Source organism: Pseudomonas sp. D4-21 (assembly GCF_051132125.1).
GTDB lineage: Bacteria > Pseudomonadota > Gammaproteobacteria > Pseudomonadales > Pseudomonadaceae > Aquipseudomonas.
Genome location: NZ_CP071664.1, coordinates 285385 through 342414 on the forward strand (window position 1 = coordinate 285385; position 57030 = coordinate 342414).

At 61.3% G+C, this 57030-nt stretch carries 52 protein-coding genes (2 of these 52 cut by a window edge); 15 read left to right on the plus strand and 37 right to left on the minus strand.

Features of this window, described 5'->3' with window-relative positions; all coding sequences use genetic code 11:
- Together J3Q04_RS01280 and J3Q04_RS01285 are read left to right on the plus strand one after the other, a co-directional pair.
- Window positions 1-486: the 3' end of an efflux RND transporter periplasmic adaptor subunit gene (locus tag J3Q04_RS01280; protein WP_434608409.1), read on the plus strand. The gene continues 579 nt to the left of window position 1, outside the view; 486 of the gene's 1065 nt are visible here — the last part of the coding sequence; its start codon lies beyond the left edge, outside the window; its stop codon occupies window positions 484-486.
- Entirely contained in the window at window positions 483-3530 is a 3048-nt protein-coding gene (locus tag J3Q04_RS01285) for an efflux RND transporter permease subunit (RefSeq protein WP_434608407.1), read from the plus strand. The genes J3Q04_RS01280 and J3Q04_RS01285 overlap by 4 nt, the downstream gene beginning before the upstream one ends.
- A 188-nt stretch (window positions 3531-3718) precedes the next feature.
- Here J3Q04_RS01285 and J3Q04_RS01290 read toward each other — a convergent pair whose 3' ends face one another.
- Window positions 3719-5938: a heavy metal translocating P-type ATPase gene (locus tag J3Q04_RS01290; protein ID WP_434608405.1), complete on the minus strand. Its 2220-nt coding sequence runs from the start codon at window positions 5936-5938 to the stop codon at window positions 3719-3721.
- A gap of 85 nt (window positions 5939-6023) precedes the next feature.
- Between J3Q04_RS01290 and cadR the strand changes: the two genes are divergently transcribed.
- Window positions 6024-6470, plus strand: a complete 447-nt coding sequence (gene cadR, locus J3Q04_RS01295; RefSeq protein ID WP_420766470.1) for a Cd(II)/Pb(II)-responsive transcriptional regulator — start codon at window positions 6024-6026, stop codon at window positions 6468-6470.
- Window positions 6471-6592: 122 nt separating this feature from the next.
- Here the strand turns inward: cadR and J3Q04_RS01300 are convergent, their stop codons facing one another.
- From J3Q04_RS01300 to J3Q04_RS01310, 3 genes are all read right to left on the minus strand, one after another.
- A complete protein-coding gene (locus J3Q04_RS01300; protein WP_420766469.1) occupies window positions 6593-7564 on the minus strand; it encodes a thymidylate synthase in 972 nt (323 codons plus the stop codon).
- Between the two features lie 49 nt (window positions 7565-7613).
- Window positions 7614-8423, minus strand: coding sequence for a prolipoprotein diacylglyceryl transferase (lgt, locus tag J3Q04_RS01305; RefSeq protein ID WP_420766468.1), 810 nt, complete (start codon window positions 8421-8423; stop codon window positions 7614-7616).
- 68 nt (window positions 8424-8491) lie between these two features.
- Window positions 8492-9274 carry a sulfite exporter TauE/SafE family protein gene (locus tag J3Q04_RS01310; protein WP_420766509.1) on the minus strand — a complete coding sequence of 261 codons (783 nt, stop codon included), beginning with the start codon at window positions 9272-9274 and terminating at the stop codon, window positions 8492-8494.
- 266 nt (window positions 9275-9540) lie between these two features.
- Between J3Q04_RS01310 and J3Q04_RS01315 the strand changes: the two genes are divergently transcribed.
- Window positions 9541-10287 (plus strand): NRDE family protein, encoded by a 747-nt coding sequence (locus tag J3Q04_RS01315; protein ID WP_434608402.1) that lies wholly within the window; start codon window positions 9541-9543, stop codon window positions 10285-10287.
- Window positions 10288-10409: 122 nt separating this feature from the next.
- On the opposite strand, the gene ptsP is transcribed toward J3Q04_RS01315, so the two are convergent.
- Both ptsP and J3Q04_RS01325 read right to left on the minus strand, forming a co-directional pair.
- Window positions 10410-12689: a phosphoenolpyruvate--protein phosphotransferase gene (gene ptsP / locus J3Q04_RS01320; RefSeq protein WP_420766466.1), complete on the minus strand. Its 2280-nt coding sequence runs from the start codon at window positions 12687-12689 to the stop codon at window positions 10410-10412.
- Window positions 12690-12711: 22 nt separating this feature from the next.
- The gene (locus J3Q04_RS01325; RefSeq protein WP_003186867.1) at window positions 12712-13191 is read right to left on the minus strand and encodes an RNA pyrophosphohydrolase; all 480 of its coding nucleotides are present in this window, start codon (window positions 13189-13191) and stop codon (window positions 12712-12714) included.
- Window positions 13192-13334: 143 nt separating this feature from the next.
- Between J3Q04_RS01325 and J3Q04_RS01330 the strand changes: the two genes are divergently transcribed.
- Window positions 13335-13991 carry an HAD family hydrolase gene (locus J3Q04_RS01330; protein ID WP_420766465.1) on the plus strand — a complete coding sequence of 219 codons (657 nt, stop codon included), beginning with the start codon at window positions 13335-13337 and terminating at the stop codon, window positions 13989-13991.
- Between the two features lie 38 nt (window positions 13992-14029).
- On the opposite strand, the gene J3Q04_RS01335 is transcribed toward J3Q04_RS01330, so the two are convergent.
- The 4 genes from J3Q04_RS01335 to ilvA are packed head-to-tail and all read right to left on the minus strand — an operon-like array spanning window position 14030 to window position 17731.
- Window positions 14030-14497, minus strand: a complete 468-nt coding sequence (locus J3Q04_RS01335) for a DUF2269 family protein (protein WP_420766464.1) — start codon at window positions 14495-14497, stop codon at window positions 14030-14032.
- Window positions 14494-15750, minus strand: coding sequence for an SDR family oxidoreductase (locus J3Q04_RS01340; RefSeq protein ID WP_434608399.1), 1257 nt, complete (start codon window positions 15748-15750; stop codon window positions 14494-14496). Before J3Q04_RS01340 ends, J3Q04_RS01335 begins: the two co-directional genes overlap by 4 nt.
- 15 nt (window positions 15751-15765) lie before the next feature.
- Window positions 15766-16179, minus strand: a complete 414-nt coding sequence (locus J3Q04_RS01345; RefSeq protein ID WP_434608397.1) for a DUF2269 family protein — start codon at window positions 16177-16179, stop codon at window positions 15766-15768.
- Between the two features lie 37 nt (window positions 16180-16216).
- Window positions 16217-17731 carry a threonine ammonia-lyase, biosynthetic gene (ilvA, locus tag J3Q04_RS01350; RefSeq protein ID WP_420766461.1) on the minus strand — a complete coding sequence of 505 codons (1515 nt, stop codon included), beginning with the start codon at window positions 17729-17731 and terminating at the stop codon, window positions 16217-16219.
- A gap of 251 nt (window positions 17732-17982) precedes the next feature.
- Here ilvA and rpiA point away from each other — a divergent pair, with 251 nt between their 5' ends.
- Entirely contained in the window at window positions 17983-18657 is a 675-nt protein-coding gene (gene rpiA, locus J3Q04_RS01355) for a ribose-5-phosphate isomerase RpiA (protein ID WP_181290264.1), read from the plus strand.
- A gap of 53 nt (window positions 18658-18710) precedes the next feature.
- Here rpiA and J3Q04_RS01360 read toward each other — a convergent pair whose 3' ends face one another.
- From J3Q04_RS01360 to J3Q04_RS01375, 4 genes are all read right to left on the minus strand, one after another.
- Window positions 18711-19625 (minus strand): SdiA-regulated domain-containing protein, encoded by a 915-nt coding sequence (locus J3Q04_RS01360; RefSeq protein ID WP_434608395.1) that lies wholly within the window; start codon window positions 19623-19625, stop codon window positions 18711-18713.
- Between the two features lie 120 nt (window positions 19626-19745).
- Window positions 19746-20672, minus strand: a complete 927-nt coding sequence (locus tag J3Q04_RS01365) for an SdiA-regulated domain-containing protein (RefSeq protein WP_434561246.1) — start codon at window positions 20670-20672, stop codon at window positions 19746-19748.
- A gap of 222 nt (window positions 20673-20894) precedes the next feature.
- The gene (locus J3Q04_RS01370; RefSeq protein ID WP_420766458.1) at window positions 20895-21560 is read right to left on the minus strand and encodes a fumarylacetoacetate hydrolase family protein; all 666 of its coding nucleotides are present in this window, start codon (window positions 21558-21560) and stop codon (window positions 20895-20897) included.
- A gap of 42 nt (window positions 21561-21602) precedes the next feature.
- On the minus strand, window positions 21603-22997 hold the full coding sequence (locus J3Q04_RS01375) for an FAD-binding oxidoreductase (protein WP_434608392.1): 1395 nt from the start codon (window positions 22995-22997) through the stop codon (window positions 21603-21605).
- Between the two features lie 204 nt (window positions 22998-23201).
- On the opposite strand from J3Q04_RS01375, the gene serA reads away from it, so the two are divergent.
- On the plus strand, window positions 23202-24431 hold the full coding sequence (gene serA / locus J3Q04_RS01380; protein WP_039592617.1) for a phosphoglycerate dehydrogenase: 1230 nt from the start codon (window positions 23202-23204) through the stop codon (window positions 24429-24431).
- Window positions 24432-24625: 194 nt separating this feature from the next.
- Here the strand turns inward: serA and J3Q04_RS01385 are convergent, their stop codons facing one another.
- Window positions 24626-25051, minus strand: coding sequence for a DUF4399 domain-containing protein (locus tag J3Q04_RS01385; RefSeq protein WP_420766456.1), 426 nt, complete (start codon window positions 25049-25051; stop codon window positions 24626-24628).
- A 131-nt stretch (window positions 25052-25182) separates the two neighbouring features.
- Here J3Q04_RS01385 and J3Q04_RS01390 point away from each other — a divergent pair, with 131 nt between their 5' ends.
- The gene (locus tag J3Q04_RS01390; protein ID WP_434608390.1) at window positions 25183-25749 is read left to right on the plus strand and encodes a transporter substrate-binding domain-containing protein; all 567 of its coding nucleotides are present in this window, start codon (window positions 25183-25185) and stop codon (window positions 25747-25749) included.
- 185 nt (window positions 25750-25934) lie between these two features.
- Here J3Q04_RS01390 and J3Q04_RS01395 read toward each other — a convergent pair whose 3' ends face one another.
- The 12 genes from J3Q04_RS01395 to J3Q04_RS01450 form a co-directional block, all read right to left on the minus strand.
- Window positions 25935-26561 carry a class I SAM-dependent methyltransferase gene (locus tag J3Q04_RS01395; protein WP_434561240.1) on the minus strand — a complete coding sequence of 209 codons (627 nt, stop codon included), beginning with the start codon at window positions 26559-26561 and terminating at the stop codon, window positions 25935-25937.
- A gap of 69 nt (window positions 26562-26630) precedes the next feature.
- Window positions 26631-27275: a methionine ABC transporter permease gene (locus J3Q04_RS01400; protein WP_434561238.1), complete on the minus strand. Its 645-nt coding sequence runs from the start codon at window positions 27273-27275 to the stop codon at window positions 26631-26633.
- Window positions 27265-28389 (minus strand): methionine ABC transporter ATP-binding protein, encoded by a 1125-nt coding sequence (locus J3Q04_RS01405; protein ID WP_434608387.1) that lies wholly within the window; start codon window positions 28387-28389, stop codon window positions 27265-27267. The genes J3Q04_RS01400 and J3Q04_RS01405 overlap by 11 nt, the downstream gene beginning before the upstream one ends.
- A 2-nt stretch (window positions 28390-28391) precedes the next feature.
- A complete protein-coding gene (locus J3Q04_RS01410) occupies window positions 28392-29201 on the minus strand; it encodes a MetQ/NlpA family ABC transporter substrate-binding protein (RefSeq protein WP_434608385.1) in 810 nt (269 codons plus the stop codon).
- Window positions 29202-29340: 139 nt separating this feature from the next.
- Window positions 29341-30699 carry an LLM class flavin-dependent oxidoreductase gene (locus J3Q04_RS01415; protein WP_434608383.1) on the minus strand — a complete coding sequence of 453 codons (1359 nt, stop codon included), beginning with the start codon at window positions 30697-30699 and terminating at the stop codon, window positions 29341-29343.
- A complete protein-coding gene (locus J3Q04_RS01420) occupies window positions 30699-31892 on the minus strand; it encodes an SfnB family sulfur acquisition oxidoreductase (RefSeq protein WP_434608381.1) in 1194 nt (397 codons plus the stop codon). Before J3Q04_RS01420 ends, J3Q04_RS01415 begins: the two co-directional genes overlap by 1 nt.
- A 23-nt stretch (window positions 31893-31915) precedes the next feature.
- A complete protein-coding gene (locus J3Q04_RS01425; RefSeq protein WP_434608379.1) occupies window positions 31916-33157 on the minus strand; it encodes an SfnB family sulfur acquisition oxidoreductase in 1242 nt (413 codons plus the stop codon).
- A 250-nt stretch (window positions 33158-33407) separates the two neighbouring features.
- Complete coding sequence (locus J3Q04_RS01430; RefSeq protein WP_434608377.1) at window positions 33408-34169, minus strand: hypothetical protein; 762 nt, start codon at window positions 34167-34169, stop codon at window positions 33408-33410.
- A 436-nt stretch (window positions 34170-34605) separates the two neighbouring features.
- Entirely contained in the window at window positions 34606-35367 is a 762-nt protein-coding gene (gene tcyN, locus J3Q04_RS01435) for an L-cystine ABC transporter ATP-binding protein TcyN (RefSeq protein ID WP_420766446.1), read from the minus strand.
- Window positions 35368-35371: 4 nt separating this feature from the next.
- The gene (gene tcyL, locus J3Q04_RS01440; RefSeq protein ID WP_420766445.1) at window positions 35372-36037 is read right to left on the minus strand and encodes a cystine ABC transporter permease; all 666 of its coding nucleotides are present in this window, start codon (window positions 36035-36037) and stop codon (window positions 35372-35374) included.
- Window positions 36037-36837, minus strand: coding sequence for a cystine ABC transporter substrate-binding protein (gene tcyJ, locus J3Q04_RS01445; protein ID WP_434608375.1), 801 nt, complete (start codon window positions 36835-36837; stop codon window positions 36037-36039). The genes tcyL and tcyJ overlap by 1 nt, the downstream gene beginning before the upstream one ends.
- 203 nt (window positions 36838-37040) lie before the next feature.
- Window positions 37041-38033: a D-cysteine desulfhydrase gene (locus J3Q04_RS01450; protein WP_434608372.1), complete on the minus strand. Its 993-nt coding sequence runs from the start codon at window positions 38031-38033 to the stop codon at window positions 37041-37043.
- 389 nt (window positions 38034-38422) lie between these two features.
- On the opposite strand from J3Q04_RS01450, the gene betT reads away from it, so the two are divergent.
- Entirely contained in the window at window positions 38423-40384 is a 1962-nt protein-coding gene (betT, locus tag J3Q04_RS01455; protein WP_434611683.1) for a choline transporter BetT, read from the plus strand.
- A 160-nt stretch (window positions 40385-40544) separates the two neighbouring features.
- Here the strand turns inward: betT and J3Q04_RS01460 are convergent, their stop codons facing one another.
- A complete protein-coding gene (locus tag J3Q04_RS01460; protein WP_420766442.1) occupies window positions 40545-41285 on the minus strand; it encodes an SDR family oxidoreductase in 741 nt (246 codons plus the stop codon).
- A gap of 126 nt (window positions 41286-41411) precedes the next feature.
- Between J3Q04_RS01460 and J3Q04_RS01465 the strand changes: the two genes are divergently transcribed.
- Both J3Q04_RS01465 and mgrA read left to right on the plus strand, forming a co-directional pair.
- Window positions 41412-42302: a LysR family transcriptional regulator gene (locus tag J3Q04_RS01465; RefSeq protein ID WP_434608370.1), complete on the plus strand. Its 891-nt coding sequence runs from the start codon at window positions 41412-41414 to the stop codon at window positions 42300-42302.
- A 205-nt stretch (window positions 42303-42507) separates the two neighbouring features.
- The gene (mgrA, locus tag J3Q04_RS01470; protein ID WP_434561220.1) at window positions 42508-43545 is read left to right on the plus strand and encodes an L-glyceraldehyde 3-phosphate reductase; all 1038 of its coding nucleotides are present in this window, start codon (window positions 42508-42510) and stop codon (window positions 43543-43545) included.
- A gap of 186 nt (window positions 43546-43731) precedes the next feature.
- Here the strand turns inward: mgrA and tauD are convergent, their stop codons facing one another.
- The 7 genes from tauD to J3Q04_RS01505 all read right to left on the minus strand — a co-directional run bounded on the left by tauD (window position 43732) and on the right by J3Q04_RS01505 (window position 51994).
- Window positions 43732-44574 carry a taurine dioxygenase gene (tauD, locus tag J3Q04_RS01475; RefSeq protein ID WP_420766439.1) on the minus strand — a complete coding sequence of 281 codons (843 nt, stop codon included), beginning with the start codon at window positions 44572-44574 and terminating at the stop codon, window positions 43732-43734.
- A 48-nt stretch (window positions 44575-44622) separates the two neighbouring features.
- Entirely contained in the window at window positions 44623-45462 is an 840-nt protein-coding gene (gene tauC, locus J3Q04_RS01480) for a taurine ABC transporter permease TauC (RefSeq protein WP_434608369.1), read from the minus strand.
- Window positions 45459-46253 (minus strand): taurine ABC transporter ATP-binding subunit, encoded by a 795-nt coding sequence (gene tauB / locus J3Q04_RS01485; RefSeq protein ID WP_434608368.1) that lies wholly within the window; start codon window positions 46251-46253, stop codon window positions 45459-45461. Before tauB ends, tauC begins: the two co-directional genes overlap by 4 nt.
- Before the next feature lie 19 nt (window positions 46254-46272).
- A complete protein-coding gene (gene tauA, locus J3Q04_RS01490) occupies window positions 46273-47250 on the minus strand; it encodes a taurine ABC transporter substrate-binding protein (protein WP_434608366.1) in 978 nt (325 codons plus the stop codon).
- A 183-nt stretch (window positions 47251-47433) separates the two neighbouring features.
- Window positions 47434-49017 carry a glutamate--cysteine ligase gene (gene gshA / locus J3Q04_RS01495; RefSeq protein ID WP_420766435.1) on the minus strand — a complete coding sequence of 528 codons (1584 nt, stop codon included), beginning with the start codon at window positions 49015-49017 and terminating at the stop codon, window positions 47434-47436.
- Window positions 49018-49286: 269 nt separating this feature from the next.
- On the minus strand, window positions 49287-49670 hold the full coding sequence (locus tag J3Q04_RS01500) for a PaaI family thioesterase (protein ID WP_420766434.1): 384 nt from the start codon (window positions 49668-49670) through the stop codon (window positions 49287-49289).
- Entirely contained in the window at window positions 49670-51994 is a 2325-nt protein-coding gene (locus tag J3Q04_RS01505) for a Tex family protein (RefSeq protein ID WP_434608363.1), read from the minus strand. The genes J3Q04_RS01500 and J3Q04_RS01505 overlap by 1 nt, the downstream gene beginning before the upstream one ends.
- 356 nt (window positions 51995-52350) lie before the next feature.
- Between J3Q04_RS01505 and ompR the strand changes: the two genes are divergently transcribed.
- A complete protein-coding gene (gene ompR, locus J3Q04_RS01510; RefSeq protein ID WP_003196691.1) occupies window positions 52351-53091 on the plus strand; it encodes an osmolarity response regulator transcription factor OmpR in 741 nt (246 codons plus the stop codon).
- Window positions 53092-53202: 111 nt separating this feature from the next.
- Window positions 53203-54516: an ATP-binding protein gene (locus J3Q04_RS01515; protein WP_039592640.1), complete on the plus strand. Its 1314-nt coding sequence runs from the start codon at window positions 53203-53205 to the stop codon at window positions 54514-54516.
- A gap of 130 nt (window positions 54517-54646) precedes the next feature.
- Here the strand turns inward: J3Q04_RS01515 and rimK are convergent, their stop codons facing one another.
- The gene (gene rimK, locus J3Q04_RS01520) at window positions 54647-55552 is read right to left on the minus strand and encodes a 30S ribosomal protein S6--L-glutamate ligase (protein WP_215003541.1); all 906 of its coding nucleotides are present in this window, start codon (window positions 55550-55552) and stop codon (window positions 54647-54649) included.
- Window positions 55549-55971: an ATP-dependent zinc protease family protein gene (locus J3Q04_RS01525; protein WP_230633425.1), complete on the minus strand. Its 423-nt coding sequence runs from the start codon at window positions 55969-55971 to the stop codon at window positions 55549-55551. Before J3Q04_RS01525 ends, rimK begins: the two co-directional genes overlap by 4 nt.
- A gap of 295 nt (window positions 55972-56266) precedes the next feature.
- Between J3Q04_RS01525 and J3Q04_RS01530 the strand changes: the two genes are divergently transcribed.
- Window positions 56267-56671 (plus strand): RNA-binding S4 domain-containing protein, encoded by a 405-nt coding sequence (locus tag J3Q04_RS01530; protein ID WP_420766432.1) that lies wholly within the window; start codon window positions 56267-56269, stop codon window positions 56669-56671.
- A 258-nt stretch (window positions 56672-56929) separates the two neighbouring features.
- Window positions 56930-57030 carry the beginning of an Hsp33 family molecular chaperone HslO gene (gene hslO, locus J3Q04_RS01535; RefSeq protein WP_434608359.1) on the plus strand. 802 nt of this gene lie beyond the right edge of the window, so only the first 101 of its 903 coding nucleotides appear in the window; its start codon is at window positions 56930-56932; the stop codon falls past the right edge of the window.

The following is a 57030-nucleotide window of genomic DNA, read 5'->3' on the forward strand; positions in this document are numbered from 1 at the left end:
GCCCGGCCCGACGTGAAGGAAGCGGTGATCGACCTGCCTGCCGGGCTGGCCGAGCGCCTGCCCGAGGACGTGGTGTTCGAAGTCGCCGCGCAACTGGACCCGGCGACCCGCACCACGGCCATCGTGCGCGAAATCGAGCCCCAGGCCCAGAGCGCCACCCGCACCCGTCGCGCGCGCCTGACGCTGACCGATACTCCACCGGGATTTCGCCTGGGCACGGCGATCAGCGTGACCCTGAGCTCGGCCATCGAGCCACGCATCGAACTGCCTCTCAGCGCCTTGCAAGAGGTTGATGGCAAGTCGCGAATCTGGCTGATCAACCCGCAGGACCAGACGGTTTCGCCACGGGACGTGCAGGTGCTGGAACGGTCGGACGGCTCGGTGTTGGTGGCCAACGGCATCAAGCCCGGCGACCGCGTGGTCAGCGCTGGCGTGAACAGTCTCCAGCCGGGGCAAAAAGTGAAACTCGACGAGGAAGCACGATGAAAGGGCCTTTCAACTTATCGGAATGGGCCCTGCGGCATCAGTCGCTCGTGTGGTACCTGATGTTCGTCGCGTTGCTGATGGGCGTGTTTTCGTACCTGAATCTGGGCCGCGAAGAGGACCCCTCGTTCACCATCAAGACCATGGTCATCCAGACGCGCTGGCCTGGCGCGACCCAGGAAGAAACCCTCAAGCAGGTCACGGACCGCATCGAGAAAAAACTCGAAGAGCTCGACTCCCTCGATTATGTGAAGAGCTACACCCGACCCGGGGAATCGACGGTATTCGTCTATCTGCGCGATACCACTGGCGCCGAAGAGATTCCCGAGATCTGGTACCAGGTCCGCAAGAAGATCAACGACATTCGCGGCGATTTCCCGGAAGGCCTCCAAGGGCCGGGATTCAATGACGAGTTCGGTGACGTCTATGGCTCGGTGTACGCCTTCACCGGCGACGGCTTGTCGATGCGTCAGTTGCGTGACTACGTGGAGCAAGTACGTGCCGAGATCCGCGAGGTGCCTGGCCTGGGCAAGGTGGAAATGGTCGGCGAGCAGGACGAAGTGCTGTACCTGAATTTCTCCACCCGCAAACTCGCGGCGCTGGGAATCGACCAGCGCCAAGTGGTGCAGAGCCTGCAATCGCAGAACGCGGTGACCCCGGCCGGTGTGATCGACGCCGGGCCAGAGCGGATTTCCGTGCGCACCTCGGGCCAGTTCCAGTCGGAAAAGGACCTGGCCAACGTCAACCTGCGACTCAACGACCGCTTTTATCGACTGGCCGACATCGCCGATATCCGCCGTGGCTACGTCGACCCCGCCACACCGATGTTCCGCTTCAACGGCACGCCGGCCATTGGCTTGGCCATCGCCATGAAGAAGGGCGGCAACATCCAGGAATTCGGCAAGGCCCTGCATGCACGCATGAACGAACTGACCGCCGACCTTCCGGTGGGCGTCGGCGTGCACACGGTGTCGGACCAGGCCGAAGTGGTGGAGGAGGCCGTCGGCGGCTTCACCAGCGCGTTGTTCGAGGCGGTGATCATCGTGCTCGTCGTCAGTTTCATCAGCCTCGGCATCCGGGCGGGGCTGGTGGTGGCCTGCTCGATCCCGCTGGTGTTGGCGATGGTTTTTGTCTTCATGGAATACAGCGGCATCACCATGCAGCGGATCTCCCTCGGCGCGCTGATCATCGCCCTGGGCCTGCTGGTGGACGATGCAATGATCACCGTGGAGATGATGGTCACCCGCTTGGAGAAAGGCGACACCAAGGACCAGGCCGCCACCTTTGCCTATACCTCGACCGCCTTCCCCATGCTCACCGGGACCCTGGTCACCGTGGCCGGTTTCGTGCCCATCGGCCTGAACGCCAGTTCGGCGGGCGAATACACCTTCACCCTGTTCGCCGTGATTGCCGTGGCGATGCTGGTGTCATGGATCGTCGCGGTGCTGTTTGCGCCGGTGATCGGCGTGCACATCCTGAGTACCAACATCAAACCCCACAGCGCCGAGCCGGGGCGCATTGGTCGGGCCTTCAACGGTGGCCTGTTGTGGGCGATGCGCAATCGCTGGTGGGCCATTGGCATCACGGTGTTGCTGTTTGCGTTGGCGGTGTTCTGCATGCGCTTCGTGCAGAACCAGTTCTTCCCGTCCTCGGACCGCCCAGAGATCCTGGTGGACCTCAACCTGCCGCAGAACGCCTCGATGGACGAGACGCGCAAGGCGGTCGATCGCCTGGAAGCGACCCTCAAGGATGACCCGGACATCGCGCGCTGGAGTACTTACATCGGCGAAGGCGCGATTCGTTTCTATCTGCCGCTGGACCAACAGCTTCAAAATCCGTACTACGCGCAACTGGTGATCGTCAGCAAGGGCCTGGAGTCGCGCGCGGCCCTGACCGAACGTCTGCAGAAACGCCTGCGGGAGGATTTCGTCGGCATTGGCAGCTACGTGCAGGCCCTGGAAATGGGCCCGCCGGTGGGCCGTCCGATCCAGTATCGCGTCAGCGGCAAGGACATCGACCAGGTGCGCAAGCACGCCATCGAGCTGGCCACCGAGCTGGACAAGAACTCCCACATCGGCGAAATCATCTACGACTGGAACGAGCCAGGCAAAGTGCTGCGCATCGACATCGCCCAAGACAAGGCGCGGCAACTGGGCTTGTCTTCGGACGATGTCGCCCGGCTGATGAACAGCATCGTCAGCGGCTCGCCGGTGACCCAGGTCAACGACGATATCTACCTGATCGACGTGGTAGGGCGCGCCGAAGACGCCGAGCGCGGCTCGCCGGAAACCCTGCAGAACCTGCAGATCGTTACCCCGAGCGGCACGTCAATTCCATTGCTGGCCTTCGCCACGGTGCGTTACGAGCTGGAGCAGCCGCTGGTATGGCGTCGCGACCGCAAGCCCACCATCACCATCAAGGCCGCCGTGCGCGATGAAATCCAGCCCACGGACCTGGTGCGGCAACTGCAACCGGACATCGACAAATTCGCCGCCAAATTGCCAGTGGGCTACAAGATCGCCACCGGCGGTACGGTGGAAGAAAGCAGCAAGGCCCAAGGGCCAATCGCCAGCGTTGTGCCGCTGATGCTGTTCTTGATGGCGACGTTCCTCATGATCCAGCTGCACAGCGTGCAGAAGCTGTTTCTGGTGGCGAGCGTCGCGCCGTTGGGCCTGATTGGCGTGGTGCTGGCGCTGGTGCCGACGGGCACGCCCATGGGCTTCGTGGCGATCCTCGGCATCCTCGCGCTGATCGGCATCATCATCCGTAACTCGGTGATCCTGGTGACCCAGATCGATGAGTATGAGCGTGACGGCTACGAGCCGTGGGACGCCGTGGTGGAAGCCACCGAGCATCGGCGTCGGCCGATCCTGCTGACAGCTGCCGCGGCGAGCCTGGGGATGATCCCGATTGCCCGGGAAGTGTTCTGGGGGCCGATGGCCTACGCGATGATCGGCGGCATCATCGTCGCCACGCTGCTGACGCTGCTGTTCCTGCCGGCGTTGTACGTGGCTTGGTACAAGATCCGCGAGCCGAAGCGTGATTGAGGCGCGTCCATGTCGGACGCGGATATCTCAGCCGACACAAAGCGAAACTGTGGGAGCGAGCTTGCTCGCGATAGCGGCGTATCAGTCAACATCATGCAAACTGACCCGACGCTTTCGCGAGCAAGCTCGCTCCCACAGGGGCTTTGTTGTCCATGGCGTCTGTGATTAGTGAAGACCCCTGTGGATGCTTACTTGCGCAACAACCGCAACCCATTGAACACCACCAGCAGACTCACCCCCATGTCGGCAAACACCGCCATCCACATGGTGGCTAACCCGGCGAAGGTGACGCCGAGAAAGATCGCCTTGATGACCAGCGCCAGGATGATGTTCTGCTTCAGGATACTGGACGTCTGCCGCGACAGCCGGATGAATGCCGGAATCTTGCGCAGGTCATCGTCCATCAAGGCCACGTCGGCGGTCTCGATGGCCGTGTCGGTGCCGGCCGCCGCCATGGCGAAACCGATTTCCGAGCGGGCAAGCGCCGGGGCGTCGTTGATGCCGTCGCCGACCATGCCGACGCGGTGGCCTTGGGCGTAAAGACTTTCGATGGCGTGTAGCTTGTCCTCTGGCAGCAGGTCGCCTCGGGCCTGATCTATGCCCACCTGCCTAGCGATCGCTTCGGCGGTGTGGGCATTGTCGCCGGTCAGCATCACCGTCTTGATACCCAGGTCATGCAGTTGCCGGATGGCTTCGCGGCTGGAATCCTTGACGGTGTCCGCGACGGCAAACAGCGCCAAGGGTTTTGTGCTGTCGAGCAGCAGCACCACGGACTTGCCTTGTTTTTCCAGGGCGAAGAGCTTCTCTTCAAGCTCAGGGGAGCAGTGGCCAAGGTCTTCCACCAGGCGATGATTGCCCAGGTGATAGGTCTGGCCACCAATGTCGCCGCGGACGCCGCGGCCAGGGAGCGCCGCAAAGTTATCCACAGTCTGCTGCGGCTGGTTTTTATCCACAGCCGCCTCGGCAATCGCCTGGGATACCGGATGGTCTGAGCGCGCCGCGAGGCTGGCGGCCAGGGCCGGGACCGCCGTCTCCAGAGCCGGGTCCAGCAGCACGTAATCGGTCTGTACCGGTTTGCCATGGGTAATCGTGCCGGTCTTGTCCAAAGCCAGATAATCGAGTTTGTGGCCACCCTCAAGGTAAACGCCGCCCTTGACCAATATGCCTTTGCGCGCCGCAGCCGCCAGGCCGCTGACGATGGTCACCGGGGTGGAAATCACCAGCGCACAAGGACAGGCCACCACCAGCAGGACCAGTGCGCGGTAGATCCAGTCGAACCAGCTCGCGTCCATGAACAGCGGTGGGATGACCGCCATGGCCAGGGCCAGGGCAAACACCGCCGGGGTGTAGATTTTCGAGAATTGATCAACGAAACGCTGGGTCGGCGCCCGGGAACCCTGGGCTTGCTCCACGGCGTGAATGATCCGCGCCAGGGTGGACTGGTCGGCGACGGCGGTCACGGTGTATTCCAGCTCGCCGGCCTGGTTGATCGTGCCGGCGAACACTTTGTCGCCCACGGTTTTTTCCACCGGCAGGCTTTCACCGGTAATGGGTGCCTGATCGATGGTCGAGCGTCCAGCGACCACGTCACCGTCCAGCCCAACCCGCTCGCCAGGACGAACCCGCACCCTTGCGCCGAGGGCGATGGTTTTTACGTCCTCTACCTGCCACGTGCCGTCGGCCTGTTGCACCGTGGCTTGCTCCGGCGCCATTTGCATCAGGCCGCTGATGGCGTTTCGCGCCCGGTCGAGGGATTTCGCCTCGATCAGCTCGGCCACGGTAAACAGGAACATCACCATCGCCGCTTCCGGCCATTGGCCGATGAGCACGGCGCCGGTCACGGCAATGCTCATCAAGGCGTTGATGTTCAAGTTGAGGTTTTTCAGGGCAATCCAGCCCTTCTTGTAGGTGCCGAGGCCGCCGCTGAGAATCGACACCAGCGCGACCAGGGCAACCACCCAATCAGGCGCGGCACTGGTGAAATGGATCACCTCGGCAGCCAGTGCCGTGACGCCGGACAACGCCAGCGGCCACCAGGGCTTCGCTGGGGCAGGCAGGTTGGCGGTGGGTCTTTCCTGGCCATCGGACAACAGCTCCGCCTGCATTCCAAGGGACTCGATAGCCTTGACGATCGGGGCGTCGCTGGGCAGGTCATGGGTCACGCCCAATACCCGGTTGATCAGGTTGAATTCCAGCTGTTGCACGCCTTCGAGCTTGCCGAGTTTGTTCTGGATCAGCGTTTGCTCGGTGGGGCAATCCATGGCTTGGATGCGAAAGCTGCTCAGCCGCGCACCGTCCGTCGGTGTTTTGCCGAGGTTGACCACCGACGGTGCTGCTTTAGCAGCACAGCAGGAATGCCCGTGGCCGTGGCCGTGGTCGGGGTTATGAAGGTGAAGGGAATCGCTCATCGGGGACGTCCATGAAAAGTGCCTGTTGCGCAGTAAAGACCCTGTAGCCACTATAGGGTCAAGCACCTATTTCGGAGGCTGCATCATGAAAATCGGAGAACTGGCGAAAATCACCGACTGCCAGGTGGAAACCATCCGCTACTACGAACGTGAGGGCCTGTTGCCGGAGCCGGCCCGCAGCGACGGTAATTACCGCGTCTACACCCAGGCCCATGCCGAGCGGCTGACGTTCATCCGCAACTGCCGCACCTTGGACATGACCCTGGAAGAAATCCGCAGCCTCCTGGCCCTGCGCGACAGCCCCCAGGACCAGTGCGAAAGCGTCAATGCACTGATCGACGAGCACATCCATCACGTCAAGGCCCGCATCGATGGCCTGATGGCGTTGCAGGCACAACTGATCGACCTGCGCCATCGCTGTGGCGAAGGGCCGGATCTGGACCAATGTGGGATTTTGCAGCGGCTGGAAGTGAGCGGGGCGGTAGCGCCAGATGTGGAGCATTCCCATGTAGGCAGGAGCCATGGGCATTGAGCGGCAAGGAAAACCAATGTGGGAGCGAGCCTGCTCGCGATAGCGGTGGATCAGTCACATAAGTATTGAATGTGAGGACGCTATCGCGAGCAAGCTCGCTCCCACAGGAGAGGCGAGGTGGCTTAGACCGCCATCGGCGCGGTCATCGGCGCATGGTGCTGGTAGCCTTCCAGGGAAAAATCGCTCGGCTCCACCTGTTCCAGCCACTCCGGCTGGTACACGCCGGTCTTGGCAAACTCCGGCACGCGCTCGGAAATCACCAGCTTGGGCATCGGGAACGGCTCCCGGGTGAGCTGTTCGTTGAGCATGTCCAAGTGGTTTTCATAGACGTGGGCATCGCCGATGAAATAGGTGAACCAGCGCGGCGTGTAGCCGGTCAGGCGACCGATCAGGCTCAGCAGCGCGGCGCCCTCGGTGAGGTTGAATGGCGTGCCCAGGCCCAGGTCGTTGGAGCGGATGTAGAGGGTCAGGGAGATTTCCTTCGTCTCGACATTCGGGTGGAACTGGTAGAGCAAATGGCACGGCGGCAATGCCATTTCATCGAGCTGGGCGCAGTTCCAGCCGTGGAACAGGATGCGCCGGCTGCCTGGGTCCTTGATGATGGTGTCGACGCACTGGCGAACCTGGTCGATGGCTTTGTACAGCACCACGTAGGCCTGGCCGTTTTCTTCGCCCTCGGCGATCTGGCGGTAACCCTGGACGAGCGTCTGCTCGATGGCCGCCGGGTTGCTCAGGGGGATCTGTTTGTACGCCGGCCATTTGCGCCATTGCACGCCGTAGATCTCGCCCAGGTCGTCTTCGCCCTGGCGGAATGGGTTGGCCAGCCATTGGGCATTTTCGTTGGCGTTCTGGTCCCAGACCTTGCAGCCCAGGGCGCGGAACTCGGCGGCGTTATTCACGCCACGGAGGAAACCGCACATCTCGCCGATGGCCGACTTGAAGGCCATCTTGCGGGTGGTGATGGCGGGAAAGCCTTCCTTCAGGTCATAGCGCAGCATGGCGCCGGGGAAGCTGATGGTGTTCACGCCGGTGCGGTTGGCTTGCTTGGTGCCGTTCTTGATGACGTGGGCCACCAGATCGAGATATTGCTTCATGGATTACCTGTGTCCTTGAACCCGAGGCCGTGCCCCGGGGTTCGAATTTTTAAACCTTGGCCACTGCAGCCGGCGCGCGACGATAGGCCAGCCAGATCAGCGCCAGACCGCCAATGATCATCGGCAGGCACAGCACCTGGCCCATGGTCAGCCAGTTCCACGCCAGATAGCCGAGCTGGGCGTCCGGGACGCGGACGAACTCGACGATGAAGCGAAAGATGCCATAGAACAGCGCGAACATGCCCGACACCGCCATGGTCGGTCGCGGCTTGCGCGAAAACAGCCAGAGAATCAGGAAGAGTGCCACGCCTTCGAGGGCGAATTGATAGAGCTGCGACGGGTGGCGCGGCAACTGCGACGGGTCACTGAACGGTGGGAAGATCATCGCCCACGGTACGTCGGTCGGCTTGCCCCACAGCTCGGCATTGATGAAGTTGCCGATGCGCCCGGCCCCCAGACCGATCGGCACCATCGGCGCGACGAAGTCCATCAGCTCGAAAAACGATTTGTTGTTGCGCTTGCCAAACCACAGCGCCGCCAGCATCACGCCGATGAACCCACCGTGGAATGACATGCCGCCCTTCCAGACTTCGAATATCAACGTCGGGTTGGCAAGATAGGCGCTCAGGTCGTAGAACAGGACGTAGCCCAGGCGTCCGCCGACGATCACCCCCATGGACAACCAGAACACCAGGTCGGAGAGCTTTTCCTTGTTCCAGGTCGGGTCGAAGCGGTTGAGCCGCCGCGACGCCAGCAGCCAGGCGCCACCGATACCGATCAGGTACATCAGGCCGTACCAGTGGATTTTCAGTGGACCGATGGCCAGGGCCACCGGATCGATCTGCGGGTAAGGCAGCATGGGCATTCCTCATGAACGTCAAAAATTCCCGGGCGACGCTGCCACCTCGGGATTAAGCCAGGATTGTGTCAGAGCAGGAAACTCAAGCCCACGCTGAACAGCAAGGCGGCGAACAGCCGCTTGAGCAAGCGCGGCGACAAACGGTGGGCCAACCTCGCGCCGACGCGAGCGAAGACCATGCTCGTCAGGGCGATGCCCAGCAGCGCCGGCAAATACACAAAACCGAGACTATGGGGTGGCAACAGTGGATCCTGCCACCCCAGAATCATGAAACTTAACGCACTGACCAGGGCGATGGGCAATCCACAGGCCGAAGAAGTCGCCACCGCTTGTTGCATCGGTACGCTGCGCCAGGTCAGGAACGGTACGGTCAGCGAACCGCCACCGATGCCAAAAATCGCCGAGGCCCAGCCGACCACCGTGCCGGCCAGGGACAAGCCAACCTTGCCCGGTACCGTGCGGCTGGCCTTTGGCTTGAAATCCAAGGCCAGTTGCGCGGCGACGAGCATGGCGAACACACCAATGATTTTTTGCAGGTGCGGACCGGAAATCGCTTCGGCGGTGATCGCGCCGAAACCGGCACCGATCAGGATCCCGACGGTCATCCAGGTAAAGATCTGCCAGCGTACGGCCCCTTTTCGATGATGCTCGCGCACGGCATTCACCGAAGTGAAGATGATCGACGCCAGGGAAGTGCCCACGGCCAGGTGCGTCAATACCTGGGGATCGAACCCCTGCAGGGTAAAACTGAACACCAACACCGGGACGATGATCATGCCGCCCCCCACGCCGAACAGCCCGGCCAGCACCCCGGCACAGGCGCCGAGCAGCAGATAGAGCACAAATTCCACCAGCGTTGCCTCGACCATCGCAAATAAGAGCGGCATGGTAACGGATCGAGGGCATCCGGCTCCACTGAAGGCGATGGATGCGTCAGTGATGTATGGGTAGAGTGGTGGGGATGCGACGAATAGCCTTTGTGGCGAGGGAGCTTGCTCCCGCTGGTGGGCGACGCCCACCCAACGAGGTTTTTAGGGCTACTTCGTAGCCCAGCGGGAGCAAGCTCCCTCGCCACAAAAGCGGTGTTGTTCAGCTTCATTCTTAACAGGACAACCTGATGTGCCTGATCGTATTTGCCTGGCGCCCTGGCCACGCCCAGCCGCTGATCGTCGCGGCCAACCGCGACGAGTTCTACGCGCGACCGACCTTGCCCCTGGCCCAGTGGCCCGACGCGCCCCATGTCCATGCCGGTCGTGACCTGGAGGCTGGCGGCACGTGGCTTGGCGTAGGTGCCGGCGCTCGCTTCGCGGCCCTGACCAACATCCGCGACCCCGGTCAGCTACCAGCATTCAAGTCTCGCGGCGAGCTGGTGGCGCGGTTCCTGATCGGGGATCTGTCGATCGCTGATTATCTAAGCGACGTGGTGCCGCGTGCCGGCGAGTACGGCGGCTTCAACCTGCTGCTTGGCGACGGCACGCAGCTGTGGCACTACAACGCACGCGATGCCCGACCTCAGCAGTTGGCTGAAGGGGTCTATGGCTTGTCGAACGCTGGGCTGAACACGCCTTGGCCCAAGTTGCTCAAGGCCCGGGCTGCGTTGAGTGAGGTATTGCATGACCCGCACCCCCAGGCCTTGCTGGCGCTGTTGAGCGATCCGCAACCGACCCCAGTGGCCGAGTTGCCGGACACTGGTGTGGGGCTGGCGACGGAAATGCTGCTGTCGAGTGTCTTTATCGCCAGCCCGGCCTACGGGACGCGGGCGAGCACGGCGCTGATCGTCCATGCCGATGGAACGCGGCAGATGGTCGAGCGCAGTTTCGGGCCCCATGGGGGGCATTTGGGGGAGGTGGAGCTAATCGTTTGAATGCAGCAAGGAACCCGTGGCGAGGGAGCTTGCTCCCGCTGGTGGGCGTAGCCCGCCCAATAAAAGCGGGGGCTACTTCGTAGCCCAGCGGGAGCAAGCTCCCTCGCCTACGGTATTCGTGCCTAGAGGGTCTTGCTCGAAGCCGGATTGATCATCCGCGCCAACCCAAGGTTCTTCAGCGCCAACTGCAAGGAGCTGTGGATCACCTGCGGATTGTCGATGGTCATCAGCTCCGCCAGCAGTTCCTGGGCCTTGCTGAGGTTGATCTGGCGCAGCATCCACTTCACTTTCGGCAGGTTGGTGGCGTTCATCGACAGGCTGTCGAAGCCCATCGCCATCAGCAGCACCGCCGCCGCCGGGTCGCCGGCCATTTCGCCGCAGATGCTCACCGGCTTGCCTTCTGCATGGGCATCACGGACCACTGTCTGCAGGGCCTGCAGCACCGCCGGGTGCAGGTAGTCGTACAGGTCGGCCACCCGAGGGTTGTTGCGGTCCACGGCCAGCAAATACTGGGTCAGGTCGTTGGAGCCTACCGACAGGAAGTCCACCTGCCGCGCCAGTTCCTTGGTCTGGTACACCGCCGCCGGAATTTCGATCATTACCCCGACGGGTGGCATCGGCACGTCGGTGCCTTCATCGCGCACTTCGCCCCAGGCCCGGTGAATCAGGTGCAGCGCTTCTTCCAGCTCATGGGTGCCGGAAATCATCGGCAACAGGATGCGCAGGTTGTTCAGGCCTTCGCTGGCCTTGAGCATCGCGCGCGCCTGGACCAGGAAGATTTCCGGGTGGTCGAGCGTCACGCGAATGCCGCGCCAGCCGAGGAAGGGGTTGTCTTCCTTGATCGGGAAATAGGACAGGGATTTGTCGCCGCCAATGTCCAGGCTGCGCATGGTCACCGGCTGCGGATGGAACGCCGACAGTTGCTCGCGGTAGATCGCCAGCTGTTCCTTTTCGCTGGGGAAGCGCTGGTTGATCATGAACGGCACTTCGGTGCGATACAGGCCCACGCCCTCGGCGCCACGTTTCTGCGCCCGGGCGACATCGGCCAGCAGGCCGGTATTGACCCACAGCGGCATGCGGTGGCCGTCGAGCGTCACGCACGGCAGGTCCTTCAGCGCATCGAGTCCCAGGGACAGTTGCTTTTCTTCTTCCACCACGTCGGCGAACTGCTTGCGCAGCACGTCGCTGGGGTTGGTGTAGACCTCGCCGTGGTAGCCGTCGACGATCATCTGGATGCCGTCGACTTTGGAGTACGGCAGGTCCACCACGCCCATGACCGTCGGGATGCCCATCGCCCGGGCCAGGATCGCCACGTGGGAGTTGCCCGAACCGAGCACCGAGACCAGGCCCGCCAGCTTGCCCTCCGGCACTTCGCCGAGCATCGCCGGGGTCAACTCCTCGCTCACCAGGATGGTGTTGTCGGGATAGACCAGGGTCTGCTGGCGCTCTTGCTGCAAATAAGCCAGCAACCGCCGACCGAGGTCCTTGACGTCGGAGGCGCGCTCGCGCAGGTAGGCGTCGTCCATCAACTCGAAACGATTGACGTGGTCGGTCACCACCTGGCGCAACGCGCCCTGGGCCCATTGGCCGGTCTTGATGACCGTGGTGACTTCGCTGCCCAGGGACGCATCGTCAAGCATCATCAGGTAAACGTCGAACAGCGCGCGCTCTTCGGGGCGCAACTGCGTCGCCAGCTTGGCCGAAAGGGCACGCATGTCGGCCCGCACGCCTTCGATGGCGGTCTTGAACAAACCGAGCTCGGCGTCGATGTCGGCGATGGCCTTGTCAGGCACCACATCGAGGTCGGCGGGCGGCAACATGACCACTGCGGTGCCCACCGCCGCGCCCGGGGAACCTGGCACGCCGACGAACTTGGCTTCCTGGATGCCCTTGCCCTGGCGGCCAAGGCCGCTGATCGAACCGGTGGCCTCGGCATGGGCGATAACCCCGGCCAGTTGCGCGCTCATGGTGACGAGGAAGGCTTCTTCACCCTCATCGAACTGGCGGCGCTCTTTCTGCTGGATGACCAACACGCCGACGACGCGGCGGTGGTGAATGATCGGTGCGCCGAGGAAAGACGCATAGCGCTCTTCACCCGTTTCCGCGAAGTAGCGGTAGCGCGGGTGGTCCGCGGCGTTTTCAAGGTTCAGGGGTTCTTCCCGCGTGCCGACCAGGCCGACCAAGCCTTCATTGGGCGCCATGCTGACCTTGCCGATGGAGCGCTTGTTCAAGCCCTCGGTGGCCATGAGCACAAAACGGTTGGTCTCGGGGTCAAGCAGGTAGACCGAGCAGACTTGGCTGCCCATGGCCTCTTTGACGCGCAATACAATAATGCCCAACGCCGCCTTGAGATCCTTGGCGGCGTTAACTTCCTGGACGATCTTGCGCAGCGTATTGAGCATGGCTCGGGGTCGAACTCCGTCGTCAGTCGCGCGTCAGCAGGCGCGGGGCAAGCTCTTTGAGAGCGCGTCGATACACCTCGCGCTTGAATGTCACCACCTGGCCCAACGGATACCAATAACTGACCCAGCGCCAGCCATCGAACTCCGGTTTACCGGTCAAATCCATCCGCACCCGCTGCTCATTGGAGATCAGGCGCAGGAGAAACCATTTCTGCTTCTGGCCGATGCACAGTGGTTGGCTGTGCGTCCTGACCAGGCGTTGCGGCAAACGATAGCGCAACCAGCCTCGGGTGCAGGCGAGTATTTCGACATCTTCGCGCTCCAGCCCGACTTCTTCATTCAACTCACGGTACAAAGCTTCTTCCGGCGTCTCCTGGGGGTTGATCCCACCCTGGGGAAACTGCCAGGCGTCTTGATTGATACGGCGTGCCCATAGCACCTGCCCAGCATCATTCGTAAGAATGATCCCCACATTGGGACGGAAACCATCGGGATCGATCACGGCAACAACCTCGCAAACGCATGTCGCCGCATTGTTCCACAAAGGTTGTGAAAGCAGCAACGAGACTGCCGAGCTTATGTGCACTCTTGTGAAAAGTACGTATTCTGGGCGCCTTTCTTCAGATATTTCAGCGAGTAACTGCAATGCGGCTGGCTTTATTCGACTTGGACAACACGCTGCTGGGCGGTGACAGCGATCACGCCTGGGGCGATTACCTGTGCGAACGCGGCTTCCTCGATGCCGTGAGCTACAAGGCACGCAACGATGAGTTCTACCAGGACTACCTGGCGGGTAAGCTCGACAACGCCGCGTACCTGAATTTTTGCCTGGAAATCCTGGGTCGTACCGAGATGGAAGTGCTGGCACAGTGGCACCTCGATTACATGCGCGACTGCATCGAACCTATCGTATTGCCCCAAGCGATCGCGCTGTTGAAGAAACACCGTGACGCCGGCGACAAACTGGTGATCATCACCGCCACCAATCGCTTCGTCACCGCGCCGATCGCCGAGCGACTCGGAGTAGAAACCCTGATCGCCACCGAATGCGAGATGATCGATGGCCGTTACAGTGGCCGCAGCACCGACATTCCCTGCTTTCGCGAGGGCAAGGTGACCCGGTTGAACCGTTGGCTGGAAGAGACTGGGTATTGCCTCGACGATAGCTACTTTTATAGCGATTCGATGAACGACCTGCCGCTGCTGGAAGCGGTGACGCATCCGGTGGCGGTCGACCCGGACCCGAACCTTCGGGCCGAGGCCCAGAAGCGTGGTTGGCCGGTCATCAGTCTGCGCGACTGATCTCACTGCCGCCCGCCGGGCAAACACCTGCGGGCCGCTTACGCGGGCTTGGCTACCATCAGGTAGAAAATCGCCATGAATGCCAGGAACGCCGGCCAGCCCAGCGCAAACCACCAGCGCATGTAGGTGGCGGCCTTGATTGGCATGGGTGTGCCGTCCCGCAAGGCTTGCTCGGCCATCTTGTGTACGCGGATCTGCAACCAGACCACCGGCAGCCAGCAGGCGCCCGCCAGGCAATAAAGGCCGATGCTCCACACCAACCAGCTCTGTTGCAATTGCCAGCCGGCGATGTGCATCAGGGCCAGTCCGCTCAGTGGCTGAAATACGGCGGTGGTGGCGGTGAATGCCCAATCGGCGAAAACCAGATGCTTGAAGGTGACGGCGATGACTTCAACCTTGCCGCTGCGCCAGGCGCGGAGCGCGTAGTAGGCAGACCCGGCGCCCAGGCCGAACAGGATGGTGGAAGACAGGATGTGCAGGGTTTTCAACAGCAAGTAGATGCTCATCGGCGGGGCTCAGTCCAAAGCAACCATAACGTCGCGACCACCAATACCAGATTCTTGGCGACAGCCGCAAAAGGGTCGAACCAATAGTGCGGCAGGATAAAGCTGATGCACAGCGTATAGCCGAGCATCAGACCCAACTGCAGCCGCAATGCCTGTTGGCGCCAGCGTTTGAACAGCATGCCCACGCCCAGCGCGCCATCAAGCAGCGCGCCGCTGACGACCGCAAGCTTGGCCCAGGCGCCGTACACGCCGGCTTCGGCCATGATGCGCAGGCCCCAGTCGAAGCCTGGGCCGAGGCATACCACGGCGGTTCCCAACCAGATGAGTGCGAGCACCGCCAGCATCAACGGGCGGATCGCCCGAAGGCTGCTCTGGGCGACGGCGGGCCACCCCTGCAAGCGGGTCTGTACGGGGGCGGCGTGATATCCGCAGATTGATGCGAGCACCTCGGGGTCGGCCAGGTTGTCCCGTTGTGCCAGGGCCACGCTTTGCCGGTTCAACGCTCGCCAGCCAAACCGGTCCCCCATCCGGCTGCCCACTTCGGTCAACAGCGCAGGCGCCTTGATGTAGCGTGCCGGCGCCCAGCCCTGCGCGGCTCGCAAATGATCGATGAGCCGGGCCAGCGTCATCGGCTCGGGTCCCACCAGCGGCACCACCACCGACTCGGTTGGCCATTGCCGCAGCAGGGCGAGCACCGCGCCCGTCAGGTCATCGATATGCACGGGTTGGATGCGCGCCGTCAGATCCAGCAAGGGAATCAGTGGCCACGGTGAAAGGCCCTCCAACCAGCCACTGCTCGCGCCGCCTGGCCCCACCACCAACGAAGGCCGCAGCACAACCGATGGGATGTGGAGGCTGGACAGATATTCGTCAGCCCGTCCCTTGCTTGCCAGGAACGGCACGTCGGATTGAGCACTCGCGCCCAGTGCGGAAATCTGCAAGATGCGAACGCCACGGCGTGCGGCCTGCTCGAACAACGCGCACGCGCCACGATCCTGGACCAGACTCAGCGCCTGGGCATCCACGCTGAGCAAGCCGGCCGCGTTGATCAGCAAATCAACGTCCGTAGGGAGGACGAAATGTGCCGGGTCGGCCGACAATACGCCGAGATCCAGCTGCCGCCATTCAACCCCAGGCGAACTCGGCGGCCCGGGTTCACGACGGGTCGCGATGATCGAGTGGCCGGCGCCGTGCAGCGCCCTCAGCAGGTGGCGTCCAATAAAGCCGCTGCCTCCCACCAGTAGGATTTTCATGACGTTCCTTGTCGGTTAGATCGGTTTGGCACCCATCAATGCGGCGATGGACAGGAAGCCGACGCCACCGATGATCGCCAATGCCAGGGTAAACCTGCCGCCGCCACCGTTGCCCATGCGCAGGCGGTTGAGCCGTGCCAGCAGCCAGAAAACGCAAAGCGCCGCCACGGTGTAGATCACGCTGGAACCCAGCAGCCAGGTTTGCCCCAGCGGCCAGCCCACCAGATGAACCAGCCACCAGCCGGTAAACGGCATGCTCAGCATGCACACCAGCAACGTGCCCCATGCCAGCAGCCAAGGGCGCCGCAGCGTGCAGCTTGGTGCCTCGCTGCGTTTGCGCCAGGCCACAACGGCTAGGCTTGCAGCGCAAGCCACAAGCAAGACCGTGGCCGCGACGTGCAGGATTTTCAAGGTCAGCAGAGTTTCCATGGGGTTTCCTTAGGCTGGTGTCCTTCAGCGTAGCCCTTCAGCCGAGAAACAGCTGATAGGCCGGGTTATCGCTTTCATCCCAGTACGGATAGCCGATTTCCTCCAGGGCGGCCGGCACCAGGTGGCGCTCATCGTGAGGCACTTGCAGCCCGGCGACCACGCGGCCATCCGCCGCGCCATGGTTGCGGTAGTGGAACATCGAGATGTTCCAGCGCCCGCCCAGTTTATTGAGGAAGTTGAACAGCGCCCCCGGGCGTTCCGGGAATTCGAAACGCAGGACCACTTCGTCGATGACGTGAGCGGCATGGCCGCCGACCATGTGGCGAATGTGCAACTTGGCCAGTTCATTGTCGGTCAGGTCCAGCACCGGGAAGCCTTGCTCGGTCAGGCTGGCAATCAGCTTGCTGCGCGGGTCGTTTTCCGGATGCGTCTGCACGCCTACGAAGATGTGCGCTTCGCTGCCGGTGTTGTAGCGGTAGTTGAATTCGGTGATCTGGCGTTTGCCGATGGCCTCGCAGAACGCCTTGAAGCTGCCCGGCTTCTCGGGGATGGTCACGGCGATAATCGCCTCGCGGCCCTCGCCCAGTTCGGCGCGCTCGGCCACGTGGCGCAGTCGGTCGAAGTTGACGTTGGCGCCGGAATCGATGGCCACCAGCGTCTGGCCGCTGATGCTGCGTGTCTCGACATACTTCTTGATGCCGGCAACACCCAAGGCGCCGGCAGGTTCGGTGATCGAGCGGGTATCGTCGTAGATATCCTTGATCGCTGCGCAGATCTCGTCGGTACTGACGGTGATGACTTCATCCACGTAGTGCTTGCAGATATCGAAGGTGTGCTGGCCGATCTGTGCCACCGCCACGCCATCGGCGAACAGGCCCACGGTTGGCAGGACCACGCGTTCGCCAGCAGCCATGGCCGCTTGCAGGCAGTTCGAATCGTCCGGTTCGACGCCGATGATCTTGATCTCGGGGCGCAGGTATTTCACGTAGGCCGCGATGCCTGCGATCAGCCCGCCACCGCCCACCGGGACGAATATCGCGTCCAGGCGCCCCGGGTGCTGGCGCAGGATTTCCATCGCCACGGTGCCCTGCCCGGCAATGGTGTGAGGATCGTCATAGGGATGAATGTAGACATAGCCTTTTTCGTCGACCAGTTTCAACGAATAGGCCAGGGCCTCGGGGAACGAATCGCCATGCAACACCACTTTGCCGCCCCGGGAGCGCACGCCCTCGACTTTGATTTCCGGCGTGGTCTTGGGCATGACGATGGTGGCCTTGACCCCCAACACCTTGGCGGCCAGCGCCAGGCCCTGGGCATGGTTGCCCGCCGAGGCCGTGACCACGCCACGGGCGCGCTCTTCGTCGGTGAGCTGGGTCAGCTTGTTGTAGGCCCCGCGAATCTTGAACGAGAACACCGGCTGCAAGTCTTCACGCTTGAGCCAGACCTCGTTGCCCAGCCGTTCGGAGAGCTGGCGGGCGGTCTGCAGCGGGGTTTCTACGGCAACGTCGTAAACGCGCGAGGTGAGGATCTTTTTGACGTACTGTTCAAGCATCGGAAAGCATCACTGAGCGGGTTGGGCAGGGCCAAGGAGTCTAACCCGGCTTTTGGCCGGGCGACCACACGAATTAAGGCACTTTGAGCGCAGGAACCCCGTGGCGAGGGAGCTTGCTCCCGTTGGGTCGCGCAGCGGCCCCAGAAAAAGCGATGAGCGCTTCGCACTCAAGCGCGAGCTTGCTCCCTCGCCACGGTTTCTACGCCTATAATGCCGGCCTTTCGTTCTCTCTCGGCACCTTCGGAGCCCGCATGACCCAGGATCAACTCAAACAGGCCGTGGCCCAGGCCGCTGTCGACCTCATCCTCCCGAAACTGGATGACAAGAGCATCGTCGGGGTCGGCACCGGCTCTACCGCCAATTGCTTCATCGACGCCTTGGCGCAGCACAAAGGCGCGTTCGACGGCGCGGTCGCCAGCTCCGAAGCCACCGCCGCGCGCCTCAAGGGCCACGGGATCCCCGTGTACGAGCTCAACACCGTGAGCGACCTGGAGTTCTACATCGACGGCGCCGACGAAAGCGACGCGCACTTGAACCTGATCAAGGGCGGCGGTGCGGCCCTGACTCGCGAGAAGATCGTTGCGGCCGTCGCCAAGACGTTCATCTGCATCGCCGATGCCAGCAAACTGGTCCCGGTGCTCGGCGCGTTCCCGCTGCCGGTGGAAGTCATCCCGATGGCCCGCAGCCACGTTGCCCGGCAATTGGTGAAGCTGGGCGGCGATCCGGTGTATCGCGAAGGCGTGCTGACCGATAACGGCAACATCATCCTTGACGTGCATAACCTGCAGATCACCAATCCGGTAGAACTGGAAAGCCAGATCAACGCCATCGTTGGCGTAGTCACCAACGGCTTGTTCGCCGCTCGCCCGGCGGATGTGCTGTTGTTGGGGACTGCTGATGGCGTGAAGACCCTGCGGGCGGAATAATCCGGGCTGATTCAACACCAAACCCTGTGGGTGCGAGCTGGGTCAGGAGTGGTTCAAGGCTGCGGCTTCTTGAACACATAGAACAGATTCGGCTCGCTCACCACATACAGATTGCCATCGTCATCCATGGCCAAGCCTTCCGGTTGGGGAATGGTTTTCTCCAGTCCGTGGCGGCCCTTGCTCAACGACAGCGTGCTTAACGGCCGACCGTCGATATCCAACTCGATAATCAACCGCGACTCATCGGACAGCGCCAGCAGATGGCCGCTGCGTTCGTCGTATTGCAGGCTGGAGAGATCGCGCACGAACAGTCCTGCATCGCGCTTGGGGTTGTTGATTACGTGGACAGCGTAGGATTTTTCCGGATTGTGGTGGGGAAATCCGTGTACTTCATAAATCAGCATCGGGTCGCGTTCCTTGGCGACGAACAGCCGCTTGCCGATGGAGTCATAGGCCAGCCCTTCGAAACCCTTGTTGCCGCTCATGTGCACGCCGAGTGTCATTTGCTCGGCATCGGCCGCGTCCAGGAAGCGGGTGTCTTCTTCCAGGTGGATCTTGATCAGGCGCTGCTGACGTTCGTCGGTAATGACGTAGATGTTCTCGCTGATGAATTCCACCGCTTCCGGGTCGCCAAAGCCGACCAGGGCGATGCGTCGCAGAATCTTGCCGTCCAGTGACAGCTCGATCAGCTCGGCATTCTTGTTGGTGACGGTGAAGAGGCTTTTGCGGATCGGATCGAACGTCAGCGCGGAAACGTCGTCGTCCAGGCCTTCGATGACTTGAGCTTGTACCGTGACCTGGTATTGGTCCAGGGCAATGGCCTGCTCGCCAAGGGTGTGCCAGAGCGTATTGAAATTGAACCAGGCGCGCTCGAACAGACGCAGGTATTGCCCGGCTGCGATTAATCCAATCAGGGTAATCGACAGCAACAGTAGGATCAGGGGTCTTGGACGGGCAAGTCGGCGCATCGGGAGTGGGCTCGGATAAGAACAGGTGGTTGGAAATACCACGACTGTCTGAACTGAAGCTTAATGGCCGTCTGCCACGCCCTACAACGAAGGAAGAATTTCCCTACAGAGTTTTCGCAATCAGCGTTGTTTTTCGAAACGATAGAACAGGTTCGGCTCGCTGACCATATATAGGTTGCCCGCTTCATCGACGGTGACGCCTTCGGCGCGGGGAACCGTATCTTTCAGCCCGTTAAAGCCTCCCAGCAGCGTCATGAAGCTGACCTGTTCGCCTTCTGCATCCAGTTCCAGCAATAGATGGGAGTCGGCTGACAGCAACAGCATATGTCCCGTACGGGGATCGATCGCCAGGGCGGACAGGTTGCGCAGGTCCAGTTCATCGCTGACATGGATCTGCTTGTCGCCCTTGAGCAATTGGCTGCCGTCACTTTTCCATGTGAACAAGGCTGGCGGGCGCTCTTCGCCCAGCACCAGTTGTTGATTGCGCGGATCCCAGACGATCGCCTCGAACCCTTTGTTCTGGTTCTGTGACGCGCCAAGGTCGTATTGGGGAAAGTCCTTGCTGTTCAGCGTTTGGGTATTCGCATCGACCTGGACGATCGACAGGGTGTGGTTTCGCTCATCGGTAATGGCCAGCAGGCCATTTTCCATATAGGTCACGCCTTCGGGATTGTTCCAGCCCACCAATGGCATCTTGCGCAGCACGTCGCCTTGCAGGGTCAGCTCCGCCAGGAACGGATTCTTGCCCATGACCGCGAACAGCGTCTTGGTCTGCGGGTTGTAGGTGACGTCGGAAGCCTCGTCCTTTTCCATGCCAGGCAGGGGCTTGGCGTCGATCACGGCGCGATAGTCGGGCAACCAGATGCTTTCCTGGCGTTGGGCCGGGCTTTCGAAGCGTTCCGCCACCCAGAGCCGGCCCCGGTCATCCCAATGCATCGCGAACGCCAGGCCATAGGCAGCGATTGCGGCCAGCAGCAGCCAGGCATACCAGGGCAAGCCGAAGCGAGCACGGCGGACGGAGGTGGGCAGGGTTTGGGTCTTGGCCATCGGGGATGCGTTCCAGGAATTCGCGCGAGGGATCGGCAGGCTCAGATGCCGCAATCCCCGGAATTATCCGGATGGCATGTGAAAAAAACGGTAAATGGCGTAGGTGACTTTCCACATTGTGGGAGCGAGCCAGCTCGCGAAAGCGGTGGGTCAGTCAACGTTGATGTGTCGAACAGATTGCTTTCGCGAGCAGGCTCGCTCCCACAGAGGTAAGACTTTTATTTAGCGAACGCTGCTTTCGAAGCGGCTCGCCCCAGGCAGTTCCAGCACCAGTTCATCGCCAATGTTCAGCGGCCCGACGCCCGCCGGGGTGCCCGTGAGAATGACGTCTCCGGCCTGAAGCGAGAAGCAGCCGGCCATGTACTGGATCATCGGCACGATGGGGTTGAGCATCAGGCTGCTGTTGCCGTCCTGGCGGACTTCGCCGTTGATGGTCAGGCGAACGGGAATATCGGTCAGGTCGGCAAACGTGGCGTTCGAGACAAAGGGAGCGATCACTGCCGCGCCGTCGAAGGACTTGGCGACTTCCCATGGCAACCCCTTGGCCTTTAGTTCGGCCTGCTTGTCCCGCAGGGTCAGGTCCAGGGCCGGGGCGAAGCCGGAAATGGCGTCCAGTACTTCTTCAACGCTGGGCTTGGTGGACAGTGGCTTGCCGATCAGCACGGCGATTTCCGCTTCGTAGTGCACCGAGCCGCGGTCGGCGGGAATGCTGAAGCCGCCTTCCAACGGCACCACGCAGCTGCCTGGCTTGATGAACAGCAGCGGTTCGGTGGGCACCGGGTTATCCAGTTCCTTGGCGTGTTCGGCATAGTTGCGGCCGATGCACACTACTTTGCCCACCGGGAAATGAATACGCGTACCGTCGACATACTGGTGCTGATAGCTCATTACCGACTCCTGCCTTGAGATTTCATCAAGTGTTGTTATAGATCAAACCGCGAAAATCTTGCCCGGATTCATGATGCCGTTCGGGTCGAACACCGTTTTCACGGCTTTCATGTATTCGATTTCAACCGCAGAGCGACTGTACGTGAGGTAGTCGCGCTTGGTCATGCCCACACCGTGTTCAGCGGAGATTGAACCGTTGTACTTCTCGACGGTTTCAAAGACCCATTTGTTCACCGTCGCGCATTTAGCGAAGAACTCATCCTTGCTCAGGTTTTCCGGCTTGAGGATGTTCAGGTGCAGGTTGCCGTCGCCGATGTGGCCGAACCAGACTATTTCAAAGTCTGGGTAGTGTTCGCCGACAATCGCGTCGATTTCGCGCAAGAAGCCCGGGACTTTGGAGACGGTTACCGAAATATCGTTTTTGTACGGCGTCCAGTGGGAAATGGTCTCGGAGATGTACTCGCGCAGCTTCCACAGGTTTTGCAGTTGGGTTTCGCTCTGGCTCATTACGCCGTCCAGTACCCAGCCTTGTTCGACGCAGTGCTCGAAAGTCTCCAGGGCGTGGTTGGCGACTTCTTCGGTGGTGGCTTCGAATTCCAACAGGGCGTAGAAAGGGCAGTCGGTTTCGAACGGGGCCGGGACGTCGCCACGGTCGAGGACCTTGGCCAGGGCCTTGTCGGAGAAAAATTCAAAGGCGGTCAGGTCCAGCTTGCCTTGGAATGCGTGCAGTACCGGCATGATCGAGTCGAAGTCCGGCGTGCCGAGCACCATGGCGGTGAGGTTTTTCGGCGCGCGGTCCAGGCGCATGGTGGCTTCGACCACGAAACCAAGGGTGCCCTCGGCGCCGATGAACAGCTGCCGCAAGTCATAGCCGGTGGCGTTCTTGATCAGGTCCTTGTTCAGTTCCAGCACGTCGCCCTTGCCCGTCACGACCTTCATGCCCGCCACCCAGTTGCGGGTCATGCCGTAGCGGATGACCTTGATCCCGCCGGCATTGGTGCCGATATTGCCGCCAATCTGGCTCGAACCTGCCGAAGCGAAGTCCACCGGATAGTAGAGCCCATGTTCTTCAGCCTTGTTCTGCAACTGTTCGGTGACCACGCCCGGCTGGCATACGGCGGTGCGGTCGGTCAGGTTCACATCGAGGATCTGGTTCATGTAGTCGAATGACACGACCACCTCGCCATTCGCCGCGACGGCGGCGGCGGAGAGGCCGGTACGCCCGCCCGATGGCACCAGCGCGACCTTGTGCGCGTTGGCCCAGCGCACAATGGCCTGGACTTGTTCGGTGGTCTTTGGAAACACAATGGCGGTCGGTGCGGGCGCGTAATGCTTGGTCCAATCCTTGCCGTAAGCATTCAGGGAGTCGGCATCGGTCAAAACTTTGCCAGGCTCAACCAGGGTCTTCAGCTCATCTATCACGGCAGGATTGGTCATCGACAGAACTCTCGAACAATTCATGGTCATCCTGAGAACGCTTCACGTCGCAGGAATGGGTGTTTGCGGGGGGCATATGCTAGCATACCGACCCCGCAGCGTAGTGCCCAACGGCTGTTCTGCGGCGACGGCTGTCACGCCGGTCGGGCCAGCATGCGCTGTCCGATTCCCTGCCATTTTTCTCCGGGACACAGGTTTACGCAGATGAGCAAGACTTCTCTCGATAAGAGCAAGATCAAGTTCCTTCTTCTCGAAGGCGTCCACCAATCGGCTGTCGACGTCCTCAAGTCGGCGGGCTACACCAGCATCGAGTACATCACCAGTTCTCTGCCGGAAGCCCAGCTCAAGGAAAAGATCGCCGATGCTCACTTCATCGGTATTCGCTCCCGTACGCAACTGACTGAAGAGATCTTCGACCACGCCAAGAAACTGGTGGCGGTCGGCTGCTTCTGCATCGGCACCAACCAGGTGGACCTCAACGCGGCTCGCGAACGCGGTATCGCGGTGTTCAATGCGCCGTATTCCAACACCCGTTCCGTTGCCGAACTGGTGCTGGCCGAGGCGATCCTGCTGTTGCGCGGCATCCCCGAGAAGAACGCTTCCTGCCACCGTGGCGGCTGGATCAAGAGCGCGGCCAATTCCTTCGAGATCCGCGGCAAGAAGCTGGGTATCGTCGGCTACGGCTCGATCGGTACTCAATTGTCGGTACTGGCTGAAGGCCTTGGCATGCAGGTGTTTTTCTACGACACCGTGACCAAGCTGCCGTTGGGCAACGCGACCCAGGTCAACGACTTGCACGAATTGCTGGGCATGTCCGACATCGTCACCCTGCACGTGCCGGAAACCCCGGCCACCCAGTGGATGATCGGTGAAAAGGAAATCCGCGCCATCAAGAAAGGCGGGATCCTGATCAACGCCGCTCGCGGCACCGTGGTCAAGCTCGACGCACTGGCCGAAGCGATCAAGGACAAGCACCTGATCGGCGCGGCGATCGATGTGTTCCCGGTGGAGCCTCGCTCCAACGATGACATCTTCGAAAGCCCGCTGCGTGGCCTGGACAACGTGATCCTGACCCCGCACATCGGCGGTTCCACCGCTGAAGCCCAGGCCAACATCGGTCTGGAAGTGGCTGAAAAACTGGTCAAGTACAGCGACAACGGTACCTCGGTATCGTCGGTGAACTTCCCGGAAGTGGCTTTGCCGGCCCACCCTGGCAAGCACCGCCTGCTGCACATCCACGAAAACATTCCGGGTGTGATGAGCGAGATCAACAAAGTCTTCGCGGAAAACGGCATCAACATTTCCGGTCAGTTCCTGCAGACCAACGAGAAAGTCGGCTACGTCGTGATCGACGTCGATGCCGAATACTCGGACCTGGCCCAAGAGAAGTTGCAGCACATCAACGGCACCATTCGTTGCCGCGTGCTGTTCTAAGCGGGCCTGGCTTGCAATGAAAACGGGAGCTCCGAAGGGGCTCCCGTTTTTTCTGTCCGACACAATGGAACCCTGTGGGAGCGAGCCTGCTAGCAAAAGCTGTCTGTCAGGCGCATTTACGTTGACTGATATGCCGCCTTCGCGAGCAGGCTCGCTCTCACAGTGGATACTGCATTTATCTTCTAAGTGCTGTGTTACTCGACGTTCACCGTGATCTTTTCGGACACGATCGACGGGTCGAACGGCATATGGCCGCTGTCGCCCAGGATCAATTGCAAGGTGTGTTTGCCCGGCGCCAGTTTGATCGTGGCTTCGGTTTGCGCCTTGCCAAAATGCATGTGGTGGGGGTCGGTCGGAATCGGCGTGCCCTCGGCAGGCAGATCATCGACATCGATCAGCAGGTGGTGATGGCCGGTGTTCTTGGTCACGTCGCCCGCCGGGGCAAGTGCAATATTCTTGACGCCGAACTTGACCTTGAACTCTTGGCTGACGGTGGCACCGTCTTCAGGAGAAACGATGAATACTTCTGCACCTTTGGGCGCCGGGGTTGCCGCTGTCGCCAGCATCGAAGTTCCGAGCAACAAACCGGCCAACGCCGCACGTGACATAAAACTTTTCATTTTTTACTCCAGTTTTCCCATAAATCCGTCGGGTCATGACAACTTCATGACTAATCGTTGTCGAAGCCTGCAACAACCATAGCAAAGCGAGCCTGAAACGAGCGTCGCTTGTATAAATACTAGGAGTGACCATGCGTTTCCTGCCTGGCCTGATCTGCCTGCTACCTCTGTTGAGCCCTCTGGCCCATGCGGAACTGATCGACGACGTCAACGACCGTGGCGAGTTGCGAATCGCCCTCGAGGCCAACACCGCGCCGTTCAATTTCAAGGAGGACGGCAAGCTCACCGGTTTCGAAGTAGAGCTGGGCGAAATGCTCGCGGGCGAGCTCGATGTACGCCCTGATTTTGTCGTCACCGATGCGGCGGATCTGTTGTCCGGCGTGGAAAGCGGCAAGTACGACGTCGCCATCAACCACATAGCAATGACCCCGGAGTTGGCGGAACGTTTCGATACCAGCGCTACTTATAGCCAACCGGATGCGCAATTGCTGGCAAGCAAGGATGAGGCGCAACGTCCTCTGGTCCTGGCGCAGTCTTTCCAGCCCGAGGAAAAGAAGGGGCCGGCGCCGAACCTGGTGATTCCGTTCCAGAAGGGCAATCCTGCGTTCAAGGCGAGCCTGGACAACGCCTTGGGGCGGATCAAGGACGATGGACGGCTGGAGCGGTTGTCGCAGAAGTGGTTGCTCAAGCAAGAGTGAATTTGTGGTCAAACGCAATCGTTGTGGCGAGGGAGCTTGCTCCCGCTCGGCGGCGCAGCCGTCGTAGCGCGGTTGACGCGGTCTGTCGGGAAACCAGATTGACCGGGTTGGGGCCGCTTCGCGGCCCAGCGGGAGCAAGCTCCCTCGCCACAAGAGCTAGGCACAACCTCGTTACAGAGCCGCTTTCAAATCTTGCGCCATACACTCGCCAACCAAGGCTGCTGTTCTCGCGGCAGCCCCGCCGGCCGGTAGTAATGCTCCAGCTCCACAAAACCCGCCTGCGTGAGCGACACGCGCCAGGCCGCGAGGTCGTGATACGCGCCAAAGCGTTGGCCGTTCCAGCCTTCCTGGTTTTCGCCCCGGGGGTTTGAGCTGAACAGCACGCCGCCGGGCTTGAGCGTGGCGTGTAATTGCTTGAGCACGCGCGGCAGCTCCTGCACAGGGATGTGGAACAGGACGGCGTTGGCGAAGATCCCGTCGAAACGCTCCGCCGGCAGATCGAGTTGCAGGAAATCCTGTTGCCACACCTCGCATCCGCTGTCCTGGCGGGCCATGCGCGCGAATTCGCTCGAACCGTCGAGGCCCACCGCGACATGGCCCATGGCCGTGAAGGTGCGAAGATCACGCCCAGGGCCGCAGCCGAAATCGAGGATATGGAACGGCGCCTGGCCTTGGATGTGTCGCAGCAGGGCGTCGATGTTCTGGCTGACGTCATGATCGCGGGTGCCTTCGCGAAAACTCTCCGCCACGGCGTTGTAATGGCCAAGGGTCGTGGCGGTGATGGACTGCAGATCGTCGGCGGTGTGTTTCATGGTCGCTGGCTTTGGATGGGGAGTGTTTGACGACTATACCGCAAGCTCGCTCCCACAATGTTTCGCCTCTCAGCGCTTGTTCAGCCCCCGCGCCAACCGATCCCCGCCCAATTGAATCATCGCCACCAATGCCACCAGCAACACGATCACCGTGAGCATGATCTGGCTGTCGAAACGCTGGTAACCGTAGCGGTAGGCAATGTCGCCCAGGCCTCCGGCACCGATCGCCCCGGCCATGGCCGATGAGTTGATCATGGTCACCAGCGTGATGGTAAAGCCGCCGACGATGCCGGGCAGCGCTTCGGGTAGCAGCACATGCCAGACGATGTGCCAGCGCCGGCAACCCATGGCCTGGGCCGCTTCGATCAGGCCATGGTCAACTTCCCGCAAGCTGACTTCGGCGATACGCGCAAAAAACGGCGTGGCGGCAATCGTCAGCGGCACCACCGCGGCCCATACGCCATAGGTGGTGCCGACAATCAATCGGGTGAACGGAATCAGCGCCACCATGAGAATCAGGAAGGGGATCGAGCGGAACAAATTCACAAACCCGCCCAGGGCCTTGTTCAAGGCGGGCGCCTCATAGATGCCGCCCTTGCCGCTTGTGACCAGTATCACCGCCAGCGGAATGCCCGCCAGCAACGCGATCAGCGACGACACGCCAACCATGAGGAACGTGTCGATGAAGCCCTGCAGCAATCGGTCAAACCACATAACCCAACACCTCCACCCGTTGTGCCCAGTTGCCCGCACGTTGACGCAGTTCATCAGCGCCCCATGACGACCCGCTCACCGCCAGCAGCAACTGCCCCAGCCCGTGGCCTTGAATTCTTTCCAGGCCGCCGTGCAGCAGCCGTACCCGTCCACCCAGGGCACTGAACAGGGCCGCGAGGTCTGGTTCGTCGCCGCTGTGCCCCGTGAATTGCAGGCGCAGTACAGTGGCTGCGTCCGCGGAGGTCGGGTGGGGTTGCAAGCGGCTTTGCAGTTCCTCGGGCAGTGCGTGCTGCAACGGCGCCAGGAGCGTGCGGCTGACGGCATGCTGCGGGTTGCCGAAGACTTCCCAGACCGGCCCTTGTTCGACGATCCGTCCTTGTTCGAGCACCACCACCCGGTCGCAGACTTCGCGGATGACCGCCATTTCATGGGTAATCAGCACGATGGTCAGGCCCAGCCGCTGGTTGATCTCACGCAGCAAACCGAGGATCGATTGAGTCGTTTCCGGATCGAGCGCCGAGGTGGCCTCGTCGCACAACAGGATCTGCGGGTCATGGACCAGCGCCCGGGCAATCCCGACACGCTGCTTCTGACCGCCCGAGAGCTGCGCCGGATAGGCGCCGTGCTTACCTTGCAGGCCGACCAGTTCCAACAATTCGCGAACCATGTGCAGACGTTGTTCCTTGGGCACGCCGGCAACCTTGAGCGGCAGCTCGACGTTCTGCCACACCGTCTTGGCCGACATCAGGTTGAAGTGCTGGAAGATCATGCCGATGCGCCGGCGCAGCTCCACGAGACGATCTTCATCGAACTCGCCGATGTCCACCTGATCGATCAGCACCCGTCCGCTGGTGGGTTGTTCGAGGCGGTTGATGGTGCGGATCAGCGAGGACTTGCCCGCGCCACTGCGGCCGATGATGCCAAAGACCTCGCCGCGCTGGATCGCCAGGTCGATGCCTTGCAGCGCGGGCACCGGGCCCTGGGTGCCAGGGTAGGTTTTGCCGAGGCCGATGAAGCGCACATGGGCACGGTTCAGTTCTGGATGCAGCTCGGTCTGGTCGGCGACGTGGGGCGCTGGGGCTTCATGACGGAGTCGAGCGTTGACGGCACTCATGATCAGCCTTCCCAGCCGGCTTGGTAGAGCTTGCCATGGGCCTTGTCCAGGGCCGCGCGCACGGCAGGTGAGTGTTGGTAAATGTCGACGAACTTGATCAGCCTTGGATCGTTCTCGCTCTTGGGCTGGATCACGAACTGGATGACATATTCCTTGTGGTCGAGGCCGTCGAAGAGCAAGGCAGACGTCGCGTCGAAGGTGTTCGCGAGGCGAATGTAGGCTGGATAACCTTGTACCAGATCCGCGTCTTCATAGGCACGCACCAACTGCACGGCTTCGACTTGCAGTATCTTGAGCTTCTTTGGGTTGGCGATGATGTCCTCTTCGGTGGCCTTGTAGCCGACGCCCGGCTTGAGCTGGATCAGTCCGGCCTTGGCCAGCAATTGCAAACCGCGTCCGCTGTTGATCGGATCGTTGGCAATGGCGACGCTGGCGCCTTCGGGCAGCTCGTCGAAGCTTTTGTATTTCTTCGAATAGAGGCCTACGTAGTTGATGATTCCCGGTGCGAACGGCACCAGGTCGAAACCGGCGGCGGCCTTGGCGTTCTCCAGGAACGGTATGTGCTGGAAATAATTCACGTCGATGTCGCCCGAAGCGAGGCTGACGTTAGGCGCAATCCAGTCGCTGAATTCCACCAGTTCGACTTTCAGGCCTTGTTTGCCGGCCTCTTCGACGGCGGCCTCCAAGGGAATGGCGAACGCAGCGGTGGTGCCGATTTTCAACGGGGCGTCGGCGGCGAACAATGCCGAGCTGAACAGGCCGAGAGCCAGGGCCAGGGTTCTGACTGGCAGAGTGAGGAAGTGCTTGGTCATGTCGGATATTCCAGTCATCGATTAATTGAGTGATGCGCCTTTGTGGCGAGGGAGCTTGCTCCCGCTGGGCTACGAAGTAGCCACAAACTCTTTGGGCGGGCTTCGCCCATCAGCGGGAGCAAGCCCCCTCGCCACAGGATCAGTTCCGGTAGGTTGAGCCGGTATGTTGTTCGGGCAAATGAGCCCCCCCGTGAAACAGCTTTTCCCGCAACGTGCCATCGTCGTATTCGGTCTTGTACGACCCGCGTCGCTGCAGCTCGGGAATCACCAGGTCGATGAAGTCCAGGTAACTTTGCGGCGTGACGATGCGGGTCAGGTTGAAGCCGTCGAGGCCGGTTTCGGCGATCCAGGATTCCAGCTCATCGGCGACCTGTTCGGGCGAGCCGACCACCGTGATGTAGCGACCGCCCAAGGCGTGTTGCTCCAGCAATCTGCGTCGGGTCCAGTCGTTGTTTTGCAGGGTCTTGGTGGCGGACTGGATGGCGTTGCTCTTCACGTACTGGATCGGTTCGTCCAGTTCGTACTCGGCAAAATCAATGCCCGTCGAGGCGGAGAAATGCGCCACTCCGGCCTCGGCGCTGGCGTAGCCCAGGTACTCGGCATGCTTGGTCCAGGCCGCCGCTTCGGTTTCGCCGACGATCACGTTCAGGCCCATGAACACTTTGATGTCTTCGGCATGGCGCCCAGCCGCGAGGGCGCTGGCGCGGACCTTGTCCACCTGGACCTTGGTCGCCGGTTTGTTCTGGCCACTGATGAACACGCACTCCGCATGGCGCCCAGCGAACAGCAGGCCCCGCTCGGAGCTGCCCGCCTGGAACAGTACCGGCGTGCGCTGTGGCGAGGGCTCGCAGAGGTGATAACCCTCGATCTGATAGAACTCCCCCTGATGCTGGACCTTGTGCACCTTCTCTGGCCGGGCATAAATCCGCTGCTCGCGATCGTTGATGACCGCGTCGTCTTCCCAACTGCCTTCCCATAGCTTGTAGAGCACTTGCAGGTACTCGTCGGCCTGGTCGTAGCGCCGGTCGTGCTCGACCTGCGCGGTAAGGCCCATGGCCTTGGCGGCGCTGTCCAGGTAGCCGGTGACGATGTTCCAGCCAACCCGTCCGCGGCTCAGGTGGTCCAGCGTGCTCATGCGCCGGGCGAACAGGTACGGCGGTTCGTAGGTCAAGTTGGCGGTGAGGCCAAAGCCGAGGTTTTTCGTCACTGCGGCCATTGCCGATACCAGCAGCAACGGGTCGTTGACCGGCAGTTGAATCGATTCTTTCAGCGTGACGTCCACGGACTGCTGGTAAACGTCATAGACCCCGACGATATCGGCAATGAACAACCCGTCGAACAAACCTCGCTCCAGCAACTGGGCCAGCCCGGTCCAGTATTCAATGGTGTTGAACTGGGTAGAGGTGTCCTCTGGATGGGTCCACAGACCGTGGTTGATGTGCCCGATGCAGTTCATGTTGAACGCGTTGAGGAGGATTTTTTTCTTGCCGGCCGCCATCAGATTGTCCCCCGCAGCGGCGGTTTTTCATCGTTGAGGTAGAAGTTGCCGACCGCGTGATACTTCCAGCGCACCGGGTCGTGCAGGGTGTGCACTCGGGCGTTGCGCCAGTGGCGGTCGAGGCCATGTTCGGCCAGGGTCGCCTGGCTGCCGGCCAGTTCGAACAGCGTGCTGCCGGCGGCGAGGGAAATTTCAGTGCTGAGGGCCCGGGCTTCGGCCACGGCGATCGAGGCCGCCGCCACCGTTTCTGCGTTCGTGTCGGCCTGGGCGCGGTCAAGAAGTTCACCGGCGCGTTCCAGCAAGGCTTCGGCGGCATGCAGGCGAATGCTCAGGTGGCCGAAGCTTTTAAGAGTATGCGGGTCCTGGGTGGCGACGTCGCTGGTGGCGTCGATCCACGGACGGGTTTTGCTGCGGACAAAATGCAGGGCGTCTTCATAGGCGGCGCGGGCGATGCCGGCGTCGATGGCGGCGTGGAGGATCTGCGCCAACGGGCCTACCGGCGTTGGGCGTTCGAAGGCGCTCTGGAAGGGCACGATGTCTTCGGCATCGACAAGGACATCCTCGAACACCACCGAGCCGCTGCCGGTGGTGCGCTGGCCGAAACCGCTCCAGTCGTCGATCACCGTCAGGCCCTTGCTGCTGCGCGGGACGAACGCCAACTGTTGCACGCCGTTTTCATCCACCACGGAGGTGGGGATGCGCTGGGCATAGATCGCCCCGGTGGCGTAGAACTTGCGGCCATTGATGCGATAGGCCTCGCCGTCGCGACGCAGTTGGGTGATGCGGTCATGGGCCGTCCTCGTCCCGAGCTCCGCCAGGGCGTTGCCAAACCGCTGGCCGGCCAGCACCTCGGCGTACAGCCGTTGCTTCTGGGCCTCGCTGCCGTTAACCCGCAGCACTTCCAATGCATAGAAATGATTTTGCGGAATCTGGCCGAGCGAACCATCGGCCTGTGAGATCAGCGCGATGACCTTGGCCAGCGTGACGTTGGATACGCCCGCACCGCCGTAGGCCTTGGGCACGCTGATGCCCCAAAGGCCCGCGCGAGTGAACGCTTCCAGCTCCGCAAGAGGCAGACGCCGTTCGCGGTCGCGCAGGGCACTGTCGCGTTTGAAGTCATCAGCCAGGTCGCTGGCGACAATCAAGGCTTGTTCATCGCTGGTGATCACCGCGACGTGTTGGGAAAACGTCATGTGCTGCTCCAGAGTCGGGGTCGTCAAATCCAGGAGTGCCGGGCAGGCAAGGTGCCGTTCAGGCGGTAATCGCCGACCGCGTGGTATTTCCAGCGCACGGGGTCGTGCAGGGTGTGGACCCGTGCGTTGCGCCAGTGGCGATCAAGGTTGAATTCAGCGAGGGTGGCGCGGCTGCCGGCCAGCTCGAACAGTTTCTCGCTGGCGTGCAGGGCGATTTCGGTGGTCAGGACCTTGGCTTCGGCGACGGCTATCGAGGCGCGGGCGGCGGACTGTTCGGTGATCGGCGCGGCATTGACCTGGTCAAGCACCTGCCCGGCCTTGCGCAGCAAAGCCTCGGCGGCGTGCAGTTCGATCTTCAGCTTGCCGACATCGGCGATGACATACAGATCGTCACTGGCCCGCTCGACGTTGGCGTCGATCCAGGGGCGCGAGCGTTTGCGCACGAAGTCGATGGCATCGTCGATGGCGCCGCGGGCGATGCCCAGGTCAATAGCGGCCTGGATCAGTTGCGAAAATGCTCCTTGCACGTTGGGCGTGTCGTTGATGCGCCAGTTGTCCAGTACCAGCTCGGCGTCGACCCGCACATCGTTCAGCAGCACCGTGCCACTGGCCGTGGTGCGCTGGCCGAAGCCCGACCAGTCATCAACGATCCGCAGGCCCGGTGTGCCGCGCCGCACGAACGCCAATACCTGGCGACCCTCCTCGTTCAAGGCCTTGACGGCGACCCAATGGGCGAACAGCGCACCGGTGGAATAGAACTTCTGCCCGTTGATGACATAGCCATCACCGTCGGCGGTGATCCGTGCCTTGAGTTCCAAGGTGTTGCGGGTGCCGCGCTCCGGTCCGGCATTGCCGATGCGCCAGCCTTCCAGCACGCTTTGGAGAAGCAATCTCTTCTGCCGCTCGGTGCCCGTGGCAAGAATCAGCTGGAGCACGCCGAACTGGTTCTGGGGAATCTGACCAAGGGCCGGATCGGCAGCGCAAATGATTGCAAACACGTCGGCGATCGTGACGCAGGAGACTTGCGGGCCACCGTAATCGCGGGGCACGGCAATGCTGCCGAGCCCGCTGCGGGTGAATTGCTCGATTTCCGACCAGGGCAGCTTGCGTTGCTGGTCGCGACGCGCAGCTTGCTGGCGCGCCAATTGCGCCAGTTCATGGGCAGCCTTGATTGCTTCGGCATCGGTGCGCAGCACCTGCGCCGGCAGCAATGATGGGGCGATGTCCAGGTCGCTCTGGACCTTTGCCTGTGCCAGATCGGACATCACAGCCACTCCGTGGCTGCATGCAGTGCCTTGGCGCCCTGCATTGGGGTGATTGTGTTCCGTACCATACCCACCTCACATCTCAAGAAAACGCCGCGATGAAGCGGCGACCAAAATCAAGAATGTCCGGTGGTCCGGTTTATATACCCTAAACGCGTAGATATTATTTTTGAACTAACTTTTAGGAATAACCATAGGCTGGATGTGATACCGCCGTGGCCTGCCCAGATACGACTACGGAAAAGAAACGTCACGGCGCCCGGCGTCGCGGTTCAGCGGCCACGAGCAGGTCTGTCGGCGGATTCTTCAGATACGGGTTGGCGCAACCGATCTTCAACGTACGCGGCGGAGCCCAGCGGGAATTGTTGCCCACCCGGTCGATGATGCAATAGGTCACTTCCAGACGCAGGTCCTCGCCCGCTTCCATGATGACTTCCGGCGGAACCCAGACGTGGACCGGTTGGCCTACTTCACAAGGCTTGATCCTTGGCAGGTCCATGCGCACGTCGCCCCAACGCACGGTAATCGCATCGTCGGCGGCCATGTTCAGGTAGGGCTCGATCGTCACCGGCACGCCACGTCTGATCTGGTTCGGGTTCACGCCTTGGCGGCGGATGGTTTCCGGGATCCGCACCGGCGCCAGGCTCTGGTTTTCATCACCGGTCAAGGCCGACGGTTGGCCACCGGGGCAGTCCAGCTTGACCTGAACCTGTCGCGCCGCGGACAGCGCCGGCCCGCGTCCGATTTGCATGACGCGGTAGTGGACGCGGGAGGTCCCGTTGACGATGAAACTCTCCGGTACCCGCAGGCAAATGCTTGCGCGCAGGTCCGATTCTGTAAGCAGGCGGGAGCCGACGTAGCAGTTGTCCCAGAATAATTCGACCAGATCCCCCGGATCCATGCCGGGGTAGGGCGCTACAACGACCTCCAGGTGCGCGGCGCTGGTGATATTGATGCCGCTGCTGGCCAAGGTGGGCGCGGGCAACTCAGGGGTATGCGACGTACATGTCATGGGTGTTCTCCTTGATGTCTAAACGCACTACGTTCCGGAAATATCGAAGACGTGAATAATTGCCGCGTTACTTGGTTTTAGGATGCTCGTTGATTTTTATTGAAGATAAGTAAAGCGCTTCGCCTGTTTGCGTCTAGATAAAGGTTGGAGAGTTTCAGTGTCAATAGAAGCGCTTGCGCAAAAGTTGATAATGTCAGGCTTCAGAAATGTCCTACGCATTGCTGTTAAGAATACGTTGTTCTGGTCGTACTTTTCCTCGGGCGTTGGGGTTCGAGGCTTTGCAGGGTGCGGATAGGCTGATCTCAGTCGAGGCGCGACTGAATAACTTTCTAACTTGGCTGGATAAGTAAAGGCGGGAAGTTCACGTTTTGCTTTGGATGAGGGATGTTGCAAGTTGTCTTACTTCCATCCTTGGAAGTAACGACATTGTGCTGCTTTAGTGCGTGCCGTGTCCGGCTGAGAGGAACTTGCTGAGGAACTGTCGGGTACGCTCTTCTTTCGGTGCTTCAAACAATGCCTTGGCTTCGCCTTGTTCAACGATCACGCCTTTGTCGAAGAACACCACGCGGTTTGCCACATCCCGGGCGAAGCCCATCTCGTGGGTCACGATGACCATGGTGCGTTTTTCTTCGGCCAAGCCACGAATGGTTGCCAATACTTCACCCACCAGTTCCGGGTCGAGGGCCGAGGTGGGCTCGTCGAAGAGGATCACCGCCGGTTCCATCGCCAGCGCCCGGGCGATTGCCACGCGCTGTTGCTGGCCACCGGACAGGCGCCTTGGATAGGCGTTTTCCTTGCCGGCCAAGCCGACTTTCGCCAACAGTTTGCGACCCAGCGCTTCGGCGTCGGCACGGGGCGTCTTTTTCACCACGATCGGGCCTTCGGTGACGTTCTCCAGCGCGGTGCGGTGGGGGAACAGATTGAAGTTCTGGAACACGAAACCGACCTGCTGGCGCAAACGACGCACCAGGCCCTGCTGCTGGTTCAAAGGGCGACTGCCATCGATCTCGATGTCGCCGACCTTGATCCGACCGCTGCTGGGCTCTTCGAGGAAATTCAGGCAGCGCAGGAAGGTCGTCTTGCCCGAACCGCTGGGGCCGATGATCGCAACCACTTCGCCTTCTTCGATCTTCAAGTCGATGCCGTTGAGCACCACCTGGCCCTTGAACTGCTTTGTCAGTTTTTCCACGACAATCATGGGGTCAGGACTCCTGGTCGTGCCGATTGACCCGAGCTTCCAATACGTTCTGCAAGTGCGAAAGCACGGTGGCGAGAACCCAGTAGATCAGCGCGGCGGCAAGATACATGGTGAAGATTTCGAAGGTACGGGCGGTGATCAATTGCGCCTGACGGAACAGCTCCGGCACCTGGATAGTCGCCGCCAGCGCGGTGTCCTTGACCAGGGAGATGAAGCTGTTGCCCAGCGGTGGCAGGGCCGTACGCGCGGCTTGCGGCAAAATGGCCCGACGCAGAGTCTGGGCACGGGTCATCCCGATGCTCGCCGCCGCTTCCCACTGGCCGCGCTCGATGGAGCTGATGGCGGCCCGCAGGATCTCACAGGCATAGGCCGCCATGTTCAGCGAGAAACCGATCAGCGCCGCTGGGAGCGGGTCCAGCTCGACCCCCAGCTGCGGCAACCCGTAATAGATCAGGAATAACTGCACGAGCAACGGCGTGCCGCGAAAGAACGACACGTAGGCGCGGGCTATCCAGTTGACCACCTTGAGACGAGACAGGCGCATCAGCGCCAGGCCGAACCCCAGCAACAAGCCGAAGAACATCCCGCCCAGGCTGAGGATGACGGTGTAATACGCGCCCTTGAGCAGGAAGGGCGCGGAGTCCAACGCGAGTTGAAGAGCTGCTTCCATTATTGGGTGACGTCAGCGTTGAAATATTTTTCCGACAGTTTTTTCAGCGTGCCGTCGGCGCGCAGTTTTTCTATGGCTTTGTTCACGGCGGCCAACAACTCAGGCTCGCCTTTGCGCAGGGCGATACCGGCCTCCTGGCGAGAGAAGGCTTCGCCGGCGGCGGTCGTGTCCTCGGCTTTCTTGGCGTATTCCAGCGCGGCGAGGCGGTCGATCAGGATGGCGTCGATGCGGCCAACGCGCAGGTCCTGGAACTTGCTCGGGTCATCTTCGTAAGTGCGTACATCGGCGGTAGGCACGTTGGCCTTGACCCACTGTTCGTAGTTGGTGCCCAAGCCAACGCCGACTTTTTTACCGCCCAGGTCAGCGGCTTTCTTGATGTTCAGCTCGTCGGCTTTCTTCTTCAGGACCAGCGCTTGAATGCCGGAAACAGTGTACGGCTCCGAGAAGTCGTATTTCTTCTTGCGTTCTTCAGAAATGGTCACCTGATTGACCACAGCGTCCAGGCGCTTGGATTCCAGTGCCGCGAGGATGCCTGCCCATGGGGTGGTCTGCAGCTTGACCTTCACACCCAGCTCCTTGGCCAGGGCTTCGGAAAATTCCACTTCGAAACCGGTCAGCTTGCCGTCGGCGTCAACGAAGCTGAACGGTGGGTACGTGCCTTCCAGGCCGATCTTGATTTCACCAGCGTCCTTGATGTTTTGCAGTTGCTCACCGGCAACCGCTTGCCCCAGCAGGCCGGCGCCCAGTACCAGGCCCAGCGAACCCACCAGCAGGTTGCGACGTAATGCGGAAAAATTCATGACAAGCCCCTGTGTTTTCTTAGAAGACATCGTTTGGATGGAAAGGCGTCGCCGCGCTCCGAAAAGATTGCCACATCCTGCCTTAAAGCAGCCAAGACGTCTCGCGGCAAATGCGCCTGCGGCGAGACTATAGGGTGGCTTTTATAGGTTGGAAAATAATATTAAATCCTCCCTATATAACCACATGGATTGTTTTCTGGACCTCAAAACGCCGCGTTGTAGGCAAACAATGCCGGCGCACCACCGGTGTGAAGGAAGATGATCGGGCCCTCGTCGAAGCGGTCGCGACCAATGCCGTCGAGCAGGCCCGCCATGGCCTTGCCGGTGTAGACCGGGTCGAGCAAAAGCCCTTCCTGGCTCGCCAGTAGCTTGACCGCCGCCAGCGTGCCGGCGCTGGGTTCGCCGTAGCGGGGAGCAAAGTATTCATCCCACAGGTTCACTTTGAAGGCTTGCGGGACGGCGACATCCAACAGCTGCGCCGTGCGTTCGGCCAGGCCCTGGACCTTGGGGAATTGATCTTCTTCGCTACGGGAAACCGTCACGCCAATGACCGGAAGCGCGGGCAGGCTTTCGCTCAAGGCCAGCGCCAGGCCGCTGTGGGTTCCGGCACTGCCCGAGGCCAGCACGACGGCGGCGAAATCGATACCGGTGTCCTTGATCTGTTCGGCCAGCTCCAGCCCAGCACGGACATATCCCAGTGCGCCGAGGGCGTTCGAACCACCGATCGGCACCAGGTAGGGTTTTTTCCCGTTGCTGCGCAGGCGGCCAGCGAGGGCCTGCAATTGATCGTCGGCGTTATCCAGGTTATCCACCAATTCGACTTTCGCGTCGAACAGGTCAAGCAGCAGTCGATTGCCGTTACCCAGGTAATTGCTGTCGTCGGTGCCGATGGGGTTTTCCAGCAGCGCCACGCAACCCAGGCCCAGCCTGGCGGCCAAGGCAGCCGTCTGGCGGACATGGTTGGACTGGATCGCGCCAGCGGTGATGAGGGTGTCGGCACCTTGGGCCAACGCGTCGGCGCCCAGGTATTCAAGCTTGCGCAGCTTGTTGCCGCCCAGTGCCAAGGGCGTCAGGTCGTCGCGCTTGATGTAGACCTCGCGGCCGAGCCATTGGGAGAGGCGTTCAAGTTTTTCCAGCGGTGTCGGATGACCGAGCAGGTCGAGACGATGAAAGCGGGACAGCTGTTCTTTGATCATGAGTCCGTACTGGTTGTAGGCGATGTCGGACTATAGACATGTGGATATTCGGGCGGCAACCAGCAATCTTCGACCCGGCGTGAATGGAAATGAAGAAGGGTTTGTAAGCTTCCACAGGGTTCGAGGCAACACTGAACGAATGCGCGCCAAGCAACGTCATACCCAGCCATAGGCTAGTGTATGAAACGTGCCATTTAGCCCGGCGATTAGTCTCTAGTTCCCTATTCATGTTTAACTTGAACGTTCATTCAAGTTAAACCATTGGTTTGCTGCCCGCTCACAACAGGAGGCTTGCCTTTGCCGAGTCCGTTTGTACACATCGCTGCTTCGCTTCGCGAGGTGCTCTGTCGATGAGCACTTCGTCCCTCCCACCCAGCGGCCTGGTCCGCATGAATCCGCCAGTGTTTTATTTCTCGGCGACCTTCATCCTGCTGTTCGGCCTGGTTGTCATCACGCTGCCCAAGCAGGCCGGCGCGTGGCTTCTGGCGGCCCAGAACTGGGCGGCCAACACGGTCGGTTGGTATTACTTGCTGGCGATGACCCTGTATCTGATTTTCGTGGTAGTCACTGCATTGTCCGGCTACGGCAAGATCAAGCTCGGAGCCGACCACGACGAACCCGAGTTCAGTTACCTGTCCTGGGCCGGCATGTTGTTCGCCGCCGGGATCAGCATCACGTTGTTCTTCTTTTGCGTTTCGGAGCCGCTGACCCATCTGGTCCAGCCCCCCCAAGGGGAGGCCGGCACCGCCGATGCGGCGCGCCAGGCCATGCAGATCCTATTCCTGCACTGGGGCTTGCACGGCTGGGGCGTCTTTGCATTCGTCGGCATGGCCCTGGCGTACTTCGCCTACCGGCACAACTTGCCGTTGGCCTTGCGGTCGGCGTTGTACCCGCTGATCGGCAAGCGCATCAATGGCCCGATCGGTTATGCAGTGGACGGCTTCGGCATCATCGCGACCGTGTTCGGCCTGGGCGCGGACATGGGGTTTGGAGTGCTGCACCTCAATTCCGGGCTGGATTACCTGTTCGGCATCGCCCACACGCAGTGGATTCAGGTTGGCCTGATCGTACTGATGATGGGGGCGGCAATCATCGTCGCCGTGGCGGGTGTCGATAAAGGTGTGCGGGTCATGTCTGACATCAACATGCTGCTGGCCTGCGCGCTGTTGCTGTTCGTGCTGTTTGCCGGGCCGACGCAGCACCTGCTCAACACGCTGATTCAGAATTTGGGGGACTACCTCGGCGCGCTGCCGATGAAAAGTTTCGACCTGTACGCCTACAACAAGCCCAGTGACTGGTTGGGCGGCTGGACCGTTTTCTACTGGGCGTGGTGGATCGCCTGGTCGCCGTTCGTGGGGCTGTTTATCGCACGGATTTCCCGTGGCCGTACGATCCGCGAATTCGTGTTTGGCGTGCTTTTGATTCCACTGGGTTTCACCCTGGCGTGGATGTCGATCTTCGGCAACAGTGCCCTCGACCAGGTACTGAACCATGGCATGAGTGCCTTGGGCATGTCCGCTCTGGAGAACCCGTCGATGAGCCTTTACCTGCTGCTGGAAACCTATCCGTGGAGCAAGACGGTGATCGCGGTCACGGTGTTTATCAGCTTCGTGTTTTTTGTCACGTCCGCCGATTCAGGCACCGTGGTGCTTTCGACATTGTCTGCCAAGGGTGGCAGCCCCGATGAAGACGGGCCGAAATGGCTGCGTGTGTTCTGGGGGGCGATGACCGCCCTGGTGACCAGTGCCTTGCTGTTTTCCGGCAGCATCGATGCGCTCAAGTCAGCGGTGGTGCTGACGTCGTTGCCGTTCTCCATGATTCTTTTGCTGATGATGTGGGGGCTGCACAAGGCGTTCTATCTCGAATCCCAGAAGCAGATTGCGCAATTGCATTCCCTCGCGCCGGTGGCGGGATCTCGCCGGGGCACGGGCGGCTGGCGCCAGCGTCTGAGCCAGGCGGTGCATTTCCCTTCCCGGGACGAGGTGTACCGTTTCCTGGACACCACGGTGCGCCCTGCCATCGAAGAAGTGAAAGCGGTGTTCGCTGAAAAAGGCCTGGCGGTGATGACCCAGCCAGACCCGGCCAACGACAGCGTCAGCCTGGAGATCGGCCACGGCGAGCAGCATCCGTTCATCTACCAGGTGCAGATGCGCGGCTACTTCACGCCGTCCTTCGCCCGGGGCGGCATGGGCTCCAAGCAAATCAACAACCGGCGTTACTACCGAGCCGAGGTGCACCTGAGCGAAGGCAGCCAGGATTACGACCTGGTGGGCTACTCCAAGGAGCAGGTCATCAACGACATCCTCGATCAGTACGAACGCCATATGCAGTTCTTGCATCTGGTGCGCTGAGCTAAGCCCAAGGACGGCGTCAACGAGCTTAGGGTCTGGCACCACCGGCCCCAACGCGAGCAGGCTCGCTCCCACAGGTCAAGGATTCCCTTGTGGGAGCGAGGTTGCTCCGGGCGGCGATCCGACGAAAGCGGTTTGACTTGGGGTTCAGATCGCAGCCTCAGACCAGCCCACCATTGGCCCGCAGGATCTGCCCGTTCACCCAGCCGGCAGCCGGGCTGGCCAGGAAAGACACGATGCTGGCAATGTCTTCCGGCTGGCCGAGGCGCTCCAAGGGCGGCATCTTCGCGTAGTGCTGCACCTGCTCTTCGCTTTTGCCGTGCATGAACAGCTCGGTGGCGACCGGCCCCGGGGCCACGGCATTGACCGTGATCTGTCGACCGCGCAGTTCCTTGGCAAACACCTGGGTCAGCGACTCCACCGCGGCCTTGCTGGCGATGTACACCGAATAGCCAGGCAGGTTCAGGCCCACGGTGCTGCTGGAAAAATTCACGATGCGGCCGCCGTCGTTCAGCCGGGTCGCGGCTTCGCGCAAGGTGTTGAACGTGCCCCGGGTATTGATTGCAAACGTGCGGTCGAACAGCTCATCGCTGTGCTGTGCCAAGGGCATGACCTGGAGGATGCCGGCGTTGTTGATCAACACATCGATCTTGCCCAGCTGTGCTTCGACTTCATCGAACATCCGGCTGACATCGGCGGCAACCGACACGTCGGCCTTCACCGCTATGGCCTGGTGACCGGCCTGGCGCAACTGCACAACCAGCCTGGAGGCTTCGGTGGCACTGCTGGCGAAGTTGACGGCGACGGCGAAACCGTCAGTGGCCAGTTGCTTGGCAATCTCTGCACCGATGCCGCGCGAGGCGCCGGTGACAATGGCAACTTTGGAGTTTGGAACAGTCATGGCAAGAATCCCCTGAGATGTCGTGGTAGGTTGAAGCCAGATTCACATGTTTACTCTTGGCGATAAATGCAGGAAAGTTGCCTTGACTGTTCAATATCTCTCAACAATCAGGGCGCAGGATTTCGGATGGATCAGGTCAAGGCCATGCGGGTATTTGTCCGCATATACGAGCGCAGCAGTTTCACCCTGGCCGCTGAAGATTTGAGCATGCCCCGGGCGACGCTGACCCACACGCTCAATCAGTTCGAGGCCTGGTTGGGGGTGCGTTTGCTGGAGCGCAGCACCCGCAAGGTACGCCCGACCCTTGATGGCGAAGCCTATTACCCGCGATGCGTGCAGTTGCTGGCCGAGCTGGAGGAAGCCGAACTGGCGTTTCGCGGCGTGGCGCCCAAAGGCAAGCTGAGGGTGGACCTGCACGGAACCCAGGCGCGATATTTCGTGATCCCGGCGCTGCCGCAATTCATGGCTCGCTACCCCGAAATAGAATTGTTCATCAGCGAGGCGGATCGTTTCGTCGACCTGATTGCCGAAGGCGTTGATTGCGTCGTGCGTTCCGGCACGTTGGCGGATTCGTCATTGATTGGCCGGCGCGTCGCCAATCTTCGGCAGATCACTTGCGCCAGTCCTGCTTACCTTCGCCGGCACGGTGAGCCGAAAAGCCTCGCGGATCTGAAACATCACAAAGCGGTGAATTACGTCTCGCGCAGTACCGGCAAGCTGTATCCGTTCGAGTTCATGGTCGAGGGCGAACTCAAGGAAGTGCCGATCGGGGGCACGTTGTCAGTGTCCGGCGCGGAAATCTACGCCGCGTCGGCCATCGCCGGGATGGGCCTGATCCAGTGCCCGCATTACCGGATGGAGGAGCCGATCCGGCAGGGTCTGATCCAGGAAGTCCTCGCCGCGACTCCACCACCTTCCATGCCAGTGTCGGTGCTCTATCCGCACAACCGACACATGTCGTCACGGGTGCGAGTGTTCGTGGATTGGGTGGCCCAGGTGTTTGCGCAGGCGCGTTAAGGCTAGGCTATCGAGCCCTGTGGGCGCGAGCTTGCTCGCGATGAGGCCATACCTGTCGATGATTTGTTGGCAGATCCACCGCTATCGTCGGATCGCCGCTCGGAGCAAGCTCGCTCCACACCTGCCATGCGAACTTTCGGCCTGACCGATGCGTCTGTGAAATGTTAGCTTCTGCCACTCGCCGTTCGCACAGAGAGCCTTTTCGATGACCTACACCGCTGCGCAAAACCGCTACGAGTCCATTCCCTATCGCCGCGTCGGGCGCAGCGGGCTGGTGCTTCCGGCCCTGTCACTCGGCTTGTGGCACAACTTCGGCGACAGTACGCCGATCGATACTCAGCGAGCCTTGCTGCGCACGGCATTCGACCTGGGCATCAACCATTTCGACCTCGCCAACAACTACGGCCCGCCCTACGGCAGCGCCGAAATCAATTTCGGTCGGCTGTTGCGTGAAGATTTCAAGCAGTACCGCGATGAACTGATCATCTCCAGCAAGGCCGGCTGGGACATGTGGCCCGGCCCTTATGGACAGGGCGGCGGTTCGCGCAAATACGTGCTCGCCAGCCTCGACCAGAGCCTGCAACGCTTGGGCGTGGATTACGTGGACATTTTCTACTCCCACCGTTTCGATCCCGACACGCCACTGGAGGAAACAGCCAGCGCCCTCGCCACAGCCGTTCAACAGGGCAAGGCTTTGTACATAGGCATCTCTTCGTATTCGGGCGTGAAGACCCGGGAAATGGCCGCGCTGCTCAAGGAATGGAAAGTCCCGCTGCTGATCCACCAGCCGGCCTACAACCTGCTCAATCGCTGGGTGGAAAAAGACCTGCTGGACGCTACCGAGGAGCTCGGCACTGGCGTCATCGCTTTCACGCCGCTGGCCCAGGGACTGCTGACCGACAAGTATCTCAAGGGCATTCCGGCCGATGCGCGGGTGAATCGTCCGGGCGGTGGCTCGTTGCAAGCGTCGCATCTGTCGGATGAAAATATCGCCCACGTCCGCGCCCTCAACGAAATCGCCCAGCGTCGCGGCCAAAGCCTGGCTCAAATGGCCCTGGCCTGGACGCTGCGCGATCCACGTGTCACCTCGGCCCTGATCGGCGCGAGCCGGCCGGAGCAGATCGTCGAGAACGTCGGGGCGTTGCAGAACCTCAACTTCAGCGCCGAAGAACTGGCCGAGATCGACCGGTTTGCCCAGGAGGGTGGGATTAACCTGTGGGAGAAGCCTTCGACGGCGGAGTAACACCGAACACCCCTGTGGCGAGGGAGCTTGCTCCCGCTGGGCCGCGAAGCGGCCCCAAACCCATTCAACGCTGCGTATCAGGAAAAGCAGTGGGACAGGTTTTGCGACTGCTGCGCAGTCGAGCGGGAGCAAGCTCCCTCGCCACGGGGATATGCGTTACCCCGGAAAACCATTCGGGCAAGGCACTCACCTGAAAAACGGCACATCCCCCAACACCGTCGCCCGGTGCATCACGCGCCGGGCGGGACGGTAGTCGTCCACGGCGAAATGCTGGGTCACGCGGTTATCCCAGAACGCCACGTCGTTGGCCTGCCAGCGCCAACGAACGGTGAACTCCGGTCGGGTGGCGTGGGCGAACAGCAGTTTCAGGATCGCCTCGCTTTCGGTTTCCGATAGCTCGTTGATTCGGGTGGTAAAGCCTTCGTTGACGAACAGCGAGCGGCGGCCGCTCACTGGATGAGTACGTATTACTGGATGGGACAACGGCGGGTTCTTGCGCCGTGCTTCCTCCCAGCGCACCAGGTCTTCAGGCGAGTTGCCGAAGCGCTCCAGCGGAAATGAACGGGTGAAATCGTGGGTCGCTGTCAGACCTTCCAGCAAACTTTTCAACGGCGCCGACAACGCTTCGTAGGCTGCAATGCCGCTGGCCCATAACGTGTCGCCGCCAAACGCCGGCAGCAGCTTGGCGCTGAGCACCGCGCCCAGGGCGGGTGTCGGCAAGAAGGTCACGTCGGTGTGCCACACCGCGTTATCGCGAACGTCGGTGACGGCGGTGTCGAGCACCAGCACTTCAGGCTGCTCCGGTATGTTGGGGTAGATCGGATGGATGTGCAGGTCACCGAAATACGCCGCGAAACGTGCCTGTTGCGGTGGTTCGATCGGCTGGTCGCGGAAAAACAGTACCTGATGTTCCAGCAATGCCTGCTCGACGAAATCCCGGTCTTGCGGACTCAGCGGTTGGCTGATGTCGATCCCGTTGATCTGCGCGCCGAGGGCAATGCTTAAAGGGGTAATGGTCGGGCGGCTCATTTTGATTCTCTCGGATGGGCGCCGAATGGTCGGCGTGGTCATTGCGTATCAGTGAGCCTGGCCGTGCCATGGCACCAGTTTGCGTTGCAGGGCGCGCAGGCCCATCTCCATGGCGAAGGCGATCACTGCGATCACCAGGATTCCCAGAACCACGACATCGGTGACCAGGAATTGCGCCGCCGACTGCACCATGAATCCCAGGCCGCTGGTGGCTGCGATCAGTTCAGCGGCGACCAGCGTCGACCAACCCACGCCCAGGCCGATGCGAATGCCGGTAAGAATGTCGGGCAAGGCGCTGGGTACGATCACATGACGAATCAATTGCCTCCGCGAGGCGCCCAGGGACTGCGCGGCGCGCAATCTGGCCGGGTCGACGGTGCGCACGCCGGTGGCCGTAGCGATGGCGATCGGGGCGAAGATCGCCAGGTAGATCAGTAGGACTTTCGACAGCTCGCCGATGCCGCACCAGATCACGATCAGCGGCAAGTAAGCCAGGGGAGGGATCGGCCGATAGAACTCGATCAGCGGATCGAGCACGCCACGGGCAATACGATTGGCGCCGATGGCGATGCCCACCGGCACCGCTGTCAGCACCGCGAACAACAGGCCCAGGCCAATCCGGCCGAGGCTTGCGCCCAGGTGTTGCCAGAGTGTCGAGTCCATGTAGCCGCTGGTTGCCAGCAGCCAACCCTTCTGCAGCACGGCGAAGGGCGGCGGCAGGAACAGCGGTTCGATCAGCCCGGTGGCGGTGATCGCCCACCAGAGAAACAGCAACACCACCAATGTCAGGCCGCTGATCCAGCGTGTGCTCAGCCTGCGTCGAGCGGGTGCGGCCGCGTGCGAATTCACGGCATCGCCGGCCACGGCTGGAATTTCATAGCTGCTCATGCGCGCTCCTGTTGTCGAGTGGCGCTGCGTTGGGAAAACACTCTAGCAAGCACGTGCTCGCGGGTCTCGATGAAGCGTGGATCGGACTTGATCGACCGGGCCGATTCGCCAGCGCCGTAGCGGTGGCCGAAATCCAGGCTCAGCCGCTCGACGATCCGCCCGGGATCGGGCGCCAGCAAAATCAGGTCGGTCGCCAGGAACACGGCTTCTTCGATGTCGTGGGTAATCAGGAACACCGGTTTGGCGGTGCGCTGCCAGACCTGCAGCAGCAGTTCCTGCATCTGCTCGCGGGTGAAGGCGTCCAGGGCTCCGAACGGTTCGTCCATCAACAGTACCCGTGGATCGGCCGCCAGCGCGCGGGCCAGGCCGACGCGTTGCTTCTGACCGCCAGACAGCTGCCAGACGCGACGCTTTTCGAACCCGGCCAGGTCCACCAAGGCAAGCATTTCCCGGGCGCGAGCCTCGCGTTTTTCTCTCGCGACCCCGGCCAGTTCCAGGCCAAACCCGACGTTTGCCAGCACGTCCTGCCAAGGCAGCAACGCATCGTCCTGGAACACCACGCCACGTTCGGCGCCCGGGCCTGACACTGGCACGCCGTCCAAGGTGATTTGCCCGGCGCTGGGCTCGACGAACCCGGCAATCAGGTTCAGCAACGACGTCTTGCCACTGCCGGATGGCCCGAGGGCGACCAGCAACTGCTGTGGGCCCAGGGTCAACGAAATATCCGCCAGTACCGGTTTCGTGGCGCCGGGGTACTGTGCGCTGATGCGCTCCAGCTGTAGCAAGGCCATCTCGGTGTCTCCTTTTTGATCAGCGAGTGATGTATTTGGCGCTGACGTACGGTGCGTAATCCGGCAGTACGGCTTCGACCTTGCCTTGCTCCTTGAGGAACGCGGCGGTGTTGGTTATCGCCTGGGTGGTTGGGGCGCCGAGGCTCAGCACCTGGTCTGCGGCCAGGGGGAATACGTTGCCTTGCAACAACAGCGGGATATCGCTGGCCTTGGCCCCGGATAGCTTCACCAGCTTGTCGATGTTGGACGCATCGGCCAGCCAGGCTTGTGGGTCCTTGCGGTATTGGGCGTAGGCATCCAGGGTGACTTTTGCGAAAGCCGTGACGATTTCAGGGTGCTGCTGGGCGAAGTCCTTGCGCACGATCCATGCGTCGAAGGTCGGTGCGCCAAATTGCGCCAGTTCCGCAGAGGTAATCAGCACCTTGCCGTTTTCCTTGGCCACGCCCAGGGCTGGGTCCCAGACGTAGGTGGCGTCGATGTCGCCGCGTTTCCACGCCGCGATGATGGCCGGTGGGGCGAGGTTGAGCACGGTGACTTTCGATGGGTCGATATTCCAGTATTTCAGCGCGGCGAGCAGGCTGTAATGGCCGGTGGAAACAAACGGCACGGCGATCTTCTTGCCGATCAGGTCCTGCGGGGTCTTGATGCCGGAGCCGTCACGGGCCACCAAGGCTTCGGCGGCGCCGATCTGCGTCGCGATGAGGAATGTTTCTACTGGCACCTTACGAGTGATCGCGGCGGTCAGCGGGCTGGAGCCGAGGTAGCCGATCTGCACATCGCCCGAGGCGATGGCGGCGATGATATCGGCACCGTTGTCGAACTTGCGCCAGGCGATCTTGGCCTGGGTGGCTTTTTCATACGCGCCATCGGCTTGGGCGACTTTCGCCGGGTCCACGGTGGTCTGGTAGGCGACGGTCAGGTCGGTTGCCTGTGCGAAAAAACTCGCCGCGGCCAGGGAGGCGGCTGCGAGAAGGCGAAGGGGGAAACTCAAAGACATGGTAAAGCTCCTCAACAAGCCGCCGGAGAGTCGGCGTTGGAGGAGACTAAATGATCTAAGAACTCTAAAATAAATAACTTTTTCGCATTAGCTTATCTGCGAAAAAGTCTATCGAGAAGCCACGAAACCCCTGTGGCAAGGAAGCAAGCTCCCTCGCCACAGAATGTTCTTGCCAGCGGCGAATCAGTTACTGATCGCTAGAATGCTCGCCTGGTACGACCCCACGAACACGTCGAAATCACCCACTTCGTTCTGCTCCAACTCGGTTTGCTGGACCAGGGATCGCCGAGCATTTTCCTCGAAGGCAATTATTTCATCGGCCGACAGTGGCTCTGCGCGGAAAAACTCGGCGTGGGCCTTGCTCTGGCGCAGGGAGAACTGGGCGAAGCTTTCCTTGTGTTCGGCCATGGCCGCCAGTACCCGGGCGGATGGCGTGAGGGATGGGTCGCGGACTTTTGCCAGTTGGGCGTCCAGCGCCTGGCGGTGGTCATCACCACCTTGGCTTTGGTCGAGCAGTGCCGCCAGCGGGGCGATCTTGTCCAGCAATTCCAGGGCCCAGGCTTGCATGTCCACCGATTCACCCTGGCGCTGCAATTGCAGGCCTGGCTTGCGGCCTTCCTTGACCACCGTCAGGAAGTTGCTGGTGGCGTTGCTGCACTCGTTGTTTTCCAATTGCGGGCTGTCGTCGAGGCCGCAATACAAGAGGAACGCATCGAGGAACCGCGATTCGGTCAGGTCGATGCCCATCGGCAAGAACGGGTTGATGTCCAGGCAACGTACTTCGACGTACTGGATGCCACGGGCCATCAGCGCCTGGATCGGTCGCTCCCCGGTGTAGGTCACGCGCTTGGGGCGGATGTTGGAGTAGTACTCGTTTTCGATCTGCAGGATGTTGGTGTTGAGCTGCACCCATTCGCCGTTCTGGTGAGTGCCGATCTCGACATACGGCGCATACGGCGTTGCCACAGCCTTGCGCAGGCTATCGGTGTAGCTTGCCAGGTCGTTGTAGCAAGGCGTCAGGCCGGCCTGGGCGTTGCTCTGGTAACCCAGGTCGCTCATGCGCAGGCTGGTGGCATAGGGCAGGTACAAGGTGTCCGGGTCCAATTGTTCCAGCTGATGCGGTCGGCCACGCAGGAAACCGGCGTCGAGGGCCGGCGAGGCGCCGAACAGGTACATCAATAGCCAGCTGTAGCGCCGGAAATTGCGGATCAGGGCGATATAGGCCGACGACTGGAAATCCCGGTCGCTCAGATCGCTGGCTTCGTCCTGGCGCAGCAGGGGCCAGAGCTTTTCCGGCAGGGAAAAGTTGTAGTGGATCCCGGCGATGCATTGCATGGTCTTGCCGTAACGCAAGGCCAGACCCTTGCGATAGACATACTTGAGCCGACCGATGTTCGAGGTGCCGTAATAGGCGATCGGAATCTCCTCCTCAGCCGGCAGCGGACACGGCATCGAAGGGCTCCACAGGTATTCGTCGCCGAGCTTGCTGTAGACAAACCGGTGGATCCTGTCGAGGCTGCGCAGGGTATCAGCCGGGTTGGCCAGGGCCGGGGTGATGAATTCCAGCAGCGACTCGGAATAGTCGGTGGTGATCTGTTCGTTGGTCAGCGCCGAGCCCAGGGCTTGCGGGTGCGGCGTCTGCGCCAGGCGCCCGTTGTCGGTGACACGCAGGCATTCACGTTCGATACCGTGCAGGCACTGCTCGAGCAGGGAGAGGTTGGCGCGCTCGCCGAGCAGGGCCAGGCGGCGGTTTAAAAGGTCGCTCAAGTTGAATTCCTTCACGCGTCAGTCGCCCCAATATGGGGGTGGGCAAGACGGTCTACAAGGGTGAAGTTAAAACTGGCGTTTTCGCCTGGTTTACATACGGTCAAAGAAGATCGCCGCCGTCCCTCGTGGGAGCGAGCTTGCTCGCGATAGCGGTATATCAGTCAACTAAATGTGACAGGTCCATCGCCATCGCGAGCAAGCTCGCTCCCACAGGAAAGCCCGACACCGCATTCGTGGTGTCGAAATTAACTCAAATCGATGACCAGGAGCTATAGGACAGCGAACGTGCCTTGCGCTTTTGCGACCAGCTTGTCGCCTTGCATCACATCGGCCTCGACCACCAATGTGCGCCGGCCCGGGTGGATGACCCGGGCGGTGCACAACACCTCGCCGTCGGACACGGCGCGGATGTAGTTGATCTTGCACTCGATGGTCGCAGACTGCTGGTCGAAGCCATGGACACTGGAGCAGGCCAGGCCCATGGCGATGTCCACCAGGCTGAACAGCGCACCGCCGTGCAGCTTGCCGCCGCGATTACGCAACTCGGGGGCCAGGTCCAGGGTGACCTGCGCCACCCCGTCCCCAAGGCTGTGCAAGCGGCAGCCGAGCAGCTTGAAAAACGCGCTCTCCACCAACCCGGCTGGCGCGTCCATCAGCGTTTTTTCAATTGCTTGGCGTTGGCGAACAGCGAGGCCATGGCGTTGTTCGCCGGGGCCGCCGTGGCGGTCTCCTTGCGGGGCGCGGTGTTCTGCGACTGGCGTGGGGCGGCGCCTGGGCGAGCACCGCGGGCACCGTCGACCTTCTCACCCGGCGTGTCACTCATGCGCATCGACAGGCCAACGCGTTTGCGCGGGATATCGACTTCCATGACCTTCACTTTCACCACGTCGCCGGCCTTCACGGCTTCGCGCGGGTCCTTGATGAATTTTTCCGACAGTGCCGAGATGTGTACCAGGCCGTCCTGGTGCACGCCGATATCAACGAACGCGCCGAAGTTGGTCACGTTGGTGACCACGCCTTCGAGGATCATGCCCGGTTGCAAGTCCTTGAGGTCTTCGACGCCTTCCTGGAATTCGGCGGTCTTGAATTCCGGACGCGGGTCGCGGCCCGGCTTCTCCAGCTCTTGCAGAATGTCGGTCACGGTGGGCAGGCCGAAGGTTTCGTCGGTGAATTTCTTCGGGTCCAGGCGCTTGAGGAACGCCGCGTCGCCGATCAGCGAGCGGATGTCGCGGTCGGTCTGGGCGGCGATGCGTTGGACCAGCGGATAGGCTTCCGGGTGGACCGCCGAGGAGTCGAGCGGGTTGTCGCCGTTCATGACGCGCAGGAAGCCGGCGGCTTGTTCGAAGGTTTTTTCACCCAGGCGCGGGACTTTCTTCAACGCGGCGCGGGTCTTGAACGCGCCATGTTCATCACGGTGGGTGACAATGTTCTGCGCGAGTGTCGCGTTCAGGCCGGAAATCCGCGCCAGCAGTGCCACCGAAGCGGTGTTCACGTCCACACCCACGGCGTTCACGCAATCCTCCACCACGGCGTCCAGGCCACGGGCCAGTTTCAGTTGGGACACGTCGTGCTGGTATTGACCGACACCGATGGATTTCGGATCGATCTTCACCAGTTCCGCCAGTGGATCCTGCAGGCGACGGGCGATCGACACCGCGCCACGGATCGACACGTCCAGGTCCGGGAATTCCTTCGAAGCCAGTTCCGACGCCGAATAAACAGAAGCACCGGCTTCGGAGACCATGACCTTGGTCATTTTCATGGCCGGGTATTTCTTGATCAGTTCCGCTGCCAGCTTGTCGGTCTCGCGGCTGGCGGTGCCGTTGCCGATAGCGATCAGGTCCACCGAATGCTTGGTGCACAGGGCGGCGAGCACCGCGAGGGTCTGGTCCCATTTGTTGTGCGGCACGTGCGGGTAGACCGTGGCGTGGTCCAGCAACTTACCGGTGGAATCGACGACCGCTACCTTGCAACCGGTGCGCAGGCCCGGGTCCAGGCCCAGCGTGGCGCGGGGGCCGGCCGGCGCGGCCAACAGCAGGTCGTGCAGGTTGTGGGCGAATACGTTGATCGCCTCGGTCTCGGCGTTATCGCGCAACTCACCGAGCAAGTCGGTTTCCAGGTGGGTATAGAGCTTGACCTTCCAGGTCCAGCGCACCACCTCGGCCAGCCATTTGTCGGCGGCGCGGTTCTGGTTCTGGATGCCGAATTGCTGGGCGATCATGCCTTCGCACGGGTGCATGGTGCCGGGCAGTTCTTCGCCGACCTTCAGCGCGGAGCTGAGAATGCCTTCGTTGCGGCCACGGAAAATCGCCAGGGCACGGTGGGACGGCATGCTCTTGAGCGGTTCGTCGTGCTCGAAGTAGTCGCGGAACTTGGCGCCTTCCTCCTCTTTGCCGGCGATCACGCGGGCACTGAGGGTCGCCTCCTGCTTGAGGAAGTTACGCAGCTTTTCCAGCAGGTTGGCGTCTTCGGCGAAACGCTCCATGAGGATGTACTTGGCGCCTTCCAGCGCGGCCTTTACGTCCGCCACGCCTTTTTCCGCATCGATAAAACGCGCGGCTTCGGTTTCCGGGGCGAGGGTCGGGTCGTTGAACAGGCCGTCGGCCAGCTCGCCGAGGCCGGCTTCCAGGGCGATCTGGCCCTTGGTGCGGCGCTTTTGCTTGTAGGGCAGGTACAAGTCTTCGAGGCGGGTCTTGGTGTCGGCCAGCTTGATGTCGCGTTCGAGTTGCGGGGTCAGCTTGCCCTGCTCCTGGATGCTCGCCAGGATGCTGATGCGCCGTTCGTCGAGTTCGCGCAGGTAGCGCAGGCGCTCTTCCAGATGACGCAATTGAGTGTCATCGAGGCTGCCTGTCACTTCTTTCCGGTAACGGGCGATGAAAGGGACCGTGGAGCCTTCATCGAGTAGCGCGACGGCCGCTTCGACCTGTTGTGGGCGGACGCCGAGTTCCTCGGCGATGCGGCTGTTGATGCTGTCCATAAAACCACCTGACAAATTGTGAAATCAGGCTCGCCACCGCAGAAGCCGGGCTCGGCGAGACTGGTTGAGCGGCCTGGCGTGCGCCGCTGCCTGGGTCAAAAGGCTGCCTGTTGACCCGTGAAATCAAAAAAATGCTGCCTGGCCAGGGGGAAAAAGTGTTTCGCCGGTGTAACGATCCGGCCCTGTCCTGGCACAAAGGCCGCGCATTATAACCAGCGTTCCACCGTTAGGGTGCGTCGCGCCCGTGGGCTTGATCAGCGGATTGCTGGAGATAGGCGAAAAATCTGCTAACAATGCACACGGTACGCACAACGGCAGCTAGGCCATAATGCGCGCCGAGATCAAAGGAGCTTCCTATGAGCAGCACCGCACAAACTGCTGAAGGCGAAAAAATTCTGATTGTTGACGACGATCCAGGGCTGAGCAGCCTGCTGGAGCGCTTTTTCGTCAGCAAGGGTTACCGAGCCCGCACTGTACCGAACACGGAGCAAATGGACCGTCTGTTGGCCCGTGAGGTTTTCAACCTCGTCGTCCTCGACCTGATGCTGCCCGGTGAAGACGGCTTGACCGCCTGTCGCCGCCTGCGCGGCGCGAACAACCAGATCCCGATCATCATGCTGACCGCCAAGGGCGACGAGCTGAGCCGTATCAAGGGCCTTGAACTGGGCGCCGACGATTACCTGGCCAAGCCGTTCAATCCGGACGAGCTGATGGCGCGGGTCAAGGCGGTCTTGCGTCGCCAGTCGGCGCCGGTGCCGGGCGCGCCGGGCAGCGAAGACGAAAGCGTCACCTTCGGCGACTATGAACTGTCGCTGGCCACCCGCGAGCTCAAGCGCGGCGACGAGGTACACATGCTCACCACCGGTGAGTTCGCGGTCCTCAAGGCCCTGGTGATGAACGCTCGCCAGCCGCTGACCCGAGACAAGCTGATGAATTTGGCCCGTGGCCGGGAATGGGATGCGCTGGAGCGTTCCATCGACGTGCAGATTTCCCGCTTGCGCCGGATGATCGAGCCCGATCCATCCAAGCCGCGTTATATCCAGACCGTCTGGGGCGTAGGCTACGTATTCGTGCCGGATGGCGCCGCCAGCAAGTGATCGGCGATTTGTAGGAGCGGGAAGCCTGGTTGATTGAAGTCTTTTCCAGGCGACTCGCGGTCCGTCATTGTGCGAGCATCGCTCGCTCCTGCAAGTGTGTAGCGGCTATTCATGAAAACCCCCGTTTGGTTCCCCCAGAGTTTCTTTTCCCGCACCCTCTGGCTGGTGCTCATCGTCGTGCTTTTTTCCAAGGCGCTGACGTTGGTCTACCTGCTGATGAACGAAGACGTGCTGGTGGACCGCCAATACAGTCACGGCGTTGCCTTGACATTGCGGGCCTACTGGGCGGCCGACGAAACCAATCGAGCAAAGATTGCCGAGGCGGCAACATTGATTCGGGTGGTCGGAGCCGGCGTGCCGGAAGGCGAGCAGCACTGGCCATACAGCGAGATCTATCAGCGGCAGATGCAGGCCGAGTTGGGCGCCGACACCGAGGTGCGATTGCGCATGCACTCGCCGCCGGCATTGTGGGTGCGCGCTCCAAGCCTTGGGGATGGTTGGCTGAAGGTTCCGCTGTACCCCCATCCATTGCGGGGCCAGAAGATCTGGAACGTGCTGGGCTGGTTCCTGGCGATCGGCCTGCTTTCGACGGCTTCGGCGTGGATCTTCGTCAGCCAGCTCAACCAACCGCTCAAACGCCTCGTGTACGCCGCCCGGCAATTGGGCCAGGGGCGTAGTGTACGGTTGCCGATCAGCGATACGCCCAGCGAGATGACCGAGGTGTACCGAGCGTTCAACCAGATGGCCGAGGATGTCGAGCAGGCCGGACGCGAGCGTGAGCTGATGCTTGCAGGGGTCTCCCATGACTTGCGCACGCCCCTGACCCGGTTGCGGTTATCGCTGGAGTTGATGGGCGAGCACACCGACCTGACTGATGAAATGGTCCGCGATATCGAAGACATGGACGCGATTCTTGACCAGTTCCTGGCATTCATTCGCGACGGTCGTGATGAGTCGGTGGAAGAAGTCGATCTCAGCGACCTGGTTCGGGAGGTGGCTGCACCCTATAACCAGAACGAAGAGAAGGTCCACCTGCGCCTGGAGCCGATCCAGCCGTTCCCGCTACGTCGCGTATCGATGAAGCGCCTGCTGAACAACCTGATCGGCAACGCCCTGAACCATGCAGGCACAGGTGTGGAAGTGGCCGCCTACGTTTCGGGCGATACCAGCGCGCCCTACGTCGTGCTGAGCGTCATGGACCGAGGCGCCGGCATCGATCCGTCGGAATTGGAGGCCATTTTCAATCCGTTCACCCGAGGCGATCGCGCCCGGGGGGGAAAGGGCACGGGACTGGGCCTGGCGATCGTCAAGCGCATCGCCTCGATGCACGGCGGCAACGTCGAGCTGCGCAATCGCGTGGGCGGCGGACTGGAAGCGCGGGTGCGGCTGCCGTTGGGCTTGATGTTGCCTCGGGATGCGGTGTAGCGGAATCGCTCGGAAGGCGCAAAACCTGTGGGAGCGAGCTTGCTCGCGATGCGGTGGCTCAGCCAAATTTATGTTGGCTGACACACCGTCATCGCGAGCAAGCTCGCTCCCACAGTAATTTATAAATGGATTACCCCTTGCCCTTGGTCCGGGTCATGTTCGGCCCGCCGTTTTTCTCCAAGTGCTCGATGATGATCCCTGCCACGTTCTTGCTGGTGGTGGTCTCGATGCCTTCCAGGCCTGGCGAGGAGTTGACTTCCATCACCAGCGGTCCGTGATTGGAGCGCAGGATGTCCACGCCAGCCACCGCCAGCCCCATGACCTTGGCTGCCCGCAGGGCGGTCATGCGCTCTTCCGGCGTGATCTTGATCAGGCTTGCGCTGCCGCCGCGATGCAGGTTGGAGCGAAACTCCCCTGGCTTGGCCTGGCGCTTCATCGACGCGATTACTTTGTCGCCGACCACGAAGCAACGAATGTCCGCGCCCCCGGCTTCCTTGATGTATTCCTGGACCATGATGTTCTGCTTCAGGCCCATGAATGCTTCGATCACCGACTCCGCCGCCGTTGCGGTTTCGCACAGCACCACGCCAATGCCCTGGGTGCCCTCCAATACCTTGATAACCAGAGGCGCGCCATTGACCATGGCGATCAGGTCGGGAATGTCATCTGGAGAGTGGGCGAAGCCGGTCACGGGCAAGCCGATGCCACGCCGAGACAGCAATTGCAGCGAGCGCAGCTTGTCTCGCGAGCGGGCAATCGCAACGGACTCATTGAGGGGATACACCCCCATCATTTCGAACTGGCGCAATACCGCGCAACCGTAGAAGGTCACCGACGCGCCGATACGCGGGATCACCGCATCGAAGCCTTCCAGCGGCTTGCCGCGGTAATGGATTTGCGGTTTGTGGCTGGCAATGTTCATGTAGGCGCGCAGGGTATCGATCACCACCATTTCATGGCCACGCTCGGTCCCGGCCTCGACCAGGCGGCGGGTGGAATACAGACGCGGGTTTCGCGACAGCACAGCGATCTTCATGCAACACCTGTGGCAGAGGTAGTGGATACCGGGAATGCCGGCTTGTCTTGAACGTATTTGATGCCTGGATTGACCACCAACTGGCCGTCGATCAAGGCCTTGGAACCCAGCAACAGGCGATAACGCATGGATTTGCGGCAGGCGAGGGTGAATTCGACCCGCCAGAACCGATCGCCCAACGCCAGCGTGGTGCTGATCACATAGCGGACCTGGGCGTGGCCGTTGGAGCTCTTGATGGTCTTGCGCGCCACCAAGGGTGCTTCGCAGCGGCGATGGCGCAGTTGCACGACGGTGCCGAGGTGCGCGGTGAAGCGCACCCATTTTTCGCCGTCACGCTCGAATGGCTCGATGTCGGTGGCGTGCAGGCTCGAGGTGCTGGCGCCGGTGTCGATTTTTGCCCGTAGCCCGGCGACTCCCAGATCAGGGAGCGCCACCCACTCGCGCAGACCGACAACGGTCAGATGGTCGAAAGTCTTCAATAAAAACAACCTGAAATTGGCGCATCGGATTGCGGGTCCCGCGAATCGCGGTATTCACGCAGAATAATCACAAAATGACGACAGTTATCTACGTACTTGTTTGCATGTGTAACCGATGCCGACGCATGCCATGCGGACAGGCGGTTCGGCGGGCATTCTATCCGTCGGGACGGATTCGTGCGCCCGACAAAAACGGTAGTACAGTTCCAGCCATAGGTTAGAAAGAGGAATCCAAGTGGCACAAAAAAGCGAAGAGGATGACAAGGTCCGTCTCGATAAATGGTTGTGGGCGGCACGATTCTATAAAACCCGTGCCTTGGCCAAGGCTGCCATTGAAAGCGGCAAGGTCCATCACCGGGGCGAACGATGCAAGCCTGGCAAAGAGCCACGTATCGGTGATGAATACGTCATTCGAACAGGCTTCGACGAAAAAACGGTGGTCGTCGAAGCTTTGTCCATCGTGCGTCGCGGCGCGCCGCAGGCTCAAACGCTATACCGCGAGACCGAAGCCAGCGTCGCCAAGCGCGAAGCGGCAGCCGCCCAACGCAAGGCTGGTGCCCTGGGTGTGAGCACCGATGGCAAGCCCAGCAAGAAACAACGGCGAGACCTGTTCAAGTTCCATGGTAGCAACAGCGAGTAAAGCATCGGCCACACCGGTAACCCGTGGCGAGGGAGCTTGCTCCCGCTGGGCCGGTCCGACGCCTCGGGCGTAGCGGCCCCAGAATCTTGCGGTCGCTACGCAACCGAGCGGGAGCAAGCTCCCTCGCCACAACAGCGCTGCACATGCGGATAGATGTTCAGTCTTCCCACAAAGCAAAATCATGGCTTGCTTGGAACCCATCCTGAATGCCCATAAAATGCCAGCCATCCATTGCCATCACCTCAGAACCAGACTCCTATGACTGATTTACCGGATAACGACTACACCCAACGTTTCATCTTCGATGACAGCGACGCCCGTGGCGAGCTGGTAGCGTTGGAGCGTAGCTACGCCGAAGT

Bases quoted from the DNA above. Each gene is read 5' to 3' on its own strand.
- J3Q04_RS01285 (WP_434608407.1), top strand. From the start codon at position 483: ATGAAAGGGCCTTTCAACTTATCGGAATGGGCCCTGCGGCATCAGTCG.
- J3Q04_RS01290 (WP_434608405.1), bottom strand. From the start codon at position 5,938: ATGAGCGATTCCCTTCACCTTCATAACCCCGACCACGGCCACGGCCAC.
- cadR (WP_420766470.1), top strand. From the start codon at position 6,024: ATGAAAATCGGAGAACTGGCGAAAATCACCGACTGCCAGGTGGAAACC.
- J3Q04_RS01300 (WP_420766469.1), bottom strand. From the start codon at position 7,564: ATGAAGCAATATCTCGATCTGGTGGCCCACGTCATCAAGAACGGCACC.
- lgt (WP_420766468.1), bottom strand. From the start codon at position 8,423: ATGCTGCCTTACCCGCAGATCGATCCGGTGGCCCTGGCCATCGGTCCA.
- J3Q04_RS01315 (WP_434608402.1), top strand. From the start codon at position 9,541: ATGTGCCTGATCGTATTTGCCTGGCGCCCTGGCCACGCCCAGCCGCTG.
- ptsP (WP_420766466.1), bottom strand. From the start codon at position 12,689: ATGCTCAATACGCTGCGCAAGATCGTCCAGGAAGTTAACGCCGCCAAG.
- J3Q04_RS01330 (WP_420766465.1), top strand. From the start codon at position 13,335: ATGCGGCTGGCTTTATTCGACTTGGACAACACGCTGCTGGGCGGTGAC.
- J3Q04_RS01335 (WP_420766464.1), bottom strand. From the start codon at position 14,497: ATGAGCATCTACTTGCTGTTGAAAACCCTGCACATCCTGTCTTCCACC.
- J3Q04_RS01340 (WP_434608399.1), bottom strand. From the start codon at position 15,750: ATGAAAATCCTACTGGTGGGAGGCAGCGGCTTTATTGGACGCCACCTG.
- J3Q04_RS01345 (WP_434608397.1), bottom strand. From the start codon at position 16,179: ATGGAAACTCTGCTGACCTTGAAAATCCTGCACGTCGCGGCCACGGTC.
- ilvA (WP_420766461.1), bottom strand. From the start codon at position 17,731: ATGCTTGAACAGTACGTCAAAAAGATCCTCACCTCGCGCGTTTACGAC.
- rpiA (WP_181290264.1), top strand. From the start codon at position 17,983: ATGACCCAGGATCAACTCAAACAGGCCGTGGCCCAGGCCGCTGTCGAC.
- J3Q04_RS01360 (WP_434608395.1), bottom strand. From the start codon at position 19,625: ATGCGCCGACTTGCCCGTCCAAGACCCCTGATCCTACTGTTGCTGTCG.
- J3Q04_RS01365 (WP_434561246.1), bottom strand. From the start codon at position 20,672: ATGGCCAAGACCCAAACCCTGCCCACCTCCGTCCGCCGTGCTCGCTTC.
- J3Q04_RS01370 (WP_420766458.1), bottom strand. From the start codon at position 21,560: ATGAGCTATCAGCACCAGTATGTCGACGGTACGCGTATTCATTTCCCG.
- J3Q04_RS01375 (WP_434608392.1), bottom strand. From the start codon at position 22,997: ATGACCAATCCTGCCGTGATAGATGAGCTGAAGACCCTGGTTGAGCCT.
- serA (WP_039592617.1), top strand. From the start codon at position 23,202: ATGAGCAAGACTTCTCTCGATAAGAGCAAGATCAAGTTCCTTCTTCTC.
- J3Q04_RS01385 (WP_420766456.1), bottom strand. From the start codon at position 25,051: ATGAAAAGTTTTATGTCACGTGCGGCGTTGGCCGGTTTGTTGCTCGGA.
- J3Q04_RS01390 (WP_434608390.1), top strand. From the start codon at position 25,183: ATGCGTTTCCTGCCTGGCCTGATCTGCCTGCTACCTCTGTTGAGCCCT.
- J3Q04_RS01395 (WP_434561240.1), bottom strand. From the start codon at position 26,561: ATGAAACACACCGCCGACGATCTGCAGTCCATCACCGCCACGACCCTT.
- J3Q04_RS01400 (WP_434561238.1), bottom strand. From the start codon at position 27,275: ATGTGGTTTGACCGATTGCTGCAGGGCTTCATCGACACGTTCCTCATG.
- J3Q04_RS01405 (WP_434608387.1), bottom strand. From the start codon at position 28,389: ATGAGTGCCGTCAACGCTCGACTCCGTCATGAAGCCCCAGCGCCCCAC.
- J3Q04_RS01410 (WP_434608385.1), bottom strand. From the start codon at position 29,201: ATGACCAAGCACTTCCTCACTCTGCCAGTCAGAACCCTGGCCCTGGCT.
- J3Q04_RS01415 (WP_434608383.1), bottom strand. From the start codon at position 30,699: ATGGCGGCCGGCAAGAAAAAAATCCTCCTCAACGCGTTCAACATGAAC.
- J3Q04_RS01420 (WP_434608381.1), bottom strand. From the start codon at position 31,892: ATGACGTTTTCCCAACACGTCGCGGTGATCACCAGCGATGAACAAGCC.
- J3Q04_RS01425 (WP_434608379.1), bottom strand. From the start codon at position 33,157: ATGTCCGATCTGGCACAGGCAAAGGTCCAGAGCGACCTGGACATCGCC.
- J3Q04_RS01430 (WP_434608377.1), bottom strand. From the start codon at position 34,169: ATGACATGTACGTCGCATACCCCTGAGTTGCCCGCGCCCACCTTGGCC.
- tcyN (WP_420766446.1), bottom strand. From the start codon at position 35,367: ATGATTGTCGTGGAAAAACTGACAAAGCAGTTCAAGGGCCAGGTGGTG.
- tcyL (WP_420766445.1), bottom strand. From the start codon at position 36,037: ATGGAAGCAGCTCTTCAACTCGCGTTGGACTCCGCGCCCTTCCTGCTC.
- tcyJ (WP_434608375.1), bottom strand. From the start codon at position 36,837: ATGAATTTTTCCGCATTACGTCGCAACCTGCTGGTGGGTTCGCTGGGC.
- J3Q04_RS01450 (WP_434608372.1), bottom strand. From the start codon at position 38,033: ATGATCAAAGAACAGCTGTCCCGCTTTCATCGTCTCGACCTGCTCGGT.
- betT (WP_434611683.1), top strand. From the start codon at position 38,423: ATGAATCCGCCAGTGTTTTATTTCTCGGCGACCTTCATCCTGCTGTTC.
- J3Q04_RS01460 (WP_420766442.1), bottom strand. From the start codon at position 41,285: ATGACTGTTCCAAACTCCAAAGTTGCCATTGTCACCGGCGCCTCGCGC.
- J3Q04_RS01465 (WP_434608370.1), top strand. From the start codon at position 41,412: ATGGATCAGGTCAAGGCCATGCGGGTATTTGTCCGCATATACGAGCGC.
- mgrA (WP_434561220.1), top strand. From the start codon at position 42,508: ATGACCTACACCGCTGCGCAAAACCGCTACGAGTCCATTCCCTATCGC.
- tauD (WP_420766439.1), bottom strand. From the start codon at position 44,574: ATGAGCCGCCCGACCATTACCCCTTTAAGCATTGCCCTCGGCGCGCAG.
- tauC (WP_434608369.1), bottom strand. From the start codon at position 45,462: ATGAGCAGCTATGAAATTCCAGCCGTGGCCGGCGATGCCGTGAATTCG.
- tauB (WP_434608368.1), bottom strand. From the start codon at position 46,253: ATGGCCTTGCTACAGCTGGAGCGCATCAGCGCACAGTACCCCGGCGCC.
- tauA (WP_434608366.1), bottom strand. From the start codon at position 47,250: ATGTCTTTGAGTTTCCCCCTTCGCCTTCTCGCAGCCGCCTCCCTGGCC.
- J3Q04_RS01500 (WP_420766434.1), bottom strand. From the start codon at position 49,670: ATGGACGCGCCAGCCGGGTTGGTGGAGAGCGCGTTTTTCAAGCTGCTC.
- J3Q04_RS01505 (WP_434608363.1), bottom strand. From the start codon at position 51,994: ATGGACAGCATCAACAGCCGCATCGCCGAGGAACTCGGCGTCCGCCCA.
- ompR (WP_003196691.1), top strand. From the start codon at position 52,351: ATGAGCAGCACCGCACAAACTGCTGAAGGCGAAAAAATTCTGATTGTT.
- J3Q04_RS01515 (WP_039592640.1), top strand. From the start codon at position 53,203: ATGAAAACCCCCGTTTGGTTCCCCCAGAGTTTCTTTTCCCGCACCCTC.
- rimK (WP_215003541.1), bottom strand. From the start codon at position 55,552: ATGAAGATCGCTGTGCTGTCGCGAAACCCGCGTCTGTATTCCACCCGC.